Here is a 57,671-nt window from a genome sequence, read left to right as displayed (position 1 = left end):
TGGATTTGTCTTGTTTAAGTGTTTCGTCAAGTTGCTTTAAAGCCGTATCTATTGTGTCACGACCTGCATCATCGGTGAGCAAATGAAGTAATCGAGCCAACTGGCTGTTACGGTTAGGACGAAGGCCCTGCGCGGCATCGCGGAGAGGCTGGAGGTAGACCCCCCGAAGGTTCTCCATCATATCTGAGGTAAGCGAAACCTCTGGATGATCACCGCACCAGCGCCGGACTTTGAATCGTCCCGTCTTATCCATATCGGTATACTGGACATGGATATGCGCCTCCATGTTCTTGTCCCCATTCGGCTTGAGGGCAGCAATAAAGTCCGCTTCATCTTCAAGGCTAAGATCTCGGAATACAAAATGGAAACTTATATCACCAGTTGGTTCGCCCTCATGCGGACGGTGCCTATCAGAACCATCGAAGCGAGGATAATTCTCATCGTGACCTGCAAGAAGCGTCCGGAGTGCATCGATTGCTGCACTTTTCCCTACGTTGTTTGGGCCTACCAGAACATTTAAACCGGGTTGAAATTTCAGCGTGGCTTCGCGCAGTTTGCGAAAATTCTCTATAGTGAGCTCTGCAAGATACATAAAGATCCCTGTCCTATGTTGCTATTCTGAATAAATTACGCGAAGCGTGAAATTATTCCAGCTTGAATAAGCACGTATTCATTGACCTGCGTCCAATTTTTTTGACATGAAATTTCTATCGAAACGTCCGCTTCTGGCACTAAGCGGACATGCGAGAAGGGTAAGGTCCGCTAGAAGCAAAAGAATGACCATTAGTCAAATTTGACCACTAAAGCTGGATGGCTATCGTTATTTTCTCGCTATGGGATGCAGTTTTAGCGGATCAATTCGTCTGCTCAAAATCGACTCTGAAGAAGACAGGTCTGTAATGACCATGTCCATATCGGTGAGGGAAAACATTTTGTAAAGGGCGTTGCGGCCATAACTATGATTGTCTGCCAGCATGATGCATTTGCGTGATGCGCTAATGATTGCATCGTAATAAGACGTTCTAAATTCATCATTATGTAACACGCCTTTATCACCCCATGATTCCGGCGCAATGAATGCTTTTTCAAAATTGAGGCTTTTTAAGGTTTCAAGTGCGACGCGTTGATGGAAGGTATTGTCATGACGGCTTAGTTTTCCACCAATAAAGAACAGTGCGGCGCCACTGTGAGCCATCACATGCTTTGCGATAGCAAAATCATTGGTGACAATTGTCATTTCATCGCTGTAGGGGAAAAAGGTGGCCAGCTCTAAGGTCAGTTTCCCGCCATCGATATAAACCACCTTACTGTCGCCAAGGTAGTTAAGCGCAGCACGAACCAGAGCGTTAGAACCAGCGGCTTCGGGCAGTTTACGCATAGGCACTTCATCACGTGACTTAACCCCACCGCGCGTGGACATGATGATGCCACGCGCGCTGAGTTGCTCAATATCCCGCCGAATGGTCATCACCGTGACATTCAGCATATCCGAGAGCTCACGGAGACTAACAAAATGTTTGGTGGATACCATTTCAAGTATCCGTTGATGACGTTCAGCAGGAATCATAGCGCTCCTCATCATACAGGAATAATGCCAAGAACAACTGCAGCGAACAGCGCACAGACACTCATGATCCAAATTTTCACCATGGAGTGACGAATATGTTCGCCGACCTGAAGATTAAGCAGACCTAACCCAAGATGCGTCGCCGGTATTACAGGGCTTAACAGCAGACCAATTTGTTCAGTTATCAACATGGCGATAGTGACGTGCAGTGGGGAGACGTCAAAACTTTGCCCAAGGCCCACAGCAAGAGGAAGTAGAGCAAAATAAAATGCATCTGAACCAATAAGAATAACAATCGGTACGCTAAACGCCGCCAGAATAATATAGAGATAAGGCCCTAAACTGGAAGGGAGCACCGCAGCAAGTTCATTTACCAGAACCTTAATAATCCCCGTATTCTGTAAGATGCCAACGAATACACCGATCGTTAAGAAAATTACAATTACCGGGAAAATGGTCAGCGCATAATCTTTTATTTTTTGCTGTGCTTTTTTGGCATCGGGGTAATTAATCATTACCGCCAGTGAGAAAGCGATCATGAACAGGAAGTTACCGGAAACTAAGCCTGAGACCAAAATAACAATGGTGGCGATGACCAGTACAAAGTTCGCACGTAATAACCACGGATTGTGATCTCCTTCGCTGGTCAGCATCTCCTGACGCATCACCAGAAAAGCTTCTTTAGTGATTCCTGAGCCGCTTCTATTTTCAACTCTGGCCATGTACCAGCACAGAACAACACCCAGCACGAACAACACAACCTGCAGCGGGATCAATTTGTAATAGACTTCAAGGATATCGAGATGGGTTACGGCAATCGCGCGATTAAGCGAGCCACCCCAGGGAGTTATTCCCGTAACGCCAACACCGACAGTGACCAGCATCAATAAAGTTTTACGGCTGATATTCATCTTTTCATAGATGGGCAGTAAGGCAGGTACGGTAACCAGCAACGTTGCGTAGGCATTGCCATCAAGGCTACAAACTGAGGCAATAACAAGAGTCGCCAGCAATACTGAGAAAGTAGATTGCGTTACGAAGCGCAGGATAAAACGTACAATAACGTCAAAGACCCCCGCCTCTTTCATCAGGGTAAAGAACATGGCGCTAAAGGCAACGAGCGTGGCGGTTCCTACCACTGACTTTAATCCGGATGCGACATACTCACCCAATTCTTTAAAACCAAATCCACAGACCAGAGCAGCAACGGTGGGTAAAACAATAAACAATACACTGGGTGGAAACTTATTCTTCAATAAGCACCATGTCAGTATAATGAACATAACGATCCCGGTGATAAGCATTAAAGACATAACTTGTCCTTTAAATTTTCAGGGTATTAGATGTAAGAAAACGCTGTGCAGGAAATCTGCACAGCTTTAAAAATAATTATTTATTTCATATTAAAAAGCGTATTCAACTCATCAATATTTTCGGCGGTTAATGTTTTCATACCATAGGGCTTAAGAACGAAGTAGAGTTTTGCTGTTTCTTCTAACTCTTCTGCATTGAATACCGCTTCGCGGATGTTTTTCCCTGAAATAATTGGGCCATGATTAGCTAGCAGAATCGAATTATGCTCCTTAGCTAATTTTTCCACATGGACTGCAATATCCGGTGAGCCTGGACGAATGTAGGGAACGACAGGTAACTTGCCTACTCGCATCACGTAATAAGGTGTGATGGCGGGTAATGCATTGTCGTAATCCAGGTCAGGCAGGCAGGATAACGCTGTTAACCAGGGTGAATGCAGATGCACAATACCGCCACAAGCAGGACGCTGGCGATACATGGCCAGATGCATCAGTACTTCTTTTGAAGCCTTTTGACCAAAAACTAACTCACCGGTCATGGTCACTTTACTTAGTTCATCAGCATCCAGATCGCCAAAGCTTGAATTAGTGGGAGTGGCGAGAATATGGCCATCGGGTAATTTAAGGCTAATATTTCCGGCACCACCGCTACTGTAACCGCGTTCAAACAGGGAGCGTGCGTAGCGAACTAAATCCTGACGTAATTGCATTTCGCTCATTTCACACTCTCCTGCGCTTTTAAGAAGAAATCACTGTTGCCAAAATTGCCTGACTTAAGAATTACCCACTTTTCTTCGTCAAGAACCTGCGTCCACGGCACACCTGGTGCAACAGCATCACCAATTACCATGCCTTTAATATCAAGACCCTGTGACACCGCACCCGACGTTTCACCACCGGCTACGATGAATTTGTTGAAACCTTTCTTACTAAGAGTGCTGGCTAGCGCAGAAAAGAAACCTTCAATCTTTTCACTAACAAATTCCGCACCATAGTTCTTTTGAATGATCTCAATTATCTGCGGCGGTTGGGTGGCATAAACCATTGGAGCCAATGAATCATTGGTATGGGTTAATACCCAGCCAGTTACCGTCTGCAGATAGGTGGGTTCATTGAGAATTTTTTCCACATCCAGTGCTAGAGATGAAGCGCGCTGTTGATAAAAGTTAACTTGCTGGTTGGTCATTGAAGAGCAACTGCCCGAGAGAACAACGCTCGCGCCTTCTTTACTGATTGAGAAAGAATGGTTTTCCGCGCCCTTATTCATCGTATCCAGTGCGGCAATCGCATAACCAATGCCTGCAGCTCCGGTGATCAATTTAAAATCTGCTGTCTCACTCGCCACGGTTAACAGGTCGTTGTTATCAAGCACATCGCAGATAACATATTTAAATTTTTCTTCCGCCAGTTTGGCCAACGTATCAGGAATGTCTTCAACATGATTTTTGATGGTGTCGAGACTGATGATTTCGCAACGCCCCGTAGATTGCGATTCCATCAGTTTTTTCAGTGACGACTCTTTCATCGGCGTTACTGGATGATGTTCCATTCCGCTTTGATTGAGTAACTGCCCTTTGACGAATAAATGCCCCTGTAAAATCGTGCGGCCGTTGTCTGGCACTGCTGGGCAAATCAGCGTCATGGTTGCGCCAAGATTCTCCATCAGCGCATCAGTAACCGGACCGATATTGCCTTCACTGGTTGAATCAAAAGTTGAGCAGTATTTGAAAAGCTGCCGCTTGCAGTCCTGAGCTTTTAGCCAATTGGATGCAGATAATGACTGCTCTACCGCTGTTCTCGTCGGAATCGAACGACTTTTCAATGCGATAACAACCGCGTCGATTCCTTCCTGATCAAAAGCCTCAGCAGGGACGCCATTGAACAGCACCACTTTCCAGCCAGCATTCACCATAAAGCTGGCAATGTCGGTGGCACCCGTAAAGTCATCCGCGATGACGCCCAACTTAATCATATGTGTTCCTCAGAAGCGGTAACAAATTGAGCACATATTGCTTTTATGTAAATAAAAGTGCAATTAGGCTTGGTGTTAATTTGTGCTTCAGATCACAAAATAGAGCGGTTTGCATAACATTCCACAAATCACTAAGGGGTATTAATCCTTGTCATATCGGGTATTAATCCTAAAGCTATAAAGCTTTTCATATAACTCACTGATTCAGCGTATAAATGTTCTAATGTGTTTTTTTTGTATCAGAAATGTGATCTCAATCACCTTGCCTTCAGTGCATTTATTGGTATAAAAATGCAATCGAAAACTGACCAACCATCTGGAGTATTTATGCGTATTTTGGTTCTGCCTTGTGACGGTATCGGCCCTGAGATCACTTCTGCTGCGGTAACTGTGCTGGAGTCACTGGATAAAGCGTATGGCCTGAACTTTGAGTTCGACTACGAAGACGTGGGTTTTAAAAGCCTGGAGTTACACGGTACTACGCTGCGCCAGGAATCACTCGACCGTGCCAAAACTTATGATGGCATTATCCTGGGTACACAGTCGCACGCTGACTATCCAGCACCGGAAAAAGGCGGTCGTAACGTTTCTGCAGGTTTCCGTATCGGTCTGGATCTTTACGCTAACGTGCGTCCGGCGCGTACCCGTCCATTCCTGACTTCAAATATGAAGGAAGGCAAATCTATGGATCTGGTGATCATGCGTGAGGCGACTGAAGGTTTCTATCCTGACCGCAATATGACTCGCGGCTGGGGTGAAGTGATGCCAAGCCCTGATATGGCGCTCTCGACCCGTAAAATCACCCGTCATTGCTCTGAACGTATTGCACGCAAGGCATTTGAGCTGGCGATGCAACGTCGTAAGAAAGTGACTGCTATTCATAAAGCGAACAGCTTCCACATGACTGACGGCCTGTTCCTTGAAGCCGTTCGTGATGTCGCGAAAGAGTTCCCTGAAGTTGAGCTGGATGATCTGTTGGTTGATGCATCAACTGCGCACCTGGTGCGTAATCCAGAGCGTTTCGACGTGCTGGTTGCTACCAACTTCTATGGCGACATCATCAGTGACCTGGCAAGTGAATTGTCCGGTAGCCTTGGTCTGGCAGGTTCAATCATGGCCAGCGATACCCATTGCTGCGCTCAGGCTCAACATGGTTCCGCACCGGACATTCAGAATCAGGACAAGGCTAACCCTGTGTCAATGATCCTGTCTGTTGCGATGATGCTGCAGTGGTACGCAGAGAAACACAATCAACCAAAATTCCTCAAAGCTGCTGAAGAGATCAGCCGTGCAATTGATGAAGTGTTGGAAAATCCAGAAACCCGCACGCCGGATCTGGGTGGCAAGTGTGGCACCAAAGCCTTTGCTGACAAAGTGGCTGCATCTATTCGCGCCTGATTTAACGTCATGAGGTTGCCGCAATTCAGCGGCAACCTGCTTTCATGGAGCCGAAGATGAATCAACGTATCGTTTTAATCCATGCAACGCCATTGGCCGTTGAGCCCATCAATCAGGCTTTTGCAGCCCAGTGGCCAGAAGCTGAGATCAGTAATTTATTAGATGATTCGCTGAGTACAGATCGTCGTAAGGTTACTTTGCTAAATGATCGTCTTTATAAGCGGATTGATTCACTGGTGAACTACGCCGAAAGCATTGATGCTGGCGCAGTTCTATTCACCTGTTCTGCGTTTGGCGAGGCCATTGATGCCAGTGCGGCAACACACGAATTGCCTGTTCTGAAGCCGAATGCCGCGATGTTTGAGGCTGCATTAGCTCAAGGTAAAAATATTGTTATGTTGGCAACCTTTGCTCCGGCTGTTGCGGGAATGGAAGCTGAATTTAATGAGCTGGTCCGCCAGGGTTATCGTGAAGCCACGCTCAAAAGTATCGTAGTTGAAGGCGCGCGTGATGCACTTGAGCAGGGTGATGCAAGCCGTCATAACGAACTACTTGTTCAGGCTGCGCGTGAACATCAAGACGCTGACGCCATTTTGCTTGCACATTTCTCAATGGCGATCGCCTGGGATCAGGTTCAGGCCGCTGTAACGTGCCCGGTGCTTAGCAGTCCGCATGCTGCGGTCTCAAAACTGAAAATATTAATGACGAATTAATTTATTCAGTCGAATCTAATTTTTTAAAAAAAGGCATCATCGTGGAAAGCCGAGATATATTGGCGGATGTGAAATATAGTCATATTTCTCACTCGCCTGAGTTCGTACTGCCAAATAATAGCTGCGACTGCCACCATCATATTTATGACAGGCGTTTTCCCTATGTGGCGGACGACACGCGAAATTTACCCGACGCAACTGTTGATGATTACAACCAGTTTAAAAAGTGGTTGGGACATTCTCGTCATGTGTTAGTGCAACCCTCTTCTTATGGAACAGATAATCGTTGTCTAACGGATGCGTTGGCTGCTTTCGGACCCAATGCACGCGGCGAGGCTGTGGTGAATGAGACCGTCAGTGACACTGAACTAGATGCATTGCAATTGGCGGGAGTTACGGGTGTTCGTTTCAATCTCGGCGCGGGTAATGCAACAACACCCGACATGATTTTACCTGTAGCGAATCGAGTCGCTGAGCGTGGCTGGCATGTGCAAATTCATGCCACTGCGGATCAACTTTGGGAACTACGACCACTTTTGCTTCAGATACCGGGAAACCTGGTCATTGATCACTACTTCCGCTTGCCTCCAAGTGCAACTTCGCATTCTTCATGGAGACTAGCCTGGGAGCTGATTGAGAGAGGCAAATGCTGGGTAAAACTTTCTGCGCTTTACCATCAATCACAACGTGATGATGTTTCAGATATGGCTGCATTAGTGAGTTGCTTCCTGCGCGAAGCTACAGAGCGTGTTTTATGGGGAAGTGACTGGCCACATCCCAATTTAATTAGTGCCAATAAAAATATGCCAGATGATGCATTGATACTATCGAAAATATACCACTGGGCGCATAACGATCAGGTTCGCCACAAGTTATTTGTGGAAAACCCGGCTGAACTTTACCGATTTAATTAATCGTATGCCAGACAAGGCCGAATATTATGATTACTCTGAACTCCACTGCTAAAAAAAATAGACCAACGCATTATCGTTATATGATTTTGCTGATGGTATTCCTCAGTATTGCGTTAAACCACGGCGACAGAGCAACCTTTTCTATTGCCGGAACGGACATGGTGAAATCTGCTGGTCTGGATATTGTTGCGCTTGGTTATCTGATCTCTACGTTCACCTGGGCATATGTTCTTGGGCAATATCCAGGCGGATGGTTACTCGACCGATACGGCTCCAAAAAAGTGCTGGTTACAGGCGTTTTCACCTGGTCATTTTTCGTTTTCCTCGTCGGTTTTAGTACCGCTTTCGACAATGTTTGGGTCACGCGTATCTTAATGTTTGGCTTCATCTTTATGATGGGGTTGATTGAAGCGCCTACGTTACCTGCTAACTCACGTTTCCTGGCAGCTTGGTTCCCGGCAAAAGAGCGCGGTAAAGCGTCTGGATTTACCACAGCTGCGCAATATTTTGCCCTCGTAGTCTTCCTGCCTCTGATGGGCTGGTTCTCATATTCATACGGCTGGGAATCTGTGTTCTGGTTCATGGGAGCTGTTGGTATTCTGGTTTCGCTGTTGATGACCCGCGTGCTTACCGATACGCCTAAAGTTCACCCACTGGTGAATCACGCCGAACTGGAATATATCCAGTCTGGTGGCGGTTTGACGAACATGAAGGCCAGCAAAAAAGGCGATAATGTAGGTAAAGGCTATACCCGAAAATTACTGACCAGCCGACTTGCGCTGGGCGTGTATATGGGCCAGTTCTTTTTCACTGTTCTCTCTTATTTCTTCCTGACCTGGTTCCCTGTCTACCTGGTTCATGATCGAGGTATGACCATTCTCAAAGCTGGCTTCATCGCTTCTTTGCCTGCGCTGTGCGGTTGTGCTGGAGCTCTGCTCGGTGGTGTGTTGTCTGATTATATGTTGGCGCGTGGCTTCAGCTTGTCAGCTGCACGTAAAACACCCATTGTTATCGGTATGCTGTTGGCTGTCAGTATGGTGATTTGTAACTATGTTGACTCGGCGTGGATTGTGGTGGCGATTATGTCGCTGGCTTTCTTCGGCAAAGGTTTCGGCGCTATGGGCTGGTGCGTAGTCTCTGATTTTTCGCCAAAAGAGGCTGTGGGCTTGAGTGGCGGGTTATTCAATATGATTGGTAATATCTCCGGGATATTCACACCCATCATTATCGCCTACATCATTAAAGACACTGGCTCGTTTAATGGAGCTTTGATTTTTGTCGGCGTCTGCGCTTTCCTCAATCTGTGCTGCTATCTGTTTGTGGCAGGAAAAATTCAGCGCCTGAATTTTGAAACGCCTAAGCAGGATCATGATGATGACTTCTCAGGAGAACCACATGCCAGCCACCGATGAAGGAACCACACTACGTTTCGCTATTAATTTAGGTAATGCTGTATTAGCCAAAACGCTGCCCGACGGGCAGCCTGGCGGTATAACTGTAGAAATTGCCAATAAAATTGCCGCGCAGCAGGGAAAAGTTGCGCAGTTCGTCACTTATCCTACGGCGGGTAAGGTGGTTGAGGATGCTACCAGCGATCGCTGGGATGTGGCCTTTTTGGCAATCGACCCAAAGCGCGAAGAAGTGCTGCGATTCACTCAGTCCTACATCACCATTGAAGGCACTGTTTTAGTCAAGGAAGGCAGTCACTGGAAAAGCGTTAGTGAGATGGACCAGGCAAACGTGGTAATTAATGTCGGTAAAGGTGCGGCTTACGATCTGTTTCTAACGCGAGAATTAAAGCAGGCAGCATTGAACCGGCTGGCTTCATCACAAGCGGCTATTGATGCGTTTCTCAATGGAGAAGGCGATATGGCTGCGGGGATCAGACAGCCAATAGAGCGTGCAGCTAAAGAAAATAGCGGCTATCGCGCACTACCCGACAACTTTGGGCAAATTTTTCAGGCGATCTGTTTGCCGCATAAAAATGAAAAACTCTTCAGCGAAATCAGCCATTATTTGAATAAGTGGCAGGAAAACGGGGCGATTGAGGAAATTATCAATCGAAACCTGGCTGAGGTGTAAAAAGAGACTAGCGTTCTCCTATGGAGAACGCTGCATTAGTCAAAGTTCAATTTTCATTCAAATCAGGGCATGAGACGTTATCCAGCAACGAACATAATTAGATTGCTGTAACGGAAGGTTTCTTATGACATCGCCCTCAACTCCGCAACGCTCACCGCTGGTCATTAACGACCGCCTTTATAACGTCATCGATCTGACTCACATCGTGCCGTTGGCCCAATTACAAACGTTGCCTTACAGCATTCGTATTTTGCTGGAGAACGTAGCACGATGCTCTTCGCATACGCTGCCGGAATTTCTCAATTATCTAACTGCGAAGTCTGCTCCAGGTGAAGTCGCGTTTTACCCGGATCGGTTGATGTTTCATGACACCACATGCCTACCGGCTCTGGCTGATTTTGCCGCGATGCGTGATCTTACCGCCGAGTTGGGTGGTGATCCGCGAGCGATAAATCCGCATATTCCCGCCGTACTGACAATAGACCACTCCGTAATCGTGGAGAGCTATGCCAGCGCTAATGCACTGGAAGATAACCTCACCTTTGAATTTCGCCGAAATGCAGAACGTTACCGTTTTATTCGCTGGGCAGAGAAAAGCCTAGATAATTTTCGGGTGATCCCGCCGGGTACCGGCATCATTCATTTAATGAATCTTGAGGCCATAGCGGAAGTCGTTACGATTGATGAGCGTGAAGCCATCCCTTTGCTGCATGCCGATTGCATGATTGCGACCGACAGCCATACCCCCATGATCAATGCCCTTGGTGTTTTGGGCTGGGGCGTCGGTGGGCTGGAAGGACAGGCGGCTTTGGTGGGTGAACCCATAACGCTGCGTTTCCCGGATGTGGTCGGTATTTCCGTGTCAGGTCAGCTGCCACCGGACGTCAGCGACAGCGATCTGGCACTGCACATTACGCGCCTGTTACGTGAAAACGGCGTGGTGGGCAAATTTGTAGAGTTCACCGGGCCATCGCTGCACACCATGCCACTGGAATCACGCGCGACCATTGCGAATATGGCACCCGAGTATGGCGCTACAGTGGTGTTCTTCCCGTTTGATGAGCGCAGTGCAGAGTACGTCAACATGACGGGGCGCAGTGAAGAACAACAGGCAATTATCCATAGTTACATGCATCATCAGCATCTGTGGCGCTCCCCCGGCGATATCCAGCCAACCTTTACCCAACTGATTGAGCTGGATCTGGGCACGATTCAACCCTGCGTTGCGGGGCCCTATAACCCGCATCAACAAATACCGCTTAGCGAATCACCTAACAGTTTTCTGCAAACGCTGACACCCGCACAGCGTGATTTGCAATGGCACCATGACGATTACCCGCAATCCGTTAAACAGGGTGCGGTCGCCATTGCAGCCATCACCAGCTGTACTACAACGGCCAATCCGTGGCTGGTGATTCAGGCCGCCTTATTTGCGCGCAATGCCGCACGTTTGGGTTTAAAACCTAAGCCCTGGGTTAAGACCTCATTTTCACCCGGCTCTCGCGCTGTTACCGATTACCTTGGAGAATCCGGCCTACTTAGCGAGCTGGAAAAAGTGGGATTTGATGTCGCAGGGTATGGATGCATGACCTGCATTGGCAGTTCAGGGGCTTTGCAACCGGCTATGGAAATGCTGGTGCGTGATGGCCTTCAGGCAGTCTGTGTGCTTTCAGGCAACCGCAACTTTCCACGTCGCGTAAATCCCAGCCTCGGGCATGGTTACCTCACTTCACCGGCACTGGTGATTGCATGGGCTATCGCCGGGAATATGCAGCACGATATGTTGAGCGATCCACTGGGTTACGATGCAGATGACAGGCCCATTTTGATGCGCGATTTAATGCCGGGTCGCGAAGAAGTTGAGCAATGGGTGAAAGCAACGATGAAGCGTGAACATTACATTCAGCGCCGAGACATCATCTGGCAGGGAACACCTCACTGGCAGCAGATTGAAGCGCCGGGTAGCGTGCATTATCCATGGGAATCCACCTCAACTTATTTACGGCGCCCAGGCTATCTCGAACGTTTACCGCGCGATCCGGCGGAACCGCTTTCGCTGACGAATGCCCGACCCTTTCTCTGGTTTGGCGATGACGTCACCACCGATCACATTTCACCAGCGGGCGCGATTTCTGGCGACAGTCTGGCCGGTCAGTGGTTATTGGAGCATCACGAAGATCCACAGGATCTCAACCTTTACTCCACACGGCGCAGTAACCATGAAGTCATGGTTCGCGGCGCCTTTACCAATAAAGCGCTATCCAATCGTTTGTTACCGGCAGACCAGCGCGGCGGCGGCGGTTTTGCCTGGGATGCGAGTCATCAACACATCCTTCCGGCTTTTGAAGCCGCCCAAACCTGGCTGGCTACAGGTACGCCGCTGGTTGTGTTAGCGAATGAGCGTTATGGCGCGGGATCGAGCCGTGACTGGGCAGCAAAAGCGCAGGCTTTGATGGGGGTAAAAGCGGTGATTGCCAACAGTTTTGAACGCATACACCGCACCAATCTTATTGGGATGGGCATTTTCCCCCTGCATTTCATGGCAGGCGAGGCAGAAAAACTGCCGGAGATGGAAGGCAGCGAAGTGCTGGACATCATTGGACTGGAGGCGATCGAACCGGGTAGAACGCCGCTGCTGCTGAACATCAGCCGTGACGGCAGGCAGATTGCTGCGATCGGCCTTGAGGCAGTGATAGACTCCCAGCAAGAGCTGCGCTATCTGCGTTATGGCGGAATTCTGCCTTTCGTCATTCAGCAAACCCTCACAGATTAAAGGATGCCTATGCGTTACGATCTGGTCTCACTCTCGTTGTTTGTCGCGGTGGCGGAGGAGCAGAATCTCACCCGTGCAGCGCGACGCAAGCATTTGGCTGTTTCAGCTGTGAGCAAGCGCATTGCTGAGCTTGAGCAGCGAATCGGCACACCCTTAATGTTGCGCTTACCGCGCGGCATTGAACTTACGCCAGCCGGTCACTCATTGTTGTTCCATGCACGCCAGGTGTTTCGTAATCTTGATCAGATGGAAGAGGAGCTGAGTGATTACGTGGCTGGCGTACGCGGTCACATCCGTATCTTCACTATCTCAGCAGCACTGATGCATTACCTGCCGCGTGCCATAAGCCAGTTTCTGACACACTACCCACATACCGATATTGATATTGAAGAGCACACAGGGATTGGCGTGGTTCAGGGACTGTTACAGGGCGATGCAGATGTGGGTTTCTTTTCCAGCTGGACGCCCGCTTCAGGTATCGAAGTCTGGCCATGGCAGCATGACCAACTATCGGTTCTGGTGTGGCAGGGACATCCGTTAGCTGAATGCAGCTCTCTGCAGTTGGCCGATTGTATGGATGAAAAAATAATCGGCCCTCATAGGGAAAGCGCCGTGAGCCATATTCTGGATCGTGAAGCCAGAAAGCTTGGCAAAGCTCTCAACATCGGCCTGAGAGTGAGTAGTTTTGTCTCGATGGCTGAACTGGTTACGCAGCGGCTGGGCATCGCCATCTTACCCGTTAATGAAATCGCGCAAACGCGTAACAATGACGCTTTAAAATGTATTCCGCTTATTGAGCCATGGGCTAAGCGTGAGCTCTACGTGGGTGTGAAGAGCTATGCATTAGCTTCCCCTTCAGTTAAAGCATTTATAGAAAATGTTACGCCGTCAAAACGGCCAAACGTTGAAGAAGAGGAGCAAACATTTGAGACCAGCTTCAATGACGCTGGTCTCAAACACTGAATTAGCTGGAGAACACAATACAAGTTGGGCTGGCAGTGAATATTTCTTTGCCGGTATCTTTGAGCATGCCGGTTTCTTCATTAATGCTGAAAATACGGATGGTATCCGAGTCCTCATTGGCACTGTAAAAACGCTTTCCATCAGCAGAGATGGTGGTAAAGCGCGGGGTGTTTCCACCGCAATAAACCCAACCTGAAGGTGTCAGGCTACCATCGAGCTGATCGATTCTGAATACTGCAATGCTGTCATGACCACGGTTTGCAGCATATAAAAATCGCCCAGATGGATGCACTTCAATTTCGCTGGCGTCATTACGTTCTTCAAACCCTTCTGGCAAGCTGCTATGCGTTTCCTTCAGAGTAAGATTGCCAGTTTCCCGATCAAAGTCGAAAACGGTGATGGTATTGCCAAGTTCGCTCAAGCTGTAAAGCCAGTTGCCACGCGGGTGAAAGTCAACATGACGCGGCCAGGTTCCCGCAGGCAACAGCACTTCATCATTCAACAGTGACTGCTCATCTCGCCATTGATAAATCCGCACCATATCGATGCCATTCCCCGCCTTACGTCCCTGAATTGGAAGGGCATAGAAGTCACTGTTGGGAGCAAAAATAATTTCATGAGGGCGTGACATGCTGGGTGCTTCATCCGAGTGCGCGTGTCCTTCAACCCTTGCCAAATGACCGGGAGCAAGTAGCGTGTCGTCATCCGCAAACGCCAGTGCCGCAACGTTTCCACCTTCATGGTTAGCAATTAACAGATGATGGCCATCAGGTGTAAGTGCTGCATGAACCGGATTATTGCGTCGTAGTGGATCAAGATCTGGATGTGCATTTTGCGGCCCAGTGGTTTGCTCCGATAATAATGTCAGGGTGCCTGCCAAAGGATTGCGTGCAAAAATCGCAATCTGATTGCCATCACCATGCAGCACATACAAGCGATTACGTTTTTCATCTAACGTTAGCCAGGACGGGTTTTCCTGAACAGATATGACACGCTGGATGTGATGCCAGTTGCCTGATTCATCTATACGGTAAACCTCGATTCCTTTTCCGCGCGCACCGCGCCATTCGGATGTACGGCAGCCAACATAGGCGAACTTATCCATTTACAACTCCAATAGTGCAATGTGCATTTATTTAATCATAAGTGCAGAAATCAACTTGTGATGGATGTCACGATTTCATTTTGAGCCTTGTCAGGATCAAACTAATGCGCCTGTTTTTAGCTTTCTCGTCTTAAAAATCCTGCCAGAACAGGATTGCACCGGAAAACCCTCATTGCATTTGAAGTTAATTAAATGCAGAAATTTAACGATCATGGTCACAATTTCAACGGTCCGATATTGCTAAAAAAAAGCGCAAGTCGCTTACTGTTAACAAGTCGTAAAAACTGTTACATAAATGCATCTGGGAGAAGGGTTATGACCCAACGTATTGCGTATGTCACATCCGGGATGGGAAGCCTCGGAACCGCTATTTGTCGCCGTCTGGCGAAGGATGGTTTTAAAGTAATTGCAGGATGCGGCCCCAATTCTCAACGTAAAGCAGCTTGGCTAGACGATAATAAAAAGCTTGGCTTTGATTTTATTGCTTCAGAAGGCAACGTTGCCGACTGGGAATCAACAGTAAAAGCCTTTGAAAAAATAAAAAGTGAAATTGGTGAGATCGACGTATTAGTTAATAATGCAGGCACAGCACGCAACGTGTTATTTAGAGATATGCAACCGCAGGAATGGCAAGCGGTTATTAATACCAACATGAACTCATTATTCAACGTCACTAAGCAAGTCGTTGATGGCATGATGTCGCGAGGCTGGGGGCGCATTATCAATATTTCTTCCGTAAATGCGCAAATCGGTCAAACCGGCCAGGTTAACTACTCCACAGCTAAATCTGCAGTCCGTGGTTTTACGCGTGCGCTGGCACGTGAAGTCTCTGCACGCGGCGTGACAGTGAACACGGTCTCACCGGGTTATCTGGCCACATCTAAACTGAAGACGGTCACACCTGTTCAGGTTATTGATAAAATCGTCCAGGAAATTCCAGTCCGTCGTTTAGGTTCTCCACAGGAGATCGCGTCCATTTGTTCCTGGCTAGCATCAGATGAGTCAGGGTTCGCTACAGGCGCTGATTTCTCTGTTAATGGCGGCCTGCATATGGGCTAATTAATTAACAGTAAGTCCGGGTAAAAATCTTCGTAAATTAATTATCACGCATATTAGAAATAATATGCGTTGGAGGCTCTTATGCTCTCGCTTCTGGGATATGGCATGATTGGGGTCTTTATGATCCTCATCATGACAAAAAAACTTTCTGCACTCGTCGCTCTGATTATTATTCCAATAATATTTGCTCTGCTTGCAGGATTCGGTGGAGAGATGGGCGAAATGATGATTGAGGGACTTAAAAAAGTCGCTCCAACGGCCATCATGGTTATTTTTGCCATTCTCTACTTCAGCACCATGTTTGATACCGGATTATTTGATCCCATTATTCGTTTCTTCCTGCGAATAATTAATGGTGACCCGGTTAAAGCAGTTATGTGTAGCGCGGTTCTGGCGGCGATGGTGTCACTTGATGGTGACGGTTCAACCACCTATATGATCTGTGTGACTGCCATGCTGCCGCTGTTCAAGCGCATCCGTCTGGACCCATTAGCATTAACCTGTGTGGTGTTCCTATCAGGTAGTATCACCAACCTTCTGCCATGGGGTGGTCCATTAGCCCGCGTTGCAGCTTCACTTAAGGTTGAGTCAAGCGATCTGTTTATTCCATTGATCCCAACAATGGTGTGTGGCTTTGTCGGCGTGCTGGTTCTTTCGTGGTATATCGGCATTCGTGAACGCCGTCGTTTAGGCAAGTTGAGTATCAATACCAACGGATATGGCTCAGTAACGGAAGATGATGCAGAAAGCTATCTGCCAGCAATTAATGAAGTAAATGAAGAGTTGCGCCGTCCTAAGTTGTTTTGGCTCAACGCCGGTTTGACCTTACTTCTGATGGGCTCACTGGTTATGGAACTGTTGCCACTGTCAGTATTATTCATGGTGGCGTTTGCACTCGCACTGCTGATTAACTATCCCCACATTGATGCACAGCGTCAGCGTATTGCAGCGCATGCACCGGCCGCACTTAACCAAACGTCTATCTTCCTGGCGGCAGGGATCTTTGCTGGAATTCTTTCGGGAACCGGCATGGTCACAGCAATGTCAGCTTCTCTACTGGACGTGTTGCCTGATTCCTGGGGGCCATATCTGGCACCGATTACTGCACTGATTAGTCTTCCGGGCACGTTCTTTATGTCTAATGATGCCTTCTACTATGGTGTACTGCCGGTGCTGGCCGAGGCTGCGAAAGTATACGGTATCGACCCGGTAGAAATTGGCCGTGCATCGTTAGTTGGTCAGCCAATTCACTTACTAAGCCCTTTAGTGGCATCCACTTATCTCTTGGTTGGTCTGGCCGGAGTGGAATTCAGTGACCATCAAAAATACACCTTTAAGTGGGCATTCCTGCTCTGCATGATCTTCCTGGCATCGGGTCTTTTGTTGGGGCTCTATCCGCTGTATTCACCCGCTGGATAATATCGTTAGAGCAATAAAAAATGGCCCGAAAGGGCCATTTTTTTATACACCAATGCTGCGTTGTTTCTTGTTCTCCAGCGCCACCGCAAGATGCTGTTTCATCATGTAGGACGCCTCGATAAGCTGTCCAGATTCAATCAATGACAGCAGGTGTATGTGATCTTTAACTTCAGCGTAGTAACGGCTGCGGTCATCCATGATGCGATAATCCATCAGACGTCGCATACGGTTAACGTTGCGTAGTGAAATCTCAAAAAATGGATTATTTGAGAAACTAATTACGGTTTCATGAAAACGATAACCGGCAAGCTGCAGTTGGGTTGGAGACAAGCGCTCGATACCACTTTCCAGAAGCATAACCAGTTCACGTTTGATCTCATCAATCTTGCTCTGTGGCGCTTTAAACGTTGATTCAAGAATGGCCATCGGTTCAATGACCATACGGAAGCTGAAGATATGCTCAAGGGCAGCCTTCGTCTTGGCGACCGGTAAAAAACGCCAGCCATATCCCTGTTTGCGCTCAACCCATCCTTCACTGATACCGCGCGCCAAAATGGTAGTGAGCTGTGTTTTAGAAAGGTTGTAACGCTTTAACAAATAAAGTTCGTTAACTTCTGATTCAATCTTATCCTGCAACCAATCTTCAGCTAGCTGATAATACTCAGGTAAATCGCTGTCGGCTTCACTTTCATTAGTGCTCTTGAGAGGCGGAGCATAATCCTGTTTAACGAAAAATCCGCGGTTACGCTGCTGCTCAAGTATGCCTTTATGTTCAAGATAGACTAATGCCTCACGCACCGGCGAGCGTGATACGTCAAATGACTCTGCCAGCTTTGGCACGCTTATATGCCCACCTGCTACCAATCCGCCACTGTCGATCATCGCGATGATTTTCTGCGATAGCCTTTCTGTAAGAGCACTTATTTTCATGCTGATAGCCCTTGAATATTCGGTCAGAAGTACAAAATCCAACAGAATAATTGCATTTAAAAATGATTAAATGCAATTAAAAATGCAATTAGTTATAGTTGATCACTCTATTTTATTGATAGATAGTGCAATTTTCTGGACCTTGAGGAAACTGGGCTTCATCATCAGCTTTGATAATTCGACCAGCGAATGCAGAATACCCGAGTGGATCCCTATGACTTAATCTGGCGTACGTTTTACCTTTACCCTCATATTTGGATTTTAATAATCGGCTACATGCTTGAAATATCCGACAGCTTGCGTGACAAGCACACGGAAAGTTTAAGGTTTAAGCAGGGAGTGACAGCGCACGCTTAATATTATCAACCTCAACTTCCGGCTGTGTTTGAGCACCTTCCACTTAAAGACTGTTCCGTTACGTATCTAACACGGTGTTTGTTCAAGTGGGCTAAAGGTCATGATCTGATGATATTCCTCAATAAACCTAAGCTTTAGCAACGTCCGCTTTTGGCACGAAGTGGACGATAGCAACAACAGCCTGACGGCGTAAGGCCGGGTCAACCCTGCGTTGGCTGACGTCGGTGCGCACCATATCTTGGCGGGAAAACAGCGTTTAACACCTGCAGCCGGCTGGTGCCGATGCGAGCTACAGCACGGCTTTGTCTGACAAGAATGGAAGAGACAGCGCGAAACTGATGTTTGCTTGAGCGAATTGCGGACGTCAAAATCATGACGTCATGGTATTACTACCAAATTGAACCTAATATAGCTTTAGGGTATTTATAATGTTTGCGCTCGTTTTTGATGGTGAATCTGAGCTAAAAAGTGTATTGAGATTCACAATTCGTAATCTTTGTTCTGGTTCTTATTGGAGAAAAATATGAAGCTGAATCCTGAAAAATATAAAAGAAATGTTGCTTTATTATGTCCTGTCTGCGGGAACCCAGAGATGGAATATACTGAAGAACCTGAGGTGGTGAAATGCACGAACTGTGGCATAGAATTAACGAAAGACGAGTTAATTCAGGAAAATGGATCAAGTATTGATGCTCATGTTAATGAGATAAAAAAGGAGTTATCGAAGGATATACAGAAACAGTTTAGTAATATATTTAAAAAAAATTCAAGTAATTGAAAGTATAAGGATATAACAATGTCGACAAGTGACCTTATCGCTTTTGGTGCGCTTGCAGTATCAATCTATACTGTTATTGCATCCGAAATTAAATCAAGGAAAAATGATAAAGAACAGCGAGTTATAAAAGATGAGCAAGACAGGTTGCGTAAGCTTATCCTGGAAAAAGAAACAAAGTCTGCCATTAGTGAAATGAAGGCAGAGCTTGGTGCGAGAATAGTTAATCCATCAAGCAACAGATACAGGTTAAAAATCTACAATAGAGGTAAGGTAGAGGCAAGAAACATAGATGTTCACTTTCCTGATAATGATGGTGATGAATACCTGATAATGTCTGAAGTAAAAGATAAATTTCCGTATGAGTTATTGCGTCCTCAACAGGCAGTGGAGATGATCGCATCAATAAGTTTTGGGAGCAAAACGAAGTATCGCATTAAGATCACTTGGGATGATGATTACCAGAAAGGTAATGTCGGCGACTTTTATCTCTCAATATAGCTTATTTAAAGCTTATTTTCATATCAACCGACGTTCAGAAAAAAGTAATACTATATCTATTGAAGATGAACGCCTAAACATCCCTGATGACTCCGGCATGTCTGCATGGCTATCCAGTGATAACTGGTTCTGCACGGATTAGCTCACGCAGGGGTTGGAAACATCCGCTTCTGGCACTGACAGGACATTGTAAAAATATCCTTTTGGCCCCTTGGGGCTCCTCGACAGGCCCGGCCCGGATCACAGGCAGAATCGGAGTTTCGTGCCTGACGCTACGTACATTATCCTGATCCTGCTGTTATGAAAATCTGAACTTTATATTTTCGCAGCCTACCCACCAACTCTCCAACTTGACGTCCTTTTAGGACGTACCCATTCTCTGCGGTCTTAACAATGCTTAACAACTCTGTATGTATGGATGCCTTGTTGTTTTCAGTAAATCCCGTCCCAAGCGGTTTAGTCTCGCATCAGAGTTAAGAGATTGACAGTTCTTCTAATCATTTTCGTGCTAAGTGCTTCCAAATGTTTCATTGAAAGTTTAGGATTTATCCTACTTCAGTGTTTCTGTATTAGGGATGGTAATGAGAAGAGTGTGGGTTGCGCTAGCTATAACACTAGCACTGGCTGGCTGTGATCAGCCAAGAATTGATACCTCCAGTGATGAGAACATGAAGTCCTCAATACAGAAGGTCAGAGCGTCACTGCCTGAGGATAAGCGTGCATCTTATGATGATGCGCTCAAGGTAGTCGCTTTCAGCCATCTTAACCTCAGGGATCTCATGCAGGCGGGGATGACTAAAAATACCGTCGGTATTGAGGCGCAGATGAAAAGCGACCTGTCCGGGAAAACCGGTGATGAAGTCATCTCTTATGCTGAAAAGGTGCGGGAGGAACGGGCCCAAAAAGAACGTACTCAGGCCTTGCAGGAAATCGCGGAGCTTGAACAAAAACAGAAAAGCGCGCAGGCAAGCCTTAAACAGCTAGAGGCTTTAGGCATCACTCGCTCGCGTTTCTACTTCCAGAAAAAACAATACGGTCGCGACCAACCTATTATCGCGCTGAGTGTTGAGAATGGCACCCCCAAAGCGGTATCTCGCGCCTACTTCCGTGGGGTCATCTCAAGTCCGGGACGAGAAGTGCCCTGGTTCACTGACACCTTCAATTATCAAATCTCAGGCGGACTTGAGCCAGGTGAGAAAGCAGACTGGGAGCTCGCGCCCAATCCTTTTTCAGACTGGGGCAAAGTCGAAGCGCCAGGAGATGCTGTCTTCACGGTAACAGTGATCCGCATTGATGACGCCCAGGGTAACCCGGTGTTCGGTGATGCTGAATTCACTGAGCGCGATGCAAACCGCCTCGCTGAACTGAAAGGCCGTTATCCAGGGGCGGTCCCCTGAACTCAAGTTGATACAGCGAACAGTCAATGATGGATATTCCCTGAGCCTCTAAGTCGTGGCTGCAGGGGATCTCTTTACGTAGCACTGCCCCTTCTCTGAATCTGTTCCTCGAGGCCAGTAGCTGACCCGGACAGGTGAGGTGTGGCTGCTTGCTTTAAGCATCCGGGAGAGAACACTTGTTTTTAAACGATCAGGAAACCGCCACTGACCTGCTGTATTACTCCGCTATCGCCAGCACGGTGGTCAGACTTATTGATGAAACGCCAGACGCTCCGATCACCGTTGGGGTGCATGGCGACTGGGGGGCGGGAAAATCCAGCGTGCTCAAGATGCTGGAAGTGGCCTGCAGTAAAAAGGATAAAACACACTGTATATGGTTTAACGGGTGGACATTTGAGGGTTTCGAGGACGCCAAGACTGTCATCATCGAGACCATCGTCGAAAATCTCGTGGCCGCACGACCGACGAGCGCTAAAGTGGCTGAGGCTGCGAAAAAAGTGCTTCGCCGTATTGACTGGCTGAAAATGGCCCGTAAGGCCGGGGGGCTGGCTTTTACGGCGTTCACTGGCATACCCACAATTGATCAATTGAAGGGTGTTTATGAACTGGCCACCCGCTTCCTGAGCGCACCACAGGAGCAACTTTCAGCAGCAGACCTAAAGGCGTTTGCTGAAAACGCGGGGAACTTCATTAAAGAGGCGGATGCCGATTCAAACACGCTGCCCAAACATATTCATGCCTTTCGTGAGGAGTTCCGGGCGCTGCTTGATGCTGCCGAGATTGAAAAGCTTGTTGTCATTGTCGACGACCTAGATCGCTGTTTGCCCAAAACTGCCATAGAAACGCTTGAAGCAATCCGCCTGTTCCTGTTCGTTGAGAAAACCGCATTTGTTATCGGTGCGGATGAAGCCATGATCGAGTATGCAGTAAAAGATCATTTCCCGGACCTACCCCAGAGTACCGGACCAGTAAGCTACGCCCGCAATTATCTTGAAAAGCTCATACAGGTTCCTTTCCGCATTCCCGCACTGGGAACGGCAGAAACAAGGATCTATACCACGCTGTTGCTGGTTGAAAATGCTCTTGGCCCGCAAAACGGCCAATTTAAAGCGTTACTCAGCAAGGCGCGCGAAGAGATGAAACGGCCCTGGATCAGCCGGGGACTTGACAGAGAAACGGTGATGTCAGCGTTGAACGGGCATATACCGGATGTCGTAGAACACGCGCTGCTGTTCAGCCTGCATGTCACCCCGATGCTCAGTTCGGGTACACATGGTAACCCCAGGCAGATTAAGCGTTTTCTCAACTCGATGATGCTGCGCCAGGCTATCGCAGATGAGAGAGGATTTGGTGATGATATTAAGCGTCCTGTGCTGGCGAAGATAATGCTTGCTGAGCGATTTTATCCCAACGTGTATGGAAAGCTTGTTCAGCTGGTTTCCAATCATCCCGAGGGTAAACCGGAGGCGCTGGCACAGTTTGAAACCCTGGCCAGGGGAGGGAAAGCGTCAACGGGGAGGGGCACTGAAAGCAAAGACGAAGCTCCAGAATCTGAAGATGTACAGAACTGGCTGAAGACAGACTGGGCGGTCAGATGGGCAAAATCTGAGCCGGCACTGTCCGGAGTGGATCTTCGTCCCTACGTGTTCGTCACTCGTGATAAGCACAGCACGTTGAGTCAGTTGACCGTTTCAGGTCATCTCGAACCGCTGATGGAAAAACTGCTCGGGCCGAAGATGGGAATGGTGAAAATCAAAGAGGATTTGGTGAAGCTGAATGCGCCGGATGCTGACGAATTGTTTGAGATGCTCAGCGAAAAACTGCTGCAGGAAGACAGCTTTGGACGCAGGCCCAAGGGGTTTGAAGGACTCGAATACCTTGTCGAAACGCAGCCGCACCTGCAGCGGAGACTCCTTGATTTTGCCCGACGCATTCCGCTTAAAAATGCCGGTGGGTGGCTTGCAACCCGTTTTGCGCTAAGCCTCACAGATACTGCACTGACAGAAGAATATTCAAAACTGGTTCAGGAATGGGCGAGTCAGGGTGAAAATCAGTCACTTTCAAAATCAGCTAAAGCAGCTCTCCAGTTATCGGGATATCAACACTAATGGGAACCTCAAAAGCATACGGGGGACCAGTTACTGGTCTGATCCCGGACTTCGTGGAAAATCCACCACCTCCAACCCTGCCACCTGCTGAACCTTCGGATGACAGTAATTCGGATATACCAGTCACGCCACCGGACTCGAGCGGTGCTGGGCCACTCAGAGTTCCTAAAGCAAACTTTACCCGCTATTCCCGCTCAGGGAGCCGCAGTGCTCTCGGCAAGGCGATCGCAGGGTATGTTCGAAATGGAATGGGGGGCGCAGGCCGCGCCAGCCGCCGTATGGGCTCTTCACGCACGGTGGCAGGAGGGCTGCTCGGGCTCATCAGTGATTTTCAGCAGAGTGGGGCCGCTCAGGCCCTTGAACGGTTTGATTTAGGAAACCTGACGGGGCAGTCTGCATCGGTAGCGCTCCTTTCACTCGTCGAATTTTTATGCCCCCCGGGTGGTTCGGTTGATGAGGGCGTGGCGCGGCAGGCAATGCTGGATACTATCGCGGATATGTCTGAAGCAGGAGAAGGAAGCTTTGAAGATCTGACGCCCGATCAGCTAAAGGAAGTCTTTATCGGTTTCGTGGTGCATTCAATTGAAGGCCGGATCATGGCGGATATTGGTAAAAATGGGATCAAACTACCTGATGACATCGACGCTATCGTCAGCATTCAGGAAGATTTGCATGATTTTGTGGAGGGGGCTACCCGTACTCAGCTCCGTGATGAATTAAGGGATCTTTCCGGGCTTTCAGGCGAGGCGGTCGACAGAAAGGTAGAGGAGATTTACACCGTGGCATTTGAATTGCTTGCCCGTGAAGGGGAGAGATCGGAATGAGTCACCATACATTAGTGGCCCGGCTGGGTACCGACGACAACGCGGATTTGCAACTCAGCCGACTCAGTACACATCTGACAGAACTCAATTTTCTCAAAGAGAATGGTACGCTGGCTTTCGGACTCGGGCAGGCGCTGAAGGGATTGAGGGATCTGGGCTTAACGCCGTCTGACGCATCTGTGGATCTGGCAATTCTGGCCGCAACTGTGACTGCGGCAGATACCCGTATTTCGCGAGGAAGTAACGCCCAGGATCTGTGGACACGTGAAATTGCCCTTTATGTTCCGGTTGCGACCCCGACGGTGTGGAACAGTCAGGCAGGATTACTGAGCCGGATGCTTAATTTTCTCACCGGCGATCGCTGGACGCTTCACTTTCGTTTGCGACCAGATATTGAGGATGGTCTCATCCAGCAATCTTCCGGTGAACGCCTGGTCAACCCGACGTCTGTCTGTCTCTTTTCTGGTGGGCTTGACAGTTTTATCGGTGCAATTGATTTAATTTCGAACGGGGGAAATCCCCTGCTTATCAGCCACTACTGGGATACCACTACAAGCATCTATCAGCAGAAGTGCGCTCAACTTCTGTCTGCACAGTATGGGCACGTATTCAGTCATGTGCGGGCACGCGTCGGATTCGAAAAAACCACGATTGAGGGAGAAGAGGGCGAAAACACGCTTCGCGGTCGCTCCTTCATGTTTTTCTCACTTGCAACGATGGCCGCAGACGCCCTAGAGGGGTCGGTCACAATTAACGTGCCTGAAAATGGTTTGATCTCATTAAACGTTCCTCTCGACCCGCTACGTGTTGGTGCATTGAGCACTCGTACAACGCATCCCTTTTATATGGCACGTTACAATGAATTACTGGACAACCTCGGTATCAATGCTCGCCTCGATAATCCTTATGCCTATAAAACCAAAGGCGAGATGGCTCTCCAGTGCAACGACCTGGCGTTTCTGAGGGAGCATGCCGGGGACACCATGTCTTGTTCATCGCCGCAGAGCACGCGCTGGGATCCCGCACTTAACGATCAACAATCCACACACTGCGGCCGCTGCGTTCCATGCCTAATCAGACGTGCGTCATTATTTACAGCCTTCGGTACAGACGATACGATTTACCGTATCCCCGATCTACGCAGTCGGGTACTTGACAGCACCAGACCAGAAGGCGAACACGTCCGTGCATTTCAGTTTGCGCTAAAGAAGCTCATTCGTTCACCGGGTCGGGCAAGGTTTGATATCCATAAACCCGGACCGCTCAACGATTATCCCGACCGCCTGGCCGACTACGAGGGGGTTTATCTGAGAGGAATGGGAGAGGTAGCGCGTTTACTGAGCGGTGTAATAACGAGGCCCCTTACATGACATCCGCAGGACAGAAATCGGTTCCTCTATGGGTCGATTTTCACTGTCATCTTGATTTATACCCGGACCATGCTGAACTTATCCACGAATGTGACCGGGCACGTGTCGCCACGCTGGCGGTGACGACTACGCCCAAGGCTTGGATGCGGAATCGCGAATTAACTGCCGACTCTTCTCACGTTCGCGTCGCACTCGGTCTTCATCCCCAGTTGATTGCTGAACGTGAAAAGGAGGTAGCATTGCTGGAGCGCTATCTTCCTTCCGCACGTTACGTGGGGGAAATCGGGCTGGATGCGGGACCGCGGTTTTATCGCAGCTTTGAGGCTCAAGAGCGGGTTTTTGCGCGTATTCTGCACGCCTGTACCGAGCAGGGTGATAAGATCCTCAGTATTCATAGCGTTCGCGCTGCGGGCAAAGTCCTGGGGCATCTGGAAAACACCAGAATCACGGAAAATTGCAAAGCTGTCCTGCATTGGTTTACTGGAAGTGTTTCCGAGGCGCGGCGGGCGGTGGAGCTTGGGTGTTACTTCTCTGTGAACGAAGCGATGATGCGGTCTCCCAGACATCGCAAACTGGTTTCACTGTTGCCTTTTGATCGCATCCTGACGGAGACAGACGGACCATTTGTGCTGCATGAAGATCAAGCTCTCCGCCCACGTGATGTGTCGCGAACGGTGCATGAAATTGCGCTCGTCCACCAGTATTCTGATGCGGATGCCGCCTTGAGAATTCTCCATAATCTTCGTTCCCTGGTTACCAGCAGCGCGCTTCGTGCACAAAAGCCTCAGACCTGACAGAATTACAAAGCGAGCCGAATGGACCTATTAACTGATATCAAAAAAGTCAAACCTCTGCCCCACGAACAGGTACTCAGGCATGTCGTACATAAAATAAGAAATAATTACTCTGATAAGTGGCTTCTGGATATTTGCAATAAACAGGGTACCCGAGACATTGTCATGGACTATTTTCGTCGGGGGGTCATCGACGGCTTAAAGGGATATCCCCGGAACAGTTACTACCCTCCAAGGCTGACTATTGAGCTGGTTCCGCGCTCAAGCTGGTTCAATAATGTCAGAAGTGAAGTGACTTCAAAACAGTGGAATGCCCTGAAGAAGAAAACCGCTAAAGCGGCCAACTATTGTTGTGAAATATGCGGTGGAAAAGGACAGCAATGGCCCGTGGAATGCCACGAAATATGGCATTACGATGAGGATGCCCAACTGCAGTTGCTTGCAGGGCTCATATCACTATGCCCCTCCTGCCATGAAGTAAAGCACATCGGGCTTACGGAACTTAAGGGAAAACGCGATGAGGCCACCGCTCATCTGGCGATTGTTAACGGCTGGTCACTTGCAGGGGCGGATGATTATATTGAGCACTCTTTTGACATCTGGCGCCATCGTTCCGAACTGCCCTGGCAGGTTGATATTTCCTGGCTCGAAGGGGAGGGTATCAGGCTGTATTCAGAAACGAGTTAGCCGCATGAACAGTTCGATCTGGATCTCAGACCGGCACCTCCAGACACTCCCGCTCCCCCGGCTGCTCCTGCAGTAGAACACAGCGCAGGTGATACGCAAGCGCCTACGGTACCCCTTTCTTCAACGCCCGCTATTCAAATCCATTCATCGCCGCTTTATGAGCCGGAATCTCAAAAACCAACCGGAAAAACCTCATGGTGTTCCAGGTTATATACCCTGATGCGTCTGAGTTTGAAAACCCTCCGCAATCAATGGTGATTTCTGAATTTCACCTTCAGCTCGGAGTGGGTAACAATGGCAAGCTCACTTGACGCGAAACGTATGCTCTGGAGTGTCTGCCTGTTATTCAGCGAAGTATTTTAATACCCTGACTCCCTTACACGGGGATGGGCACCGCTGACTCTCCGGCAACGTGACTCATTTAAGGGCGGGGTGAATATTTTTACAATACGATTGGTCCTGTAATGGCTATGCGGATACCGAAAGCCAGTCCGGCCAGGGTGTCCATCGCCAGATAACGCCAATAGCGTCAATATAGATGTCATGGATCTGGTACTGCGCAAACCTTCCACACATAGACTCTACCCGTGTATACAGGATAGCTGTCTACGCATGCTGTCCTACCTAAAATCAGCCAGCGAATCCTTTTTTTAATTTTTATGCGGTAATCAATTTAATGCTCTCCTGTTTTCGACATCGGAGCTGGACGGAGGCAGCTGAAAATAGCTTTCAGCTGCCGGCCGTCAGCAGGCAAGGCGCATAGCGCCGCGTCAGCATCATATTTTAGTTAAACAGACACAATGATCTTGAACCTCTCCCTCAGCATTCGCGCTGAGCTCTAAATTTTTATTTTTCAAAAAAGAGTTAACGGCTGAACCCGACGCAGGGATTTCGCATGCTTACCGCACTCAACCACCACTGGAGGTGCATATGAAATCTCTCTGTCCGGCAACACGACTTCTGTTTTGCGGCGGCGTGCTGGGCCTGATCACACTCGCATCCTCTCCAGCATCTGCATCTGAGAAAGACGAGCTGGCTTCCGCACAGCGGATGATCGTCCAGGTGCAGGCTTCCCTAGAACGGGCGCGGGTTGCCGCAGCACAGGCTGACCCATCGGAGCGTGGCCGCTATTTCTTCGATTACCAGCGGGCAAACAGCGACCTGAAAACGATCAGTGCCGGCATTGACCGTTATTCAGAACCCACGCGTGCTCAGCCGCGTGATTTATCAGGTGTGGCGGGAAATTACCGCCGGGAGCGCCCCTGATGGCGATGACCGCTGCACAGGAAGCCGCCTTTAAAGCGTCTTCGGGAAATATTGAACCGAACCTGCTGCACCTACTCTGTCTCGGGCTGCTGGTTGGCTTTCTTTTCTTCTGGGCAGCATGGGCAATCGTTGACGTTTACTCAGGCTGGACCAGTCAGCGGCTGAAAGAAGGTGCCATGGGCAGAGCCATTGTCCGCTCAGTTTTGTTGTTAGTCGTCAGTATCTGGATGTTTTGCAGTTAACCCTTAACCCCCTCTATTTACAGGTGAAATCATGTCTAAATTTGTATCTGCAGTAAACCGCGCAACCGCCAAAGCCAAATCAACCTGGGCGCGTATTCTGACGGCCGGCATGTTAAGTGCCGTGGCCGCTAAACCGGCTTTAGCCGATTTACCAACCGTGGAAGGTCCAACCTCCAGCGGTACGGGCACGGGGCTGATGGGCACGCTCAGCGGTCACGTACAGGATGGCCTGGTTCTGGGGGGCCTGGTGTTATGTGCATTCGCATTCTTCAAAGTGGCGGAAGCGGGCCTTGTTACCTTCGGTGAAGTGCGTAATGACCGCGCATCCTGGACTAAATTCGGCTCCATTGTTGTCGTCGGCGTGGTGATGCTGGTTGCGGTTATCTGGTTGCTGGGCAAGTCCGCAGAAGTCATCGCGTAAGGCTGATATCCCGATGGCGACCATTAAATTCTTACCGGATCGCCTGAACGCTGAGCCCGTCGTATTTCGGGGGTTTAATACCCCCGAATTAGGGCTGGCGGCGCTGACTGGCGTGTTATCCGGCTTCGTACTTTCACTGCCCTTCGCCTTCCTGTTTGGCTGGCTTGCTATTCCAACCGGCACGCTGCTCTTTCCCCTCGTTTTTATTGCTTTTGGCGGTAAATGGCTCGCCAGCAAAAAAAGGGGAAAACCGGAAAATTATCTCTGGCAGCAATTTGAACTGAAAAAGTGCCGTATGGGGCTGGGCGATATCAGTTTAATCATTCACTCGCGGGGCTGGTCCCTGCAACGCAGCAAAAACCTCAGGAGTAGCAAATGAGTCGTTTTCGCCACGCGGTTAAGGGCCGCGATCAGCATATTTTCACCCTGCGGGCGGCGTGCGTCGTGTTGCTGCTCTTACTGGTGACCGCAATGGGCGGCTGGATGAGAGCGCCTGAAAAGCTGACCATCCATAACCCGCCAGACCTGCGCAAAGGGAGTACGCGCCCGTGGTGGGAGATTCCGCCGCCAACCGTTTATGGCTTCGCGTATTACATCTTCCAGCAGCTCAACGCCTGGCCTAAGAACGGTAAGGCGGATTATCCCGCCCGCATTCAGTCGCTCTCAGCGTATCTGACGCCGCAGTGCAAAGCGTTTCTTGAGGAGGACGCAAAGGTACGTGGTGAAAAAAATGAGCTCACCGATCGTGTCCGCGTTGTGTACGAAATTCCCGGGCGCGGCTATTCCGGTGACAGCGTGAAGGTTATCGATCGCGACAACTGGACCGTGAAACTCGATCTTGTTGCTGATGAATATTACCTCACCGAACCAGTAAAACGCGCCATGGTGCGTTATCCCTTGAAAGTCGTGCGCTGGGACGGTGACTCTGAAACAAATCCGTTTGGCATGGCGCTGGACTGCTACGAAGGTATTCCGCAACGCCTGTCTGCCGCGCCTGAAGAACCCATACAGAAGAATAAGGGGATGTTCTGATGACGCCATCATTTACCCTCAGCCCTCGCGCCTGCCTTGTCGCGCTGTCATTTTCACTGCTGCCGGCGGTCGCAATGCATGCCTCGCCGGCACAGGCCGATGAACTGATGAAATGGGAACGCGTGCCGTTACAGATACCGCTGAAAACTGGTCAGGAGCGCGTGATCTTCGTTGATAAAAACGTGCGCGTCGGGTTTCCCCCGGCGCTGAACGGCAAGCTGCGCGTGCAGAGCACCGGCGGCGCGGTGTATCTCAAAGCTGACAGTGAATTTCCGCAAACCCGCCTGCAGCTGCAGGATATGGAGAGCGGTGAAGTGATCCTGCTCGACGTGCGCACGACCGCTGCCGCGTCTGCCGAACCGGTTAAAATCATTTACAGTGGTGACGTCAGCACGGTCAGCAGCGCAGCAGGCAACACCGGTGAGAAATCCGGCGGGGAGCGCAGCACCCAGCAGACGAAACGCAAAAAAGCCAGCTATAAGGCCCCCATTCCGGTCCTACTGACGCGCTATGCAGCCCAGAACCTCTATGCACCGGTACGCACCGTTGAAGCCGTACCGGGAATACACCCTGTTAATCCGCACCTGCCATCACGCATCACCACGCTGTACCCCTCCGCACCTGTGACCGTGTCACCGGTTGCCGGCTGGGGTGTGGCAGGGCGCACCGTTGTTGCTCTCCGGATCCGCAACAGTTCTTCCAGTAAAGTGATTCTGGATCCGCGTGAGTTGCAGGGCCAGTTTGTCACGGCCACTTTTCAGCATCGCTGGCTGGGTGCAGCCGGTACGCCTGAGGATACCACCACGCTCTACCTCGTCACGTCAGGCCGTCCCGATGACGCTTTTGTGCGTGAGCCGTCCACTGTCCGCAAGGCGACTTCCCGTCCGGCTCAGAAGGTGATCCGTTATGAAAATTAAGTCAAACGGGCTGGTCAAAGTGCTGGTGCCGGCCATTCTGGTCGGGGGCGGCTTTATTGCTCTGAAAAGCTATAACAGTAAGCCGCAGGAGCCCGCTGCGCAGGCAGCCCATGCGCAGACTGACGATGCGCTGAAGAACCTTTCACCCCAGGAGCTCAAGGCGCTCGGCATCGAGGGCGACACCCCACAGGATACGCTGAAAACCATCGTTGGCTCGCTTAACGCCGTCCGTCAGCAGCAGGATTCACTCAACAAGCAGAATGCAAGGCTGCTGGACGAAAATGAAAAGCTTCGTGAGCGCAATACCAACGTGTCCGATCAGGTAAATGAAGCCGTGCAGGGAGTGGAAAAAAATTACCACGAGCGTGAGAACCAGATGCGTCAGCAGCAGAACGTCCTGACGTCAAAATTCAACGAGCTGACAAATAAACTGCAGAATGCCGGCAAAGGTCTTGCCGACAAGGCCAAAGGCCAGGACGGCGATATTCCGCTGGGGCTCGGTCTCGACGGCATGGGGGTCGGCGGCGGAAGTGCCCCGGCCTCCGGCAGCGATGGCCTGATGTGGGTGACGCCGCAGGACAGCCCCGCCCCCTCCTCAGCACAAAACAACGGCAGTGCTGGAAATAGCGCCGGAGAGTCCCGATTCCCGACGTCCTTTCTCAGCGAAAACGCCCTGACAAAACAGAAAGCCAGCTACGAGCAGCAGGTCAAGGGCTCGACGGCTGAAAAAGGCGCTGAAGACGTAGCCGAACCGGTTTATACGTTGCCTGAAAACTCCACGCTCATCGGCAGTCGTGCGATGACGGCGCTGCTCGGCCGTGTGCCGATTAATGGCACCGTCACCGACCCGTATCCGTTCAAGGTACTGATTGGCAAAGACAACCTTACGGCCAACGGCATCGAGCTGCCGGACGTGGAGGGGGCAATCGTCTCCGGCACCGCCTCCGGTGACTGGACCCTGTCCTGCGTTCGCGGGCAGGTCAACAGCGTCACGTTTGTGTTCACCGATGGCACGGTACGTACTCTGCCGAAGCCTGAACGCAGCGGCGAAGGAGGCAATAACAGCAACCAGAACGGCGGAAAAGAAACCGGTACCAGCGGCGGCATCGGCTGGATTTCAGATGAAAACGGCATCCCCTGCATCTCCGGCACGCGCAAATCGAATGCCTCAAGCTATCTGCCAACGATCGGGCTGCTGGGTGCAGCAGGCGCGGCGGGTGACGCCATCGGTCAGAACCAGATGACAAGCCAGACAAACGCCTACGGCGGCGTGACCTCTACGCTGACCGGCGACGCCGGGCAGGCCGTGCTGGGCAAGGCGATTTCAGGCAGCTCTGATGAAATCACCGAGTGGGTCAAACAGCGTTACGGCCAGACGTTTGACGCAATTTACGTGCAGCCGGGGGCGAAACTGGCCGTACACATTACCCGCGAGCTGGCGATCGACTACGAAGATAAAGGCCGTCGGGTGCGATATGACTTTACCCTGCCAGGCGAAGACGGCAGCACCGGCGGACTGGACTGAGGAGAATGACCATGAGTATGACTGCAAGATTTGGGGTTTTACTGATGTTTGCCGCAAGCCTGCTTGCCGGCTGTTCCACGAACAAAGATGAAATGCTGCCGCCTGGCAACAGCAATATGCTGGAGTTGTGGAAAGGCACCGACGGTGAATCGGGAGCGACACGCGGCATTGAAGCCCGCAGCACGCTGCGCCGTGGGCTTTCGGACAGCGAGCAGCAGGCCGCGCTCAGCAATGACCGGAGCTACAGCCGCACGCAGGAATCCGAAATCAGCCAGCAGTTTCCGCGCCTGCCTAACCCTGACATGGTGATGTACGTGTTCCCGCATCTGGCGCAGGGTAACATTCCCGTGCCGGGTTACAGCACCGTTTTCCCGTTCTATGACCAGACGCAGTACGCCATGCCAGGTGAACGTATGGAGGCCCTGTAATGTTTGGACTCTTTAAAGGGAAATCAGCCAGTAAGCCCGCTCATCTTTCCGACGTCTCTGAGCAGACCGGCCCGGAGCCGGTTACACGTCCGGGTAAGATGTCACAGTCTGATGAAAAGCGCGTTTACGCGCACAATCCATCCATTGTGGACTATCTGCCTTGGGCAGAGTTTCTGGATGAAGAGCAGTGTCTGCTGCTCGATGACGGGATATCCGTGGGTGCCGTGTATGAAGTGACGCCGGCGGCAACCGAAGGCCGTCCGGATGAGCGCCTGGAGCAGATCCGCGACGTGGTGGAAGATGCGCTGCAGGACAGCTTTGACGACCTGGCGAACAACCCCTGGCTTGTTCAGTTCTTCTGCCAGGATGAAAATCACGTTGATGCCTGCCTTGACCGTCTGCGCGGTTACGTCAAACCGCACGCGCAGGACAGTGAATTTACGGAAGCCTGGCTTAAAGAAACGGAACAGCACCTGCGCGGCATTGCCCGCCCTGAAGGGTTGTTTGAAGACAAGCTGATCACCGGCCAGCCGTGGCGCGGTCAGCAGCGACGCACGCGCATGGTGATATACCGCTGGGCGACCAAAAACAGCGGTGATTTAATGTCACCGGTTGGCATGTTGAATCAGGCGTGTGACCGGCTCTGCAGCGCGTTCTCCAGCGTGAACATCGTCTGCACCCGTCAGAATGGCCTGCAGGTACACTCCTGGCTGCTACGGATGTTCAATCCTGCCCCTGAAAGCATGGACAAAGAAGCCTTTTACCGTGCAGCCGCCTATCACGATAGCCGCGACACGCCTGCAGGCATGATCCCGACGGAGAATGACTTTGCAGAAACCCTGCTGTTCACACCTCCGCGTTCTGACGTGGAAAACGGCGTGTGGTGGCTGGACAACATTGCGCACTCCGCCATTTCCGTTGAGCGCCTGCGTAAGCCGCCTGAGCCCGGCACGCTCACCGGCGAAAAGAGTCGCGGAGAAAAGAAAATTAATGCCCTGATGGATACGTTTCCTGAAGGCACCATGCTGTGCATGACGGTTGTTGCTGAGCCGCAGGATACGCTGGAGGAGAAGTTTAACCGCCTGGCGAAAAACGCCATCGGTGAAAATACCGAGTCCGGCCGCGTCCGCCAGGACGTTGCAGCGGTTAAAGAGCTGCTGGGTAACCGCCACAAACTGTATCGCGCGGCCATCACCTTCTTTCTGCGGGCAAAAGATATGCCCGAAATGAACCGTAAGCGTATTGAGCTCAGCACCGTACTGCTGAACGAAGGGCTGCAGCCGGTTCGCGCGGAGCATGATACCGGTCCGCTGAACACCTGGCTGCGGGCGTTGCCGATGTGCTTTAACCCGCAGCACGACAAGAAAAACTGGTATACCCGGCTGACCTGGGTCCAGCATATTGCTGGGCTCCTGCCCGTCACCGGCCGCGAGACGGGGACCGGCAATCCCGGATTCAGCTTTTTCAACCGTGGCGGCGACGTGCTGGACTTTGATCCACTGAACAAAGACGACCGCTCTCAGAACGCACACATGCTGCTGTTCGGACCTACGGGTGCAGGTAAATCAGCCACGCTCTGCTCAATGCTCTGTCAGCTGATGGCGGTTCACCGCCCGCGCCTGTTTATCGCGGAAGCCGGTAACAGCTTCGGGCTGACCGCCGACTACTTCGAGAGTCTGGGCCTGACGGTCAATAAGGTCAGCGTCAAACCCAGCAGCGGTGTGTCACTGCCGCCTTTTGCAGACGCGCATAAGCTGTTTGACAGCGACGCGCCCGCGCCGGCGATTAATGAGTGCGATCTGCCGGATATTGAAGACGACCCGGAAGATGATGAAAACGGCAAGCGTGACATTCTGGGCGAAATGGAAATTTCTGCCCGAATGATGATCACCGGCGGTGACCCAAAGGAAGATGCCGCGCTGAAACGTGCCGACCGCGCCATGATCCGCGAAGCGCTGATCATGGCCGCACGCAAAACCCTGGACGAAGGTCGGCAGATGCTGCCGGGTGATCTGCAGAATGCGCTCAACACCATCTCAGTGGAGTCTGAGAACCAAAGCGGACAGGTGCGTAACGAATCCCGCCGGGCAAAAGCAGCTGAAATGGCCGAGTCGCTCGGTATGTTTACGCAGCAGGGCAGCTTTGAAGCTGAACTGTTCAACCAGGAAGGTTCTCTCTGGCCGGAGGCTGACGTGACGCTGATTGACTTGGCGCACCTTGCCCGCGAAGGATACGAAGCGCAGATGGCGCTGACCATGGTGTCGCTGACAAACACCATTAACAATATAGCCGAGCGGGATCAATACCTTGAACGCGATATTGTTTTTACCGTGGATGAGGCGCACGTTGTGACGGTTAATCCACTCCTAGCGCCCTATATGACCAAAGTGGTTAAGATGTGGCGAAAGTTGGGTGCCTGGCTCTGGCTTGCCACGCAGAACCTTGAGGATTACCCGAACGCTGCAGGCAAGATGCTGAACATGGCAGAATGGTGGATCTGCCTGACGATGCCGAAAAAAGAGGTGGAAGATATCGCCCGTTTCCGGACGCTTTCAGAGGAGCAAAAAGCTGTGCTGCTTTCCGCCAGCAAGCTCTCACGATGCTACACCGAAGGGGTTGTGCTCTCGAAAAAAATTGAAGCGCTGTTCCGTGCCGTGCCGCCCAGCCTTTACCTTGCGCTCGGGATGACGGAGAAAGAAGAGAAGGCCGAACGCAAAGCGCTGATGCGTAAACATAACTGTTCTGAGCTGGATGCTGCGATTCTGATCGCGAAAAAACTGGATCGTCTGCGTGGACTGATGACGGCTGACGCGGCTGGGATGCCTGAAAACAACTATAAGAGAGAGATGCTCACCGCATGATTAAGCTCAAGTATGCGCAACCTGTGACCCAGCGGCCTGCGCCGGATGAAACGCCTCTCCCGGTCATGTTCAGCCTGCATCCGCAGGGTGAACCTGCGATGACAGCCACGACCTCTGAGCGTCTGGCAGCACTAGAAAATGCGCTGAGGTCACGGCTGCAGCCACCGGTCACGATCACCTGTAACCCGCATCGTATCGGTAAGAGCAATTGTGTTTCAGTGCATTTTGAGGACAGCAGGGGTAAACGTGCGGACATTCTGCTGACGCAGGAAGGCCGCGCCGGACTCCCTCTTGATCATGAGTTTGATTCGCCGCGCTGGTATGTGAACGTACCAGATGCCGCAGACATGATTTTTTTGATCCTCTGGCTTAATGATCTATTCAAAGATTAAGCAAACCTTCATTATTCCCGGCTCTCTGAGCCGGTTTTTTTATAAAGTATGACCTTCATCCCGCTTATCCATACCCTACCTCTCTTAGCAACACTCAGATATCAACAGCCTCACATCAGAAATTTTTAAATTCCAAAAAAGAGTTTACGGCTGAATCTCTTTACACGCACTGCCACTCTGACGGCCTGTTACCGTGACGGAGATCCGCTATGCGACTCAGGCTTTTGCAATCACTTTTTCTGTTTATACCGTTTCAGCTGATGGCCGGCACCGCTGTTTATACCAATGCTGAACACCCTCCTCAGAATCTGACTGACGATGTATCGGTTGTCTGGCTTGATGGCCCCGACCGCCTGCAGGATTCAATTTTCGGCAAACTGCCGACAAATTCCCAATTGGCCGCTCAGCAGGCCCGCGAAATCATCCAGTCGCCGCAATGGCCCGGCCAGCAGGCGCAGATTGCTCAGGCGTACCGGCAGGTCGTTCATGCCTGGGAAATCGGACTGCATAAATATCCTGCCGTCGTTTTCGATGATCGGGACGTGGTTTATGGCACCGCCGACGTAGCCCGTGCCGTCACGCTGCGCAAACACGGGGGCAATTGATGAACTTCGCCCTCAAAAATCAACTGAATGCGGCCGGTGTTGCCGCCGTACTCGCCGTTGCGGCGGCTCCTGCAACGGTTTCCGCCATTAATACTGCCGCCATTATTGCCAGCGCCATTACCCAGGACTGTATCAGCTGGCGCGTCAGCGGCATCTGCTACTGGCTGATGTGTACGCCGTTTGGCTGTTCAGTGAAAACCTCAGTGAAGGTGACGCACTTCATCCCCGAGGTGGTGGTCTCTACCTACACCGGGCCGGGGGGAAATCCCTGGACTCAAATGGCGTTTATGAGCGGTGCGTCCGGTACGGTAGACAACGCTCTGACAAGCGGAGCGCCGGCTGGAGGCGGTAATGCCGGCGACATCAAAGATCCGGGTCGTCGTAAGTCCAACATCAAATTTAAGTACGCAGATGCAATTGGTCACCCTGCAACGTCAGTAATTGGCGGCAGCATCGCGGGTTATTCGTGTGACACAGCGGCCACGCCGTTTAATCCCTACTTTCTGAGCACACTAGACTCACTTGTCTGGCGTTCGGGATTGCCTGAGTCCCTTTATCCGGAGGCGCTGGTTCCCGGTCAGCGCGAACTGGGCAGTCAGGCCAGCGCCAATATGTGGGGGAATATTTATCCCCGCTCAGGCTTCGTCAGCCAGACCGATGACGACAAAGCATCAGCTGTTGTCGCGCAGCGTGTCGCCGACATTATCACCCGTTCAGGCCAGCCCCACGTTTATCAGGTACTGAAAGGTACGCACAAGGCGGGGTACTGGCCGCCGGGAGAGGTGAAAGAAAACACGGGCACGGCCAATCATAAATGGCAGCGCCTGTCTCCCACACTTTCCGCTTCCTGCGCCGTTTTCCCGGACGGCGCTTATCCTATCGCTCAGGACGGCAACGAAGCGTACGCACTCTGGCAGCCCTACAGCTGCTGCAAGCGACGCGGCCAGACCTTCCTCTATTCTACTGATTTCTGAGAGGCACCATGTCACCCGTTAAATTTAAATCTGCCGCGCTTGCACTGTGCATCTGCGCAGCAGTCACATCCGTACAGGCGGCCGATGATGACTCGTCCGGCGTATTCGGTATTTCACTTCCCTCTGTTAATAACAGCGCCATTGGCTATGGCAAAGACGTCAGCGGCGCGGTCTCGGATAAGCTTTATTACACGCTCGGCGGCGGCTCTGTGATCTCACAGCCGGCAACGCGCAGCAGCATGCGGAAGCTCGGCATGAACGCTGGCTGGAGCAGCGACCTGATGTGCGGCAATTTTGACCTGAAAACGACCGTAGGCAATCAGCTCAACGGGGTCACCAGCGGCTTTAAAAACCTCATGGGCGACGTGGTGCAGAACGCCACCGGTGCCGTCGCCAGTCTGCCGGCCATGATTATTCAGCGTGCCAATCCCGGCCTGTACGACATGCTCACCAACGGCGTGCTGCAGGCAAACGTCTCTTTTGATAAAGCCCAGCTCAACTGCCAGAACATGTCGAAACGCATGATGGATTTTGCTGGCAACAACAAATGGACACAGGGCGCGGTCATGGATGAATACCGTTCGCTGGTGAACAGCGGTGACGCCGATGCTGTCCGCGTGAACAATTCGGCGGACAAGCTGCAGGGTAATTCAGGACAGAACTGGATTGGCGGGCAGAAACGTGGCGGTCAGGGACAGCAGGCTATCCGGCCAACGCATGATTTAACGGCGGCTGGATTCAACATGATGAACAGCCTGCCGGTGCTCAGTACGGACTCTGTCAGCACGAACAGCTGTAACGGCGGGGCCTGCGGCAAGTATGCCAGCGCCGAAGAAGCGGCTAAAGCGGTGGTTCAGGTCGTGGGGGACAGCTCCCTGCGCACCTGCAGCGATGCCTCACAATGCACCAGTGGCGATGACGAACAGCAGCCCGGCGCGACGCAGGCGGGCACCGGTTTTGCCCCCATTCTGGAAGAGACCACCAAAGAGAACACGGAACAGCTGGTAAAACTGGTCAACGGCACCGAGCAGCCCAACGCGACAAATCTGGCAAAACTCAAAACCGGCAGCCTCCCCATTACCGCCGGCGTCATCAGGGCACTGCAGAGAGATCCTGACAACGCCGCCCTGACCGGCCGCCTTGCCGGCGAACTGGCAATGGCAGACACGGTTGAAACCGCGCTGATTATGCGCCGCATGATTGTGACCGGCATGTCTGAACCTAACGCTGCGGCACAGAACGCCGCCATCGAGGAAGGAGACCGTCGCGTAACGGCTATCGACCGCGAGATCACGGCATTACGAAATGAAATGGAGCTCAAACGCGAGCTGTCACGTAACTCTGTCCTCACCATCATCGACCGTGAAAACGGACGCGTTAACAGCAACCCTCAGACGCAGAGTGATGACAGCACCGACAGCCGCGTCAACCGTCTGGCCGTCCCTGAAAAGAAAAATAACTGATGAGGGCACTGCCGATGAAAACTGAACGCGGGGCGCAACGCCCCTCATTTTCCCGCCGCCACCCGGCTCTGTTCCGCGTGCTGTGTACCGCCGGTACTCTGCTGGTAATCCTGCTGGCCGGGCTCGTTGTCGCGGATAAAGCCGTCAAAAACCCGGTTCAGGCCGCCGCATTCCGTGAGTGGATGGATCACGCCCGCTATGGTTGGCTGTTATGGCGCCTGGCTGTGTACGGTGCGCTGGGATGGGGATTTGTGAAGATTTTCCGGGCGCCAGGCTTCGGTCCTCAATATCGTCAGCCGTTGATCCGCATTGCAGCAGTCAGCGCCATTTTTGGCTTTGTCTGTGAACTGGTGCTGTACAGCGGCACGGGAGCATCATAATGCTGACCAACAGTTATCTGGAGTATTTCCTTACGCTGCTCGGCTGGGTTGTTAACAACGGGCTATGGAACATTCTAATTACCACCGGACTGTTTGCCGTACCCGTAGCTTTCCGTCTTATCGGCATCTGGCTTAAGGTACGTGAAGAAGGTGAAGATGAGGGGAACAAGGGGGCGCTGTCTATACCCCGCATGGAGCATGCGATTTACACCTCTTTTCTGGTCATGATTGCCTGCTGTATGCCGCTGATGAATGTGGACATGAGTACCATCAAATATGACACGTCGCGCGCGCAAACCTGCGGTATATGGACGTCCAAAGCACCGGATGACACCGGGTATTCCCCGGTCATATCCAGTATTAACGATCAGACAGCGGCCGCGCCGGTATGGTGGTATCTGGTTCACAAGCTGGCAAAAGGGATCACGCAGGCTTCCGTTGCCACTATCCCTTGCCGGCCGGACATGCGTCAGCTCCGGTTTGAGGTTCAACATACGCGAATTAACAATAAAGCCCTCGCAGAAGAGCTGCAGGACTTTACCAACGACTGTTATTCGCTCGCGCTGTATATGTGGAAACGTCAGGATCAGGGGCAGACGAAAGACAAAGCCACGCTGCGGGATATTGAATGGATCGGCAGTAAAACCTTCCTCAGCAATTATTACGGCAGCCTGCAGTCGAAAACCCCCCGTGAAGATTTCCCCTGGAGTGAAAACCGTGACAGTGGAAGACCGGATACGGGCCGGGGTGGCTATCCTACCTGCAGTGAATGGTGGAGCAAGTCGGATACCGGACTGCAGGCACGCGTCGTCGATCAGGCTGACCCGGGATTATGGACTCGTCTGTCAGCTGCCATGACCATGATCGGCGGCAATACGGCTGACTACAAAGAAGCAATTATCCGTCGTCTGGTCAGCCCGGAGAGTCTGACCGTGTCGCAGGGTGGACACGTTTACGCCGGCTATGGTGGCAATGCTGATTTCACGCTGGATAACTCTGTTTCGCGCGTAGCGGCGATCGGCGGCGCCGCACTGGGCAGTCTGGCTGCATTTCCGGCCTTCGACGCCATGCGTCAGGCGCTGCCAATGGTCCAGGCCGTGCTGCTGATGGCGATCGTGGTGATTCTGCCGCTGATTCTGGCTTTTTCCGCCTATGAGATTAAGACCGTCATAACGCTGACGTTTGTGCTGTTTGCGCTGAACTTCCTGACATTCTGGTGGGAGCTGGCCCGCTGGCTCGACAGCTGGCTGCTGACCGCGCTTTACAGCTCTGACACACACAGCAGCTTCAACATGGCCGGATTCCAGAACAGTTCGGATGACCTGATCATGAACTTTGTGATGGGCGCGATGTTTCTAATATTGCCGGCAGTGTGGATGGGGGCGCTTTCGTGGGCAGGCATCAGAATAGGCGGAACCCTGGATGGTGCATTTAAAAGTGGTACATCACAGGTGCAAAAGAGTGGGGGAGAAGCAGTAGAAAAGGCGAAAAGTGCTGTGAAGATTTAAGTAAACCGACGATTAGCTCCATTTGGTTAATCGTCGTCTTCATCCTTATCTAATCTTGCCGATGTCACAGTGATATCATCGGGTCCACTATAAAAACCATCCCCATCATTTCCACTTCTGAACTGGCCACCTGTTGAAGTGGAGTTGTTGGATGATGCTGTTCTCATATATTCTGGAGCATTTAATTGAATGTAACGGACCATATACACGAACGCAGCAGCTGCAATAATCACGGCACCCACTGCAAACCCAGCGATTAGAACTATGGCTAGGAGTAGCAGCGAAGAGAGGGGAACTAATTATTTACCGATCGCTACAGGAATCCCTTTACTCTCTGCCCATGCAGTAAAGCGAGAATCGGCATCACTATAGACGCTTGTCAGACGCTTCCAGACCGAAGCCGCTTTGATTCCGTGGTTGTATGCTGATGAGCTCATATAAACCTCAATCATTATTCATTTAAAGACCATACTAAATGTTCAGAAGAAATGCACATTAAGCCAAATCAAGCACACCATTAGTTACAGCATACATCATCCTCTCACTAAGGATAGTAGCGAACCTCACCACCCAGCCCCTCCATACGTACCTTCACTGCGGCCATTGACATCTGAACTTCACATCATCAAAAACGAGCCCATTTCCCCGCACGAGCCCCGATTTTCACCTGGAAAAGCCGCCGCCCGGCCCGGAGGGCCGGAACTGCAGTGGCTGTGGTAATGGGTGTTGTAACTATTAAGTTCTTTATTGCTGTTGATTTTAGCTGCGGGTTCTTTCTTTCGTCTGCGACCATCTGGCTTCAGTGCGCCTGGAAGTCTGCAGCTTAAACGGCGGTCGGGCAGGAGGAGGTTTAACAACGCATTGTATGACAACCAGGCGGGCAATTGACTGCTTTACCGCATGCAGATTTGGTTACAGATAACACGGCTTACGATGTTTTTAAGGCGTATTTCGACACCATCAGGACAGCAACAAAGCGAAAAAAGTGCAAAAGTTGCACTTTTTAAAGATTTTGTTTAAAATGAAATCCATAAATCTTAAATATCAGATTTAAAGAAACACGGGAGCATACGATGAAAACTGAGACATTTAGAAGAAACGCCCCGGCAGAAAAAGATCTCTTACAGATGCGCCTCAATAACATTCAGCGAGACGTGCTGTTTTACCTGAATCAGCTGCCGGCGTCAGAGCAGCAGGTCATGCTAACCCTGTCAGACGGTGAGTTCTGGGCACAGGCTCAGCAGAAGGCTCACCTTCAGGAAATAATTAACCGCCCTTCTCCTGTAAAGACAGAGCAGGAAGAGTACGCAGAAAACCGTGAAGCGTTTATGGAACATCTGCAGACCTTCGGCGGGGTTCATAAAACAAGAATGGTCGAGAGACTGACCACTTTAAGCACCCCTACCATCATTAAGTATGGCGAAAACAATAAGCTCATCGTGCTGAACTGGGGAGCCGAAAATCTGTACCCGGCCTTCCAGTTCACGACAAACGAAGATCTTAGTGAGAAAGGTGTGCTAAGAGGGATATCTGAACTGCTTAGCCTGATGCGCTATAAGGTCAGCGCGGTGCGTAAGTGTAACTTCTTTACTCGTGAAGTTGAGCTGCCGCAAACCGGGGAAGTGGTGTCTGTGCTGGAGGTGTTACAGCGTGGCGCGACTGAACAGGAAATGGATTATTTCCGCGTTCTGGCTGAAAATTTTGGGACTCAAAATGCTGTATAAAAAATGGGCCATTGGGCCCATTTTTGTCATCAGACAACAAGGATGTTGAGCTGAGATTTGAGGATTGTCTTTGCCGTGATACCACGATACTCATACTCACCCAGCGAAGTAACTGAAACGGTTTCCACCATTCCATTCCCGTCTGTTTGATCTGACCAAAGAACCACACAAGGTTTCCCCGTATGGCGCGACAGGTACTCCAACCCGTCAGCGTGTTTTGAAAGTTCTTTCGCCAGTTCCTGCGTAAACGGATAAACAGACTTCGGTCCCATCAGATCACCTACGGCAATCCTTAAATGGGGGGCCAGTGAGGTCTCCTCAAAAACCCGAAGCTGACGTGATGTTTTAATTTCCGCCATACAGTGCGTAGTTAAATCTGATTGCCCAATGAATTTTTCCGTCTGGAAAACTTCTTTGCAAGCGGTATGCGGGGAGTCAGCAATGTACATGACTCCTTTAGCATGATCAGGTAACGAAAAACGGTTAGTGGTGTTGTCTGCGAACCAGACACCATTACCGTCAAAACTTTCAGCCTGTAACTTGTAATAGTCAGAGTTAGCCTCGATAACTTTCGTTACCTGCAGTTCACCCATTTTCTCTGCAGCCACAAGTTTATTTATTAATTCATTCAGGTTTCCCTCGAATTCGATGACAGTTGCCATTATTACCCCACTTATATGTAATCTTCTGATTCAGCATAAGATTCTCTCTTTCTGCTAGCATGTTTAAGTGATCAAGTGCTTGCCCATGACCACGTTTTGGCATTCAACATTTTTGCTGAAATGCTTTAGCGATAATAACGTAACTGGCGAATTTTCATAGAGAAAATTGGGCGTAACTCACCTGTGTACTCATTACAACTTGGTGTGATAATTAAGGACAAACCGATGCTTACGTCTGGACCTTTCAACACGTAAAACTTAAGATGCCCGTAATTAGTCATGAATTATTCTTATTAGTGAAATTAAATGGATGCCCCAAATCTTTACGTAGGTCACCTTGCCTGGTGCGGACTTACAGCACTTTATCTCGCGCGCCAGTCAGGCAGTGTTAGTTCCCCCGCGCAGGAAAATCTCTTTTTGTGCAGATGGCTGGCTACAGCTGAAAAAAAGCGCCTGTTTTGCCGGGAACTGGCCAGTGATATCAGCTGGCTCTTGAGGGAAGTAAGGGAAAAAGGGTTAGGGGCTGACCTGCCCGGTAAGCTTGAATATCTCTGGCGGGCCAGTAATGGCAACCTGTTACTGCAAAATGACCTGTATCGACTTCAGCATGTCATGCATGCCATTTCTTTAACCGGTATAAGTTATGGTGTACTGAGCGAAGCCGAGTGGGAAGGGCGCCGCGCAGTAAAACTGAGTCCGAAGGTACCGGGAGTATTTCTGAGAAGAAGCGATCTGGACAATGGTTTTGATGCTAATGGATGTCAGGTGAAGCCACTTGCCGTGCGAATTACTGCAGACATCTCGGCTGTTGAAGCGTTGCTCTCACGTGCAGGATGGAAACAAGATCCCTGTCTGGAAACCCCTTTGCTACATTACCTGTCCGCTCTCAACCAGGAAGAGAGAGAGGCTGGTCTTTAAAGATTGGGTATGAACCTGCTCAGCGGTAATGTTCAGAGCCAATTAGATCAACCATCATCACTTTCCATTAGGCTAACCATAGCACCGCGGTGAGCTTCAACCATACGAATGTACCGCATCACCGTCTGGGTTTGGGTCCAGGTCCCCTCCTGCATAATCTGCGCGATAGATATGCCTTTTCTGGCCATGTCCTGCGCAGCACCCACGCGCGCACTGTGGCCACTCCAGCTGGAATAGCGTCCCTTGTTGGTTTTGAGGGTAGTTTTCGTACCCGACTGATGCCTTGCGCGGCGCCAGATATCTTCCAGGCAGGGCGCACTCATAGGTACGTCCGTGACTGACGTAATTTTGTTAGACCGGTGAACGGGGCAGAACAGTACGGCATCGGGGTGCTCTGCCAGGCCTGAAGCGTGTATCCACTCCAGCAACCGCTCAGACGATCGCGCGCTGAGCGCCTTAACAATGCCACCCGAGTGGAGAATTGTTTTCGTCCAGCCGACGTCGATGATGATGCGTCCATCTGCCGCGCGTGAGATGTCGCGAACCCGCAGGCGGGATAACTCACTCATGCGCAGCAACGTGCCGTAGGCCACGTGCATAAAAGCAAGGTCACGCAGGTGCTGAAGCCGGGTTGAATTATTCCAGGCCGCATCCAGACGGTTCAGGTCCGGCCGACAGAAGGGTACCGCCTGGCCGGTTCTCTCACCCGAGACAACCGCCGTGCGGTTTATCTTCTTCCTGGCGCGCATGACGTCGGGAGAGACTGTAGGAGGGATCAGCCCGACGTTACGGTGTAACATAGCGATAAGCGCGGCGTGCACCGATATGGTTGATGTTGCCCGGCCAATCGCCTGCAGATGGAAAAGATAGTCTTGCATGTCATCCGGAGACATGGGCAGGAACGACCGTTGGTTCTCCTGCGACCAGCGCCAGCAGATCCGCATCACACTCATCAGCTGCCGCCAGGTGTTCTGCGAAAACGCCTCCCGGTGGCGGACGAACGCGGCCAGCTTCGCAGTGAGGTCGTCACCGGCGCTACCGCCGAGGGCAACACTGGTAAAACCGGAGATATCATTCATTTCAGCTCGGTCCTCACTCATTATTTAAGCAGCGGCAGTGCTACGTAAATTCTGAAGAAAGAGCAGGGCAGATGCCCGTCAGATTTTACGTAGCGCTGCCGGACTTTTAACCACCTGCTCTCAGGTCCCCGATCAGCAGAACGGCGTCTAGGTCTCGCCGTTGCATATAAATGGACGGAAAAGATCAGGATCCGGCCCGGATCCGCATGATACAGGGGTTTTACGTGTTTGTCTGGCCTCATATAACGGTAATTATATAAGGTTAGAATTTTGATAAACGTTCGGTCGCTAGGTGGTGAGAGAGTCTTAAGGCTCATATAGCTCCCATTACGTTAAGTCAGGATGCATAATGATTCAATATTGGGCGGCTACTTACGAGGGGGACTTGCTGATAAATCGTAATTATATGAAGGCTCAAAACTGGTTGTTCATAGTCTAAATGAGTATTCATTAATAAAAGACTAAAAAACGCTCGATTTTTAGGTGGCTTACTTAATTATTCACATTACAAAACATTTAAAAAGCATCCTCAAAAAGTAGATGACTTGTGGATACATTAATGATAGATATAATATCATATGAGGTAATTACATGAAGAGATAATCATTAAATTATAACCTCTTAGAAAAAGAGTACTTAAAAGTCGTATACCATAATGCTTTTAAAAGGATTTATCATGGATTTAATTAGACCTGGCATGCATAGTAGTTTCAGAATTGATCATTTTAATGAGCAAGAGAAGAAAATTATTGATGTATTGTCGAAGGAGTTTTATCTCACCAATGGTGGAGAAACGATACGTCTAAGTGAAAATAGCATCTACAGATACATATTAATAAGACCGACAAATGTATACCAAGACATGTTTAATCTTAATAGGGAAATTGTTGTTCTATTTAGTCCGTACGAAAAATTTCAATCTCGCACATTAGATGCTTTCTCAATTATATATCAAAGAACTTCCTCCTTAAGAGTTGATAAAACATGTAACATTCTTATTAGCATGGATAGGAATATTGAAAGCAATCTTTTAGAAATTGTTAAATCAGAGCCAGAAGCCCCAACTATAATTCCTTTCAGATATAGCGAAGTTATTCATAACCCTTCGGATTCTTATTTTTTTAGAAATAGGTTTCAGGAAAATCTATATAATAGAGATCTGTTTTCTTTCGAAGCACCACTCAAAAAAGATATATTCTTCTTTGGTCGGAGCGATATAATACTGTCCATTGTTAGCAAGTTGAAAGATGGTAATAACGCTGGACTCTTTGGGCTCAGAAAGACAGGTAAAACTTCGCTTATAAACGCGATTGAAAGAAACCTAAAAAGTAGCGATGAAGTAGTAACAGTAATAGACTGCCAAGACCCATCTTTTAACAAAAGGAGATGGAACGAATCTCTACATTATATTTGTGCGCGTATTGTCGAAAGCAACAATTTATCTATAGCAATTCCCAATGAAAGTGATTTTGATGAAAAAAATGCTTCTCTGGTTTTTGATTCCTTTTTAAAAAAAATAAACGACCAAAAAAACAAAAGAATCTATATTATTTTTGATGAAATTGAAAATATTTCTATCAACACTTCACCTTCAGAAAACTGGAAGAGTGGCATGGATTTTGTTTATTTTTGGCAATCGTTAAGAACGATCTTCCAAAAGAAAGATAGTTGTCTAGCTTATATGATCGTTGGAACTAACCCATCTTGCATTGAGGTACCTAGAATCAATGGAACGGATAATCCTATTTTTAACCATTTAACCCCCCAGTATATTCCGGGCTTTGACTTAAAATCAACAAGGGAAATGATAAGGAAACTTGGAAAAAGAATGGGGATAAATTTTGATGAAAGTATTTATTCAAATATTAATGACGACTTCGGAGGACATCCATTTTTAATAAGAAAAATTTGTAGCATTGTATCTAGTAATGCAATGAAACAAAGGAAGCCTGTAACCATTGGAAAAGTATCATATCGAGAATCAAAAGTATCATTTAAAGAAAAGAATTCTGCTTATCTAGACATGATTTTAGGAGTTTTGAGAGAACAGTATCCTGATGAATATCAACTACTCCAGTTGCTTGCAAATGGTGATGATACAGAATTCAAAGCAAATGTATCAAAAAACTACAGTTCAATGACCCATTTAATTGGGTATGGGATTTTAGGAAAAGACAATGGATCCTATTATTTCCTAATTGATTCAATGCGAGATTATCTACTCGAAGTAAATAAATATCAAAAGAAAGAAACTTCATTAGAACAAAGATGGGCTGAAATTTCTGAGAGAAGAAATCATGCTGAGAGAGAGCTAAGAAAAATTATAAAGCGTACTCTCACTACAATTTTAGGTGAAGAGCAGTCGAAAGCTTTAGTTTTAGATATTCTTGGCGGCGCTAGAAAAAATGAATATAGTAACCGGGATTTAGGCGACTTATTCAACCCAAACAAATCAAATATTTTCTTCGAAGATTTGAGAAAAATAGTATCCAAACACTGGGAATATTTCAAAAATGTCTTCTCTAACAGTAAGCAATCTACATTTGAATCATTAGGATTTATAAATGAATATAGAGCAGAGGCACATGCAAAAGAAATTGCAAGTGATGAATTCCTTTTATTCAGAATCTCAATGACTAAAATTGAACTAGATATTGAAAGATATAATAATTAAGATCAATTTTAACATTAACCCCCCTTGTAACCAAAGGGGGGTTAATACGTTAGTGCGAAACGCCGACAAGGCTTCAAAGCCACGCTAAATAGTCTATTTAAGCAAATGTATCAAGAGTTGCGGTCTAAAAAAACATAAAATATCATTATCAGATCTCAAGCATCACAATTTAATATGCTTTAAAATAAACTTACGAAACTCATTAGTTGACCCCAGATAGTTAGGATAAGCTTTTTTTAAAGACTTTACACTATCGGTTGCTAATAGAACGGCAATAGGTACTTCAGGATTTGCATCATCTCGCTTCAATGCTTCTAGTGCCTCATCAGCTTGATTCAACCGATATGCAGCTACTGATACTGAAAACTTAACTTGACCATCATCAAGATCGTCTTTTATTCTTCTCATGGTTACAAGATAATGACCTTTAAGGTTTTTAGGAATTTTGCTTTTTATTTCGTTATCACTGGTTACTGATAATGAAAATGCGTAACTTCCAAGCTTTTTCAAAGCAGAAAGTTCTTTTTCTAGTGTTCGTAACTCTTCCCTGAACTTCAAGACTTGCTCATTTGGCAGAAGACATGCTTTTTCAGCATGAGCCACAAGGCAACCAGAAATGTAGAAGAAACGTCGCCACGATTCATGACCATCACTAGATGTTTTTAATTTAATATTCTCCAGAGTATCAATTATCTCTAAGCTAGTTGCCCAAGCATGTTGTAACTGAGTACGCAACTGAACTTCAATTTTTGTTTTTTTCCATGGGTATTTGTCTTCAGATGTATCGAAGCAACTATATATTAAATGAATCCCACCATATCCACTTGCTTTAGGAGTAAGATAGCTCGTTTCCTTGATAATACAATGAACGGAGCGACTCTTTAACAGCCGATCCCTTAAGGCTTTTAATTGGTCAAGATTTTTTACTATAGCCCTACACCCGCCAATATCTTGCATACGCGTCATTTTTATAGAGTTATTCGACGCACCACCATCTAATGATGGTCTCTCAAGCTTATCAATAATAGTGGGGAGTCTTTTTAACCGCCTAGCAACTATTACTTTTTTATCGACTTTAGCTGCAGTTCTAGCTAAATGATTTTTCATTAGCATTAATGGGTATAAATGTAGCTCTCGAAAATTTTGAATCATGGCTATAGCTTCTAAGCGTTCATCGCCTTCTGAGCCATGACGTATATTTTGAGCAGCTTTGTCTATTTGTGACTTAGAGTATTTTAGCTGGCACTTCTGGCTTTCATAGACTTCGTTACCCATATCTTATATTCCTTTATATATATTTGATTAAGAATTTTCCTAGTTACATTTAAACCCTATCTTAAAAGATAAATCAACATTTTTTCTTTGCTCCTGTATTAGCACCCCGGTTAGACAGAACACTTGACGAGTAAGACATAGCCATCGAACTATGGCGAAGAAGTGTTCTGTGGAAAGAATCGAAGTGATGCGCCGTCGTTATACTGACCTGCTCCCCGTTGATTAATACACCGCGATGTTAGTAATGTCTTCATAAGCCACATGAGGACATCCCCATGAAGAATCGTTTTTCCGACGAACAGATCATCAGTATTCTTCGCGAAGCGGAAGCCGGAGTTTCTGCCCGTGAGCTCTGCCGCAAGCACGCCATTTCCGACGCCATCTTTTACACCTGGCGCAAGAAGTTTGGTGGCATGGAAGTTCCTGAGGTGAAGCGGCTTAAATCTCTTGAAGAGGAGAACGCCCGCCTCAAGAAGCTGCTTGCCGAAGCCATGCTGGATAAGGAGGCACTTCAGGTGGCTCTGGGGCGAAAGTACTGACGTCAGACCAGAAGCGGGAAGCTGTTGAGTTTATGCGTGATGCGACCGTAGTCACATAGAGTGTTTGCTGACAATGATCAAAATTGCTTTGTTAAGTGCATATCAAGTTGATAGCAGCCATTAAAGAACGTACGGATAACGAATGTATTGAAGCGTTTCAATATCTGCTTGAGCATGATGGTATTTACAAGGTGAGTCTAGCTGCCCGGCTGGCATTGGGCGAGAAAGGCGTTTAGTGCGGCGAACCGGTTACATGTCCAGCATACGCCATTGTTCTGGAAAAGGGCATCAGCCAGTTAAAACGCTTAGGGGTGTGGTTGGTAGTTATCATCAAAGGGTTTAAATGACGACATTTGGACAGGGCAAGTCTGTGGAGAGCAGGTGACATTTAAGTGCATATTTTGGTGCGCATCAGAAATTTAATTTAACATAATAAGTATGTTTGGTATTGTCTGCTTTATCTCATTGCCATCTGGATTCCTAATCATGATTCTGCTTATTCATTCATGAAGCGTTGTTCGAGCGATGCTTCCAGCTTGAGCATTGCATCCTCTGCATGCTGCATATGCTTGCGCATGATGTTTTCAACTTGTGCGGAGTCTTTGCGGCGCATTGCGTCGATTAGCCTGTATTGAAAATCTATACCGGTTGATTGGATTAAAGTTGAAGAATTTCTAAGCAAAATAAAGGGCGATTCAGGTGGTGTTAGGCTCCGAATCATACCTGAACCCGATATTGGTCCAATGTATTTAGATGTCTCTACAGATGATGGACTCTATCTCTTGACGCTACTAGAGTGCTCAGAATCTGGCTTGATAGTGCGTTCCTACTTGGATAAATCAAAATCTGGTAAGGAAAAAAAAATACAGATTTATGGAGATTACTGGCCTGAAAAGCAGCTAACAAATGATTTTGATTTGGTCGTTAAGATATTTAAAGAGTTTTTTGATACTGCTAATGTGTCGACGAATCTTCTTGGCTGAGATCAGAAGATCCGTCGACAAATACACAAAAGCATAACAATCTGATGCACATGACATTTAGGTGGCGTTATCGCTGAACTTAGCGGAGGCAGTGCGGCCGCCGGCGCAACGGGGGCCATCACAGGAGAGCTGACCGTCGCCCGGATATAGCTTGACTAATAATGTTGGTATTGAAATTGCCGGAACATTTTCTAACGATGGATTTGATCATGGTGCGTTTGGGGCAGAAGTGCGAACAGGTGAGTCGTGAGTGGAGAGTTCATGTATTTAGGGCAGAACAATACAGCATCGGGTACGCCAGCCAGACCGGCCGAGTTAATCCACCCCATCAGCCGCTGGAAAAAGTGGGCGCTAAGCGTCTTAACGATACCGCCCGATTGCAGGATCGTTTTGGCCCAGCCGACGTCAAGGATGATGCGCCCGTCGGCCGCGCGTTAGATATCCCTCAGCTGTGATATCTAACTCATACGCAGCAACGTGCCGTATGCCACGTGTATGAAGGCTAGGTAAGGCAAGTGCTGGAGCCTGTGCGATTTGTTCCATGCCGCATCCAAGCGGTTAAGATCCGGCCGGCAGAAGGGTACCGCCTGACCGGTGCGCTCACCCGAGATGACGGCCGTTCGGTTAATCTTCTTTCTGGCGAGGACAACTTCGGGTGAGGCCGTAAGAGAGACCAACCCTGCGTTACGGTGTAACATATCTATAAACGTTGTGTGCACCGTTATGGTTGAAGTAGCCCTTTCAATGGCCTATAAGTGAAAAAGGTAGTCCTGCAAATCCACCGGAGACATGGGGAGAAACAACCGCCTGTTTTCCTGCGACCAGCGCCAGCAGATCTGCATCACGCTCAACAGCTGCCGCCACGTGTTGGGCGAAAAGGCCTCGCGGTGACGTACGAACACAGCCAGCTTCTCGGTGATATCGTCGTCGGCGGACGCTGAGGGCCACGCCGCTAAAACCGGAGAGTTCATTCATTTTTGCTCAATTTTCACCCGTGTATCTGGCAGCAGCGCTACGTGAATTCTGGAGAAAAAACAGGGAAGATACCCGCCAGATTTTACGTAGCGCTGCCGGAGTTTTAACCACCTGCGGTCGGTCCCACGATCGGCCAGGCCAGCGTTCATGTTCGCCGTTACGTATAAATGCCCATAAGGTCAGGATCCGCCCCTGACCCTGATGGTATCGCGTTTCAGTGCAAATGTCTGACCTTATATAATTAATTATACAAGGTTAGGAAATGATTGATAGCGTACTGATCTGGATGTAAAAATGAAGTTAGTATAGGCAAGTCTTAAACACTCTAGATGCATCAATGATTTTTTTCGTACGTGACAAATTATATGAAGAAGTGATTAGTTATTAGATTTAAAAAAGTTTTTACCGTATTTGCAAGCAAGAATATCCTGATTAACTAAATTTACTATGCAAAAATTGTCTTTAACACCCAAATTATCAAGATAATTGACGCCACCTGCCATGATAAGCATCATACTTTTACCTGATAAATTTCAGACTAGAATATTCTTACTTTTTAAATAACATTCTCTAAAAAAAGGGAACTTATCTGCTTTTATTGTTAAAAATTCGTCGTTAAAATTTATCGATCAAAAGCAATTCAAAATACATGATTTAATTGTCACTTTATTATGATAAAAATATAGTTTTAGTTAATGATAAATTATTCACTTACATAATGGTTTTATATCATTGTCAGTTTCTCTTCGTCATATATTATAGCCGCATCCAGAAAAATATGCACCTACGTGGGATATTACAATTAAGTAATAACGCCAGCATAAATCAAGGATGCACACCATCGTGCTTAAAATTTGAATTTAACTAATCACAGAGACTTTAAAGATGTTTAAGAAAAAAATTGCGTTTATTCCATTATTTGTTGCAGTAGCTTTTGCACAGCAGGCGTCAGCGAATTCAGGTGACATCCAGTTTGTCGGCAGCGTCTCAACTCAGACTTGCGACATTAAACCGGTTGTCGGTGGCACAACTAAAAATGATATTGACCTCGGAACTATCGAATATACTTCAGCTTCTTTGAAAGCAGACAATAACGGAAAAGTAGTCTCATTCAGCTTAGTTCCGGCAACTGGATGCACTAACACTAACGGCGCAGATGTTAGCTGGGTAGGATCAAGCTTTAATAATACGGGCCTGAGTAACGTTCAGGGAACGGCCGAAGGAATCTCCGTTAAGTTGTCGACAAATGATGCCGCTCCTCAGGACATCAACATCAATCACCAGACCGCAAGTTTTGCCAAAGACGTAAATGAATTTAAATTCAACGCGCAGATGGTTGCTGACAAAAGTGCTGACGTTAAACCCGGTTCTGTTATTGCACATGCCAGCTATACAGTAGCTTATAAATAAATCTTCAATGAGCGCCTTCCCGGACAGCCTGCTATATCCGGGAAGAGCGTTACAAAAATATGAAAAAAAACATAAAAAAATTCCTGGTCCTTACGGGCGGGTGTTTATTGATTATTCAAAGCCAGGCCAGTGAATTAAATCTTGACTTTATTCAAGGTGATGCACGGAAAAACATCCCTGACATCTATTTGTCTGGCATGAAAAATATGCCCGGAAAATATCTGACAGATGTGTATCTTAACGATAAGTATGTCATTAAAAGCCTGCTTGATATCCGTTTAGAGGACGCGGAAGAGCTGTGTCTGGATAAAAAATGGCTTAAGGAGAATGTACCCGCAATTAAACAGGATGAGCTGCGGGAAACGTTTGACGCCGCACGTCAGTGTTATTATCCAGCCAGATTACGCAACGGCGCTGCTTCTTTCGACCCAGGCACACAACGACTGGAATTACGCATTCCTCAAAAAGCAATAAACGATCCGGCCTCCGTTGTTGAGTGGGATTATGGCGTGCCGGGAATGCGGCTAGGATATTCGGCTAATATCAGTAAAAATTTTCGTAACGAAGAAACGCTCTGGGGTAAAGCAGACCTGAATGCCAATCTCGGCAGGTGGGTATTTTCAATGGAGGGTAGTGCTTTAAACCACCAAGGAAGCGACATTCAGAACGCGCTACTTACCACTGCGCTGCCCGAAATTCACGGAAAGTTTGCGCTGGGTAAGGGTCAGACGGGCGGTAGTCTGGTCCCGGGCTTCCGTTTTTATGGCGCATCGCTTTACTCTGATCGGTCCATGCTTGGTTGGCAATCACGCGGCTATGCTCCAGTTATCGCTGGAGTGGCAAATACCTCAGCCCGCATCACGGTTACGCAGGGAGGATATACCCTGCTTTCAGAAGTGGTTTCGCCTGGGGAATACCGCTTTAACAATCTGGTGCCGGTGGGCAGTGGAGACATTACAGTAGTCGTTGAAGAGGAAAATGGTGAAAAGCGCGTAACCACATATCCGGTGACCACTCTGCCGACATTACTGCGAGCGGGTGACATTAACTACACCTTATCTGCAGGCTCCCAACAGGAGGCTGGCCGTGTAGCGCCTGCCGATAATCCCTTTGCGCTGGCGAATGTCGACTACGGATTTGAACCCCTAACTTTAAGTGTGGCAGGTATCCTAAGCACACACTATCAGAGCGCTGGGGCCGGCATCACGCGCGACTGGGGAATGCCCGGTGCACTGGCTTTAAGCTTGAACAGCTCACGTAGCGAACATATGACGCAGGAAGGTGCGTCACATGGACGCGAGGGTATCAGTTTCAAAACTACATACGCTAAAGGGTTGACCGACGCCACAAGCTTGCAGCTCTCTTCATATCATTATCGCGGTAAAGGGTATGAAGACTTTGCCGACTTTGCACCGCGCACATATAGCGGATTTGACAATGAAAACCGCAGAGAGCGTTTTCAAGTCACGCTGACTCACAATCTTGATAAGGCGTTCATTAGCGCGTCTTCCTGGCTACAGACTTACAGGGGCGCACGGGCGAACGAAACGGGTGCAAACTTGGCATTAAGCACCTCGCTGAATCGCGTAACTGTAGGCACAAATTTGAGTTATCAACATAACAGTGGTTCTGGCCGACAGGATGTGGCGGGATCTCTTAATGTCAGCGTCCCTTTCAGCCTGTGGGGCAGGTCTTACAGCAGCTCTTCAGCCGCGACTTATGATGCACGTGGCAGAGCCGGGTTCAGTAGTGGTGCTTCCGGCTCGCTTAATGATCGGATGAATTACGGAGTAAGCGCCAGTACATCACCTTCAGGCGGCAGTCAGTCAGCATGGATTGGAGCACAGGCCTCCGTCGTAAACCTGAACGCTTCGCTGACTAAAAGTCGTGATAATACTGCGGTGAGCGGGTCCATCTCCGGTAGCGCAGTTGCCACCGCTGAGTCAGGTTTGCTGCTTACGCGTGAAACAAACAACACGCTTGCAGTGGTTAAAATTAAGGACATACCCGGAGTGCGCTTTAACGGCTCTCAACCCACTAACCGGCAGGGGATTACCGTCACTGGCGTCAGTCCTTATAACAGCAACAATCTGACTATTGAGTCGCAGGCGCTACCGGATTCAATTGATTTACTGAACTCAGTGAATAGCTTTACGCCAACTGAAAATGCCATTGTGTTTCGAGAATTCGGTTATGTCAGTGCTAGACGTTACATCCTTAAGGTCACGGATCGCATGGGGGTACCGCTTACAGAAGGGAGCCAGGCTGACACAGCACAGGGACAATACGCCGGATTCGTTTCCAGGGGCGGGCTGTTGTTAGTAAACGCACTGGAAGATCAGACATCTCTGTCGGTCAGCTCGCGTCAGGGCGAACAGTGTCAGATTAATATGCAAGGTATTCAAGCCAACGATAATCAGATTCATGAGGTTAAATGTGAATAAAAAAACTCTTTTACAGGCGCTGGTACTCACTATTGCCAGCCTGACAAGTGTGTATGCCAGTGCCGCATTCACACTCAATGCAACCCGTTATATTTATCAGGAGGGTCAGCGAAACATCGCTGTTCAGGTCACAAACAATAGCGGTGATCTTTACGGTGGACAGGTATGGATTGATAATTCAGCCGCAGAGGATCAAGGGGTGTACTTCACCCCAGCCCCTGCATTTTTCAAAGCCGGGGCCGGACAAAAGCAGCTGATTCGCATACTTAAAATCAGCCCCTCTTTACCGATAGAAAAGGAGTCTCTTTTCTGGCTGAACGTTCAGGAGATCCCGCCGAAAGGTAACAGCGAAGGAAATAGTCTGGCAATCGCTCTAAATACACGGGTAAAAATGATTTACCGTCCTCAGGCCATTGCGGCAGGGAGGGAAAAAGCGGAAAGCCTGTTGGTGAGAGATGGTCAAACACTAAAAAATCCAACGCCTTATTACTTCGCTATCACCGGTGTTAAAGTCAATGGCAAGATGCTGCAGTTAAAAAAATCCGTTATCAGTCAATTGGGCATGATGGCTCCGTTTAGCGAAGTGAATATGGGAAAAATCCCGGAAGGGAAAACGGAGGTTGAAGTTCTGGACGATTATGGTGCTACCCGGAAGTATATTATTAAGGAATGATTTATGAAAACAAAACTAATTTATTTATACGGGACTGCAATTCTGGTCTTAATGCCATTTAAGATCTTTGCATGGACATATACACCGCCTCGGTGTACAGATCTTGCAATTAACTTTACTGCTAAAAATACTGAAATTGATGTTTCTGAAGTGGCATATAAGGGCGTCGTTACTACTCTTTCCCACACCAAATCAGGAGTGTGCAATTTCACAAATGGTATGGGGGATGACCGCCCTAGTAAAGCAGGATGGGGGTATCTACTGTTGTGGCCAAAAAAAGAATATGGCTATGACTCGCACAATATAATTTATGTAGAAGGTGCCAGTCAAGATAGAACTCTGTATGTAGGGCAATATTATTTTAATTCCTACGCCGATTCTGAAAAAACTCAGGCAAGTATTTTTAGTAAACCCGAACAAAATCTGCTGATGAATAAAATGCCACCTCCTGGAAAGACAATTATACCTTTATCAGATCTATTTTCAGCTCAGGCGCACACAGCGGGAGTAGGCGGGTTTTCACACGCGCGCAAAGATGAAAGTGTTGTGGTTTCATATTCCACGCCAACTATTACGCTCATCTATAGACCGTCCTGCAGTGCGAAAGTAAATGATATCGCTTTTGGAGTTCAGACGGTGGACAGCATAAAGAAAGGTAATGCTGAAAAGGAAGCTTTAATCGAGGTTAGCTGTGAAGCGATACTGCCCGCTTATTCAATCACCTTAAATTCTTCGAAAGGTATTAATGACGTAAAAAAAGGGATTATCAAAAGCGCTCATAACAATATAGGTTATCAGCTTAGCTGGGGTAAAGGCGATGGCAGCCAAGTTGGTGCGTTGGGTACGGCGGTAGAGCTAGGAGTACCGCTTTCGCCAGATACGAAACCTATAAAAAATAATTTTACAATCCCGCTGAAAGTTAAGCCCATGGTTCTTAAGAATACCCAAGGCGTTACTAGCGGTAATGCGGACTCTGATATCACAATCACACTTGAGTTTAAGTGAGTAATTTATGAATTATCTATCATTATTGTCTTTTTTTATATTTGCTGTGCCATTGTGTTCACAGGCGGATAGTTTTGGCAGCAACCGTGACGGCGGATTGCTCACGTCCAGAATTACAATGGACGTTAGCGCCCCCACCTGCAGTGTTAACGCCGAGCAAGGTGTAGCCAGAACGATCCAGATGGGACAGATATCGCGGGAAGAGTTAATTGCAGGTAAAGGGAAAGCGATGAACGCACCATTAACGGTAGATTGTAGCGCCAGTGGTACCCAGG

At 49.0% G+C, this 57,671-nt stretch carries 53 protein-coding genes and 1 pseudogene (2 of these 54 running past the window's edge); 43 read left to right on the top strand and 11 right to left on the bottom strand.

Annotated elements, in window-relative coordinates; all coding sequences use genetic code 11:
- The 5 genes from ACYAC5_RS24010 to otnK form a co-directional block, all read right to left on the bottom strand.
- Window positions 1-592: the 5' end (the start) of an ATP-dependent nuclease gene (locus ACYAC5_RS24010; RefSeq protein WP_462063476.1), read on the bottom strand. It extends 1,283 nt beyond the left edge of the window; 592 of the gene's 1,875 nt are visible here — the first part of the coding sequence; the start codon lies at window positions 590-592; its stop codon lies off the left edge, out of view.
- A gap of 228 nt (window positions 593-820) precedes the next feature.
- Window positions 821-1,567, bottom strand: a complete 747-nt coding sequence (locus tag ACYAC5_RS24005) for a DeoR/GlpR family DNA-binding transcription regulator (protein ID WP_462063475.1) — start codon at window positions 1,565-1,567, stop codon at window positions 821-823.
- An 11-nt stretch (window positions 1,568-1,578) separates the two neighbouring features.
- Entirely contained in the window at window positions 1,579-2,880 is a 1,302-nt protein-coding gene (locus ACYAC5_RS24000) for an SLC13 family permease (RefSeq protein WP_462063474.1), read from the bottom strand.
- A gap of 80 nt (window positions 2,881-2,960) precedes the next feature.
- A complete protein-coding gene (gene otnC, locus ACYAC5_RS23995) occupies window positions 2,961-3,599 on the bottom strand; it encodes a 3-oxo-tetronate 4-phosphate decarboxylase (protein WP_462063473.1) in 639 nt (212 codons plus the stop codon).
- Window positions 3,596-4,852: a 3-oxo-tetronate kinase gene (gene otnK / locus ACYAC5_RS23990; protein ID WP_462063472.1), complete on the bottom strand. Its 1,257-nt coding sequence runs from the start codon at window positions 4,850-4,852 to the stop codon at window positions 3,596-3,598. The genes otnC and otnK overlap by 4 nt, the downstream gene beginning before the upstream one ends.
- Window positions 4,853-5,179: 327 nt before the next feature.
- On the opposite strand from otnK, the gene ACYAC5_RS23985 reads away from it, so the two are divergent.
- The 7 genes from ACYAC5_RS23985 (at window position 5,180) to ACYAC5_RS23955 (ending at window position 13,695) form a co-directional block, all read left to right on the top strand.
- Window positions 5,180-6,250, top strand: a complete 1,071-nt coding sequence (locus tag ACYAC5_RS23985) for an isocitrate/isopropylmalate dehydrogenase family protein (protein WP_462063471.1) — start codon at window positions 5,180-5,182, stop codon at window positions 6,248-6,250.
- Between the two features lie 56 nt (window positions 6,251-6,306).
- A complete protein-coding gene (locus tag ACYAC5_RS23980) occupies window positions 6,307-6,963 on the top strand; it encodes an arylsulfatase (RefSeq protein ID WP_134187310.1) in 657 nt (218 codons plus the stop codon).
- Window positions 6,964-7,004: 41 nt separating this feature from the next.
- Entirely contained in the window at window positions 7,005-7,877 is an 873-nt protein-coding gene (locus ACYAC5_RS23975; protein WP_462063470.1) for an amidohydrolase family protein, read from the top strand.
- 26 nt (window positions 7,878-7,903) lie between these two features.
- Window positions 7,904-9,289 carry an MFS transporter gene (locus tag ACYAC5_RS23970; protein WP_462063469.1) on the top strand — a complete coding sequence of 462 codons (1,386 nt, stop codon included), beginning with the start codon at window positions 7,904-7,906 and terminating at the stop codon, window positions 9,287-9,289.
- Complete coding sequence (locus ACYAC5_RS23965) at window positions 9,249-9,959, top strand: transporter substrate-binding domain-containing protein (RefSeq protein ID WP_462063579.1); 711 nt, start codon at window positions 9,249-9,251, stop codon at window positions 9,957-9,959. Before ACYAC5_RS23970 ends, ACYAC5_RS23965 begins: the two co-directional genes overlap by 41 nt.
- A gap of 124 nt (window positions 9,960-10,083) precedes the next feature.
- Complete coding sequence (acnA, locus tag ACYAC5_RS23960) at window positions 10,084-12,732, top strand: aconitate hydratase AcnA (RefSeq protein ID WP_462063468.1); 2,649 nt, start codon at window positions 10,084-10,086, stop codon at window positions 12,730-12,732.
- 9 nt (window positions 12,733-12,741) lie between these two features.
- The gene (locus ACYAC5_RS23955; RefSeq protein WP_462063467.1) at window positions 12,742-13,695 is read left to right on the top strand and encodes a LysR family transcriptional regulator; all 954 of its coding nucleotides are present in this window, start codon (window positions 12,742-12,744) and stop codon (window positions 13,693-13,695) included.
- A 1-nt stretch (window position 13,696) separates the two neighbouring features.
- Here the strand turns inward: ACYAC5_RS23955 and ACYAC5_RS23950 are convergent, their stop codons facing one another.
- A complete protein-coding gene (locus ACYAC5_RS23950) occupies window positions 13,697-14,800 on the bottom strand; it encodes a lactonase family protein (protein ID WP_462063466.1) in 1,104 nt (367 codons plus the stop codon).
- A gap of 315 nt (window positions 14,801-15,115) precedes the next feature.
- On the opposite strand from ACYAC5_RS23950, the gene phbB reads away from it, so the two are divergent.
- Window positions 15,116-15,859, top strand: a complete 744-nt coding sequence (phbB, locus tag ACYAC5_RS23945; RefSeq protein ID WP_462063465.1) for an acetoacetyl-CoA reductase — start codon at window positions 15,116-15,118, stop codon at window positions 15,857-15,859.
- 81 nt (window positions 15,860-15,940) lie between these two features.
- A complete protein-coding gene (locus ACYAC5_RS23940; RefSeq protein WP_462063464.1) occupies window positions 15,941-17,278 on the top strand; it encodes a CitMHS family transporter in 1,338 nt (445 codons plus the stop codon).
- Window positions 17,279-17,320: 42 nt separating this feature from the next.
- Here the strand turns inward: ACYAC5_RS23940 and ACYAC5_RS23935 are convergent, their stop codons facing one another.
- On the bottom strand, window positions 17,321-18,208 hold the full coding sequence (locus ACYAC5_RS23935; protein ID WP_462063463.1) for a GntR family transcriptional regulator: 888 nt from the start codon (window positions 18,206-18,208) through the stop codon (window positions 17,321-17,323).
- An 880-nt stretch (window positions 18,209-19,088) separates the two neighbouring features.
- Here ACYAC5_RS23935 and ACYAC5_RS23930 point away from each other — a divergent pair.
- The 24 genes from ACYAC5_RS23930 (at window position 19,089) to ACYAC5_RS23815 (ending at window position 42,759) form a co-directional block, all read left to right on the top strand.
- A complete protein-coding gene (locus ACYAC5_RS23930; RefSeq protein ID WP_462063462.1) occupies window positions 19,089-19,343 on the top strand; it encodes an ECs_2282 family putative zinc-binding protein in 255 nt (84 codons plus the stop codon).
- A gap of 18 nt (window positions 19,344-19,361) precedes the next feature.
- Window positions 19,362-19,841 carry a hypothetical protein gene (locus ACYAC5_RS23925; protein ID WP_462063461.1) on the top strand — a complete coding sequence of 160 codons (480 nt, stop codon included), beginning with the start codon at window positions 19,362-19,364 and terminating at the stop codon, window positions 19,839-19,841.
- 581 nt (window positions 19,842-20,422) lie between these two features.
- Window positions 20,423-21,238 carry a DUF6694 family lipoprotein gene (locus ACYAC5_RS23920; protein ID WP_462063460.1) on the top strand — a complete coding sequence of 272 codons (816 nt, stop codon included), beginning with the start codon at window positions 20,423-20,425 and terminating at the stop codon, window positions 21,236-21,238.
- A 176-nt stretch (window positions 21,239-21,414) separates the two neighbouring features.
- Window positions 21,415-23,346 carry a Qat anti-phage system ATPase QatA gene (gene qatA, locus ACYAC5_RS23915; protein WP_462063459.1) on the top strand — a complete coding sequence of 644 codons (1,932 nt, stop codon included), beginning with the start codon at window positions 21,415-21,417 and terminating at the stop codon, window positions 23,344-23,346.
- Window positions 23,346-24,170, top strand: a complete 825-nt coding sequence (gene qatB, locus ACYAC5_RS23910) for a Qat anti-phage system associated protein QatB (RefSeq protein WP_462063458.1) — start codon at window positions 23,346-23,348, stop codon at window positions 24,168-24,170. The genes qatA and qatB overlap by 1 nt, the downstream gene beginning before the upstream one ends.
- Entirely contained in the window at window positions 24,167-25,540 is a 1,374-nt protein-coding gene (qatC, locus tag ACYAC5_RS23905; protein ID WP_462063457.1) for a Qat anti-phage system QueC-like protein QatC, read from the top strand. The genes qatB and qatC overlap by 4 nt, the downstream gene beginning before the upstream one ends.
- Window positions 25,537-26,334 carry a Qat anti-phage system TatD family nuclease QatD gene (gene qatD / locus ACYAC5_RS23900; protein ID WP_462063456.1) on the top strand — a complete coding sequence of 266 codons (798 nt, stop codon included), beginning with the start codon at window positions 25,537-25,539 and terminating at the stop codon, window positions 26,332-26,334. The genes qatC and qatD overlap by 4 nt, the downstream gene beginning before the upstream one ends.
- Before the next feature lie 21 nt (window positions 26,335-26,355).
- On the top strand, window positions 26,356-27,021 hold the full coding sequence (locus tag ACYAC5_RS23895) for an HNH endonuclease (RefSeq protein WP_462063455.1): 666 nt from the start codon (window positions 26,356-26,358) through the stop codon (window positions 27,019-27,021).
- Between the two features lie 930 nt (window positions 27,022-27,951).
- Entirely contained in the window at window positions 27,952-28,287 is a 336-nt protein-coding gene (locus ACYAC5_RS23890) for an integrative conjugative element protein, RAQPRD family (protein ID WP_462063454.1), read from the top strand.
- On the top strand, window positions 28,287-28,529 hold the full coding sequence (locus ACYAC5_RS23885; protein WP_462063453.1) for a TIGR03758 family integrating conjugative element protein: 243 nt from the start codon (window positions 28,287-28,289) through the stop codon (window positions 28,527-28,529). The genes ACYAC5_RS23890 and ACYAC5_RS23885 overlap by 1 nt, the downstream gene beginning before the upstream one ends.
- 31 nt (window positions 28,530-28,560) lie before the next feature.
- Window positions 28,561-28,950 carry a TIGR03745 family integrating conjugative element membrane protein gene (locus tag ACYAC5_RS23880; protein ID WP_462063452.1) on the top strand — a complete coding sequence of 130 codons (390 nt, stop codon included), beginning with the start codon at window positions 28,561-28,563 and terminating at the stop codon, window positions 28,948-28,950.
- A gap of 13 nt (window positions 28,951-28,963) precedes the next feature.
- Window positions 28,964-29,329, top strand: a complete 366-nt coding sequence (locus ACYAC5_RS23875; RefSeq protein WP_337024505.1) for a TIGR03750 family conjugal transfer protein — start codon at window positions 28,964-28,966, stop codon at window positions 29,327-29,329.
- Window positions 29,326-29,982 carry a PFL_4703 family integrating conjugative element protein gene (locus ACYAC5_RS23870; RefSeq protein WP_462063451.1) on the top strand — a complete coding sequence of 219 codons (657 nt, stop codon included), beginning with the start codon at window positions 29,326-29,328 and terminating at the stop codon, window positions 29,980-29,982. The genes ACYAC5_RS23875 and ACYAC5_RS23870 overlap by 4 nt, the downstream gene beginning before the upstream one ends.
- Window positions 29,982-30,899, top strand: a complete 918-nt coding sequence (locus ACYAC5_RS23865; protein ID WP_462063450.1) for a TIGR03749 family integrating conjugative element protein — start codon at window positions 29,982-29,984, stop codon at window positions 30,897-30,899. The genes ACYAC5_RS23870 and ACYAC5_RS23865 overlap by 1 nt, the downstream gene beginning before the upstream one ends.
- The gene (locus tag ACYAC5_RS23860; RefSeq protein WP_462063449.1) at window positions 30,889-32,424 is read left to right on the top strand and encodes a TIGR03752 family integrating conjugative element protein; all 1,536 of its coding nucleotides are present in this window, start codon (window positions 30,889-30,891) and stop codon (window positions 32,422-32,424) included. Before ACYAC5_RS23865 ends, ACYAC5_RS23860 begins: the two co-directional genes overlap by 11 nt.
- Window positions 32,425-32,435: 11 nt before the next feature.
- Window positions 32,436-32,852, top strand: a complete 417-nt coding sequence (locus ACYAC5_RS23855) for a TIGR03751 family conjugal transfer lipoprotein (protein ID WP_462063448.1) — start codon at window positions 32,436-32,438, stop codon at window positions 32,850-32,852.
- On the top strand, window positions 32,852-35,713 hold the full coding sequence (locus ACYAC5_RS23850; protein ID WP_462063447.1) for a conjugative transfer ATPase: 2,862 nt from the start codon (window positions 32,852-32,854) through the stop codon (window positions 35,711-35,713). Before ACYAC5_RS23855 ends, ACYAC5_RS23850 begins: the two co-directional genes overlap by 1 nt.
- Window positions 35,710-36,105: a hypothetical protein gene (locus ACYAC5_RS23845; RefSeq protein ID WP_462063446.1), complete on the top strand. Its 396-nt coding sequence runs from the start codon at window positions 35,710-35,712 to the stop codon at window positions 36,103-36,105. Before ACYAC5_RS23850 ends, ACYAC5_RS23845 begins: the two co-directional genes overlap by 4 nt.
- A gap of 209 nt (window positions 36,106-36,314) precedes the next feature.
- Window positions 36,315-36,710 carry a TIGR03757 family integrating conjugative element protein gene (locus ACYAC5_RS23840; protein WP_462063445.1) on the top strand — a complete coding sequence of 132 codons (396 nt, stop codon included), beginning with the start codon at window positions 36,315-36,317 and terminating at the stop codon, window positions 36,708-36,710.
- On the top strand, window positions 36,710-37,684 hold the full coding sequence (locus ACYAC5_RS23835) for a TIGR03756 family integrating conjugative element protein (RefSeq protein ID WP_462063444.1): 975 nt from the start codon (window positions 36,710-36,712) through the stop codon (window positions 37,682-37,684). Before ACYAC5_RS23840 ends, ACYAC5_RS23835 begins: the two co-directional genes overlap by 1 nt.
- 8 nt (window positions 37,685-37,692) lie before the next feature.
- The gene (locus ACYAC5_RS23830) at window positions 37,693-39,147 is read left to right on the top strand and encodes an integrating conjugative element protein (protein WP_462063443.1); all 1,455 of its coding nucleotides are present in this window, start codon (window positions 37,693-37,695) and stop codon (window positions 39,145-39,147) included.
- 14 nt (window positions 39,148-39,161) lie between these two features.
- Window positions 39,162-39,527: a hypothetical protein gene (locus tag ACYAC5_RS23825; protein ID WP_462063442.1), complete on the top strand. Its 366-nt coding sequence runs from the start codon at window positions 39,162-39,164 to the stop codon at window positions 39,525-39,527.
- Window positions 39,527-41,035, top strand: a complete 1,509-nt coding sequence (locus ACYAC5_RS23820) for a conjugal transfer protein TraG N-terminal domain-containing protein (RefSeq protein WP_462063441.1) — start codon at window positions 39,527-39,529, stop codon at window positions 41,033-41,035. Before ACYAC5_RS23825 ends, ACYAC5_RS23820 begins: the two co-directional genes overlap by 1 nt.
- Before the next feature lie 1,073 nt (window positions 41,036-42,108).
- Window positions 42,109-42,759, top strand: coding sequence for a hypothetical protein (locus tag ACYAC5_RS23815; protein ID WP_462063440.1), 651 nt, complete (start codon window positions 42,109-42,111; stop codon window positions 42,757-42,759).
- 29 nt (window positions 42,760-42,788) lie between these two features.
- On the opposite strand, the gene ACYAC5_RS23810 is transcribed toward ACYAC5_RS23815, so the two are convergent.
- A complete protein-coding gene (locus ACYAC5_RS23810; RefSeq protein WP_462063439.1) occupies window positions 42,789-43,421 on the bottom strand; it encodes an RES family NAD+ phosphorylase in 633 nt (210 codons plus the stop codon).
- 306 nt (window positions 43,422-43,727) lie between these two features.
- Between ACYAC5_RS23810 and ACYAC5_RS23805 the strand changes: the two genes are divergently transcribed.
- On the top strand, window positions 43,728-44,339 hold the full coding sequence (locus ACYAC5_RS23805; protein ID WP_462063438.1) for a DUF2913 family protein: 612 nt from the start codon (window positions 43,728-43,730) through the stop codon (window positions 44,337-44,339).
- Window positions 44,340-44,386: 47 nt separating this feature from the next.
- Here ACYAC5_RS23805 and ACYAC5_RS23800 read toward each other — a convergent pair whose 3' ends face one another.
- Window positions 44,387-45,418 carry a tyrosine-type recombinase/integrase gene (locus ACYAC5_RS23800; RefSeq protein ID WP_462063437.1) on the bottom strand — a complete coding sequence of 344 codons (1,032 nt, stop codon included), beginning with the start codon at window positions 45,416-45,418 and terminating at the stop codon, window positions 44,387-44,389.
- 676 nt (window positions 45,419-46,094) lie between these two features.
- On the opposite strand from ACYAC5_RS23800, the gene ACYAC5_RS23795 reads away from it, so the two are divergent.
- Complete coding sequence (locus ACYAC5_RS23795) at window positions 46,095-48,092, top strand: ATP-binding protein (RefSeq protein WP_462063436.1); 1,998 nt, start codon at window positions 46,095-46,097, stop codon at window positions 48,090-48,092.
- Between the two features lie 162 nt (window positions 48,093-48,254).
- On the opposite strand, the gene ACYAC5_RS23790 is transcribed toward ACYAC5_RS23795, so the two are convergent.
- Window positions 48,255-49,367 (bottom strand): RelA/SpoT domain-containing protein, encoded by a 1,113-nt coding sequence (locus tag ACYAC5_RS23790; RefSeq protein ID WP_462063435.1) that lies wholly within the window; start codon window positions 49,365-49,367, stop codon window positions 48,255-48,257.
- A gap of 275 nt (window positions 49,368-49,642) precedes the next feature.
- Here ACYAC5_RS23790 and ACYAC5_RS23785 point away from each other — a divergent pair.
- From ACYAC5_RS23785 to ACYAC5_RS23775, 3 genes and pseudogenes are all read left to right on the top strand, one after another.
- Window positions 49,643-49,953 (top strand): annotated as a pseudogene (locus tag ACYAC5_RS23785) (transposase); the annotation flags it as partial.
- A gap of 594 nt (window positions 49,954-50,547) precedes the next feature.
- Window positions 50,548-50,889, top strand: a complete 342-nt coding sequence (locus ACYAC5_RS23780; RefSeq protein ID WP_462063578.1) for a DUF6911 family protein — start codon at window positions 50,548-50,550, stop codon at window positions 50,887-50,889.
- 161 nt (window positions 50,890-51,050) lie between these two features.
- Window positions 51,051-51,344, top strand: a complete 294-nt coding sequence (locus tag ACYAC5_RS23775; RefSeq protein WP_462063434.1) for a hypothetical protein — start codon at window positions 51,051-51,053, stop codon at window positions 51,342-51,344.
- A gap of 294 nt (window positions 51,345-51,638) precedes the next feature.
- Here the strand turns inward: ACYAC5_RS23775 and ACYAC5_RS23770 are convergent, their stop codons facing one another.
- Window positions 51,639-51,860, bottom strand: a complete 222-nt coding sequence (locus tag ACYAC5_RS23770) for a hypothetical protein (RefSeq protein WP_462063433.1) — start codon at window positions 51,858-51,860, stop codon at window positions 51,639-51,641.
- An 889-nt stretch (window positions 51,861-52,749) separates the two neighbouring features.
- On the opposite strand from ACYAC5_RS23770, the gene ACYAC5_RS23765 reads away from it, so the two are divergent.
- The 5 genes in view from ACYAC5_RS23765 to ACYAC5_RS23745 are tightly spaced (at most 59 nt apart) and all read left to right on the top strand, a layout consistent with a single transcriptional unit that may run on beyond the window.
- On the top strand, window positions 52,750-53,274 hold the full coding sequence (locus tag ACYAC5_RS23765; RefSeq protein ID WP_462063432.1) for a fimbrial protein: 525 nt from the start codon (window positions 52,750-52,752) through the stop codon (window positions 53,272-53,274).
- A 59-nt stretch (window positions 53,275-53,333) separates the two neighbouring features.
- Window positions 53,334-55,718, top strand: a complete 2,385-nt coding sequence (pefC, locus tag ACYAC5_RS23760) for a PefC/AfrB family outer membrane usher protein (RefSeq protein WP_462063431.1) — start codon at window positions 53,334-53,336, stop codon at window positions 55,716-55,718.
- Window positions 55,699-56,391 carry a fimbrial chaperone gene (locus ACYAC5_RS23755; RefSeq protein WP_462063430.1) on the top strand — a complete coding sequence of 231 codons (693 nt, stop codon included), beginning with the start codon at window positions 55,699-55,701 and terminating at the stop codon, window positions 56,389-56,391. Before pefC ends, ACYAC5_RS23755 begins: the two co-directional genes overlap by 20 nt.
- Before the next feature lie 3 nt (window positions 56,392-56,394).
- Entirely contained in the window at window positions 56,395-57,396 is a 1,002-nt protein-coding gene (locus tag ACYAC5_RS23750) for a hypothetical protein (protein WP_462063429.1), read from the top strand.
- A gap of 7 nt (window positions 57,397-57,403) precedes the next feature.
- Window positions 57,404-57,671: the start of a fimbrial protein gene (locus ACYAC5_RS23745; protein WP_462063428.1), read on the top strand. 281 nt of this gene lie beyond the right edge of the window; 268 of the gene's 549 nt are visible here — the first part of the coding sequence; it begins with the start codon at window positions 57,404-57,406; the stop codon falls past the right edge of the window.

The organism is Pantoea sp. y20, assembly GCF_054903455.1.
Note: the sequence above shows the minus strand (reverse complement) of the source record. Positions and strands in the feature narration are given on the sequence as shown.

Bases quoted from the DNA above. Each gene is read 5' to 3' on its own strand.
- ACYAC5_RS24005 (WP_462063475.1), bottom strand. From the start codon at position 1,567: ATGATTCCTGCTGAACGTCATCAACGGATACTTGAAATGGTATCCACC.
- ACYAC5_RS24000 (WP_462063474.1), bottom strand. From the start codon at position 2,880: ATGTCTTTAATGCTTATCACCGGGATCGTTATGTTCATTATACTGACA.
- otnC (WP_462063473.1), bottom strand. From the start codon at position 3,599: ATGAGCGAAATGCAATTACGTCAGGATTTAGTTCGCTACGCACGCTCC.
- otnK (WP_462063472.1), bottom strand. From the start codon at position 4,852: ATGATTAAGTTGGGCGTCATCGCGGATGACTTTACGGGTGCCACCGAC.
- ACYAC5_RS23985 (WP_462063471.1), top strand. From the start codon at position 5,180: ATGCGTATTTTGGTTCTGCCTTGTGACGGTATCGGCCCTGAGATCACT.
- ACYAC5_RS23980 (WP_134187310.1), top strand. From the start codon at position 6,307: ATGAATCAACGTATCGTTTTAATCCATGCAACGCCATTGGCCGTTGAG.
- ACYAC5_RS23970 (WP_462063469.1), top strand. From the start codon at position 7,904: ATGATTACTCTGAACTCCACTGCTAAAAAAAATAGACCAACGCATTAT.
- ACYAC5_RS23965 (WP_462063579.1), top strand. From the start codon at position 9,249: ATGATGACTTCTCAGGAGAACCACATGCCAGCCACCGATGAAGGAACC.
- acnA (WP_462063468.1), top strand. From the start codon at position 10,084: ATGACATCGCCCTCAACTCCGCAACGCTCACCGCTGGTCATTAACGAC.
- ACYAC5_RS23955 (WP_462063467.1), top strand. From the start codon at position 12,742: ATGCGTTACGATCTGGTCTCACTCTCGTTGTTTGTCGCGGTGGCGGAG.
- ACYAC5_RS23950 (WP_462063466.1), bottom strand. From the start codon at position 14,800: ATGGATAAGTTCGCCTATGTTGGCTGCCGTACATCCGAATGGCGCGGT.
- phbB (WP_462063465.1), top strand. From the start codon at position 15,116: ATGACCCAACGTATTGCGTATGTCACATCCGGGATGGGAAGCCTCGGA.
- ACYAC5_RS23940 (WP_462063464.1), top strand. From the start codon at position 15,941: ATGCTCTCGCTTCTGGGATATGGCATGATTGGGGTCTTTATGATCCTC.
- ACYAC5_RS23935 (WP_462063463.1), bottom strand. From the start codon at position 18,208: ATGAAAATAAGTGCTCTTACAGAAAGGCTATCGCAGAAAATCATCGCG.
- ACYAC5_RS23930 (WP_462063462.1), top strand. From the start codon at position 19,089: ATGAAGCTGAATCCTGAAAAATATAAAAGAAATGTTGCTTTATTATGT.
- ACYAC5_RS23925 (WP_462063461.1), top strand. From the start codon at position 19,362: ATGTCGACAAGTGACCTTATCGCTTTTGGTGCGCTTGCAGTATCAATC.
- ACYAC5_RS23920 (WP_462063460.1), top strand. From the start codon at position 20,423: ATGAGAAGAGTGTGGGTTGCGCTAGCTATAACACTAGCACTGGCTGGC.
- qatB (WP_462063458.1), top strand. From the start codon at position 23,346: ATGGGAACCTCAAAAGCATACGGGGGACCAGTTACTGGTCTGATCCCG.
- qatC (WP_462063457.1), top strand. From the start codon at position 24,167: ATGAGTCACCATACATTAGTGGCCCGGCTGGGTACCGACGACAACGCG.
- qatD (WP_462063456.1), top strand. From the start codon at position 25,537: ATGACATCCGCAGGACAGAAATCGGTTCCTCTATGGGTCGATTTTCAC.
- ACYAC5_RS23895 (WP_462063455.1), top strand. From the start codon at position 26,356: ATGGACCTATTAACTGATATCAAAAAAGTCAAACCTCTGCCCCACGAA.
- ACYAC5_RS23890 (WP_462063454.1), top strand. From the start codon at position 27,952: ATGAAATCTCTCTGTCCGGCAACACGACTTCTGTTTTGCGGCGGCGTG.
- ACYAC5_RS23885 (WP_462063453.1), top strand. From the start codon at position 28,287: ATGGCGATGACCGCTGCACAGGAAGCCGCCTTTAAAGCGTCTTCGGGA.
- ACYAC5_RS23880 (WP_462063452.1), top strand. From the start codon at position 28,561: ATGTCTAAATTTGTATCTGCAGTAAACCGCGCAACCGCCAAAGCCAAA.
- ACYAC5_RS23875 (WP_337024505.1), top strand. From the start codon at position 28,964: ATGGCGACCATTAAATTCTTACCGGATCGCCTGAACGCTGAGCCCGTC.
- ACYAC5_RS23870 (WP_462063451.1), top strand. From the start codon at position 29,326: ATGAGTCGTTTTCGCCACGCGGTTAAGGGCCGCGATCAGCATATTTTC.
- ACYAC5_RS23865 (WP_462063450.1), top strand. From the start codon at position 29,982: ATGACGCCATCATTTACCCTCAGCCCTCGCGCCTGCCTTGTCGCGCTG.
- ACYAC5_RS23860 (WP_462063449.1), top strand. From the start codon at position 30,889: ATGAAAATTAAGTCAAACGGGCTGGTCAAAGTGCTGGTGCCGGCCATT.
- ACYAC5_RS23855 (WP_462063448.1), top strand. From the start codon at position 32,436: ATGAGTATGACTGCAAGATTTGGGGTTTTACTGATGTTTGCCGCAAGC.
- ACYAC5_RS23850 (WP_462063447.1), top strand. From the start codon at position 32,852: ATGTTTGGACTCTTTAAAGGGAAATCAGCCAGTAAGCCCGCTCATCTT.
- ACYAC5_RS23845 (WP_462063446.1), top strand. From the start codon at position 35,710: ATGATTAAGCTCAAGTATGCGCAACCTGTGACCCAGCGGCCTGCGCCG.
- ACYAC5_RS23840 (WP_462063445.1), top strand. From the start codon at position 36,315: ATGCGACTCAGGCTTTTGCAATCACTTTTTCTGTTTATACCGTTTCAG.
- ACYAC5_RS23835 (WP_462063444.1), top strand. From the start codon at position 36,710: ATGAACTTCGCCCTCAAAAATCAACTGAATGCGGCCGGTGTTGCCGCC.
- ACYAC5_RS23830 (WP_462063443.1), top strand. From the start codon at position 37,693: ATGTCACCCGTTAAATTTAAATCTGCCGCGCTTGCACTGTGCATCTGC.
- ACYAC5_RS23825 (WP_462063442.1), top strand. From the start codon at position 39,162: ATGAAAACTGAACGCGGGGCGCAACGCCCCTCATTTTCCCGCCGCCAC.
- ACYAC5_RS23820 (WP_462063441.1), top strand. From the start codon at position 39,527: ATGCTGACCAACAGTTATCTGGAGTATTTCCTTACGCTGCTCGGCTGG.
- ACYAC5_RS23815 (WP_462063440.1), top strand. From the start codon at position 42,109: ATGAAAACTGAGACATTTAGAAGAAACGCCCCGGCAGAAAAAGATCTC.
- ACYAC5_RS23810 (WP_462063439.1), bottom strand. From the start codon at position 43,421: ATGGCAACTGTCATCGAATTCGAGGGAAACCTGAATGAATTAATAAAT.
- ACYAC5_RS23805 (WP_462063438.1), top strand. From the start codon at position 43,728: ATGGATGCCCCAAATCTTTACGTAGGTCACCTTGCCTGGTGCGGACTT.
- ACYAC5_RS23800 (WP_462063437.1), bottom strand. From the start codon at position 45,418: ATGAATGATATCTCCGGTTTTACCAGTGTTGCCCTCGGCGGTAGCGCC.
- ACYAC5_RS23795 (WP_462063436.1), top strand. From the start codon at position 46,095: ATGGATTTAATTAGACCTGGCATGCATAGTAGTTTCAGAATTGATCAT.
- ACYAC5_RS23790 (WP_462063435.1), bottom strand. From the start codon at position 49,367: ATGGGTAACGAAGTCTATGAAAGCCAGAAGTGCCAGCTAAAATACTCT.
- ACYAC5_RS23775 (WP_462063434.1), top strand. From the start codon at position 51,051: ATGTTGGTATTGAAATTGCCGGAACATTTTCTAACGATGGATTTGATC.
- ACYAC5_RS23770 (WP_462063433.1), bottom strand. From the start codon at position 51,860: ATGAACTCTCCGGTTTTAGCGGCGTGGCCCTCAGCGTCCGCCGACGAC.
- ACYAC5_RS23765 (WP_462063432.1), top strand. From the start codon at position 52,750: ATGTTTAAGAAAAAAATTGCGTTTATTCCATTATTTGTTGCAGTAGCT.
- pefC (WP_462063431.1), top strand. From the start codon at position 53,334: ATGAAAAAAAACATAAAAAAATTCCTGGTCCTTACGGGCGGGTGTTTA.
- ACYAC5_RS23755 (WP_462063430.1), top strand. From the start codon at position 55,699: ATGAGGTTAAATGTGAATAAAAAAACTCTTTTACAGGCGCTGGTACTC.
- ACYAC5_RS23750 (WP_462063429.1), top strand. From the start codon at position 56,395: ATGAAAACAAAACTAATTTATTTATACGGGACTGCAATTCTGGTCTTA.